This is a genomic window from Agromyces chromiiresistens (assembly GCF_029167465.1).
GTDB classification, from domain to species: domain Bacteria; phylum Actinomycetota; class Actinomycetes; order Actinomycetales; family Microbacteriaceae; genus Agromyces; species Agromyces chromiiresistens.
This window is the reverse complement of the sequence record NZ_JARFNL010000003.1, coordinates 111802-168765: the sequence shown is the minus strand read 5'-3', so window position 1 is coordinate 168765 and position 56964 is coordinate 111802. Positions and strand designations below refer to the sequence as shown.

Genomic DNA, 56964 nt, shown 5'->3' with positions numbered 1-56964 from the left:
GCGACCTGGGCGTACGTGCGCACGTACTCGATCTCGGGCATCGCCGCCTGCGGCGAGGGCGCCGGCGCCGGCCCGGTGGCTCCGGCGGCCGCATGGGCGTCCTCCGCACGTGCGGCACGCTCCAGCACGTCGCGGTACTCCTCGCGGGCCGCGAGCACGAGTTCGCGCGCGTACTGCTCGGCATCGGCAACGGCCCGGTCGGCGATCGTCTGCGCCTGCGAGAGCAGGTCGACGGCCCCGAGGGTGACTTCTTCGTCGAGCTTCGCCTCAGCCGTAGCGCTGAGTCTCGCGTTCTCTGCGCGAAGTTCCTCGAGTTCTCGGCGATCCCGTTCCGCCGCCTCTCGGACGACGTCGATCGCCTCGTTCAGTTCGACGAGGAACGCGTCGATCTCGGCGCGATCGTAACCGGCGCCGATGTGCCGGACCGCGAATCTGGCAGAGTCCGTCTTGGGCAGGCGGGCGACGGCGCGCGCGAGATCGATCTCCTGCGCAGGACTCGACTCAGGTGCTGCCGGCGTCGACGGGATCGCCGTCGGCATCGGTACGAAATCGGATTGCGGCTCATTTTCAAGATCGGGAGTCATCGGGCACTTCCCATTCGTTCGGCGGGCAACCCGGACGGCTGCCCATCTCGGATGTCGTGACGTTCTTCCGGGCGCTCCTCCTCGAGCGTCGCGAACTGCTCGAACCGGAGATCGCCCGACGCGACGCCGGCGCCGCGGAGCCGTGCGAGCGTGTGCTTGACCATGGCGGGGGAGCCGCAGACCATCGCGAGGGCATCGGGGCGGACGCCCTCTGCGACCGCGGCATCGCCGACCAGCCCCTTCTGCCCGGGGTAGCTCGGATCATCGGAGACGACGGGCGTGTAGGTGAACCACGGGCGTCCGGCGAGGCTCTGCAGCAGACGGTGCTCGTACAGGTTCCACGGCACGCGTGCTCCGTGGAACAGGTGGACGCGAGGAGCCTGGCCGGTCTTCTGCCAGTTGAGGTCGATGCGCTCGAGGTGCGCGCGGAGCGGCGCGAACCCGGTGCCTCCCGCGACCATCAGCAGTTCACGGTGGTGCTCCTCGGGCTCGAGCGTGAGCTCCCGCCCGACCGGCGCCCCGAGCCGCAGCACGTCGCCGGCCTTGAGCTTGCGAACGATCGCGCTCGAGACCTGGCCACCCGGTACGAGCTGCACGTGGAACTCGAGCGTTCCATCGACCCGCGGCGCGTTCGCGATGCTGAGGTAGCGCCACAGTCGTGGCGCATGCGCCGTTTCGACCGCGACCGACTGCCCGGGTTCGAAGGTCAGCTCGGGTTCGGGGCGCACCTGCACGACCGCGAGCTCCATGCTCTTTCGCTCGACGGCGATGACATGACCCTGCCAGGACGCCGGACTGTCGTGTTCGGAATCCTCGGCCGCCTGCACCATGACGGTGGCGATCAGGCCGTAGGCCGCGGCCCAGTCCGCGGCGAGCTCAGCGGTCCACTGGTCGCCGAGGAAGTGCTTGAGCGTCGTCAGCAGTGAGAGACCGACGGCGTCGTAGTGCTCGGCGATCACCTCGAAGCGTCGATGATCCCGGCCGAGCTGCTGGATGAACGCGGTCACCTCGTCGAGCTGGTCGACGTTCGAGACGATGCGGCCCAGCGCGCCGACGAGTCGGTCGCGCTGGGTCGCCATCGACACCGGGAACATGGCCCGCAGCTCGGGGTGCGTGTAGAACAGGTGCGAGTAGAAGAAGAGCGGCACCTCGTCGCCGAGCGACTCCGCCAGCGACCAGGTGTGCTTCAGAGCGGCGGTGTCCAACGCGTCACTCGTGCGTCGAGGTGACCTCGACGATGTCGGGCTGGGTCGCGGCGACCGCGCTCACCGTGCGATCGATGATCTCCGACGGAACGCCGGCGTCGGTCAAGGCGGTCACCAGGTGACCCGCGACAGCGGCGAAGTCGCCCGCCGAGATGCCCATGTTCGCGTGGGCCTTGCGGAGATCGCGGCCCTCGTAGACGACCGGACCGCCCATGACGGTCGAGACGAGCGCGACCTGGTGCCGCTTGAGGCGGACCATCTCGACGCCGTCGAAGTAGCGCACGAGGTTCTCGTCGCCGAGCACCAGTTCGTAGAAGCGGTCGACGACCGCGCTGATCGCGGGGGCGCCTCCCACCGCTGCGTAGTCGCTCAGGGCTTCGGGCTCGGTCTGGAGGCTGGGGGAACTCATCGTCGGGTCCAATCGTCGGCCGGTAGGGGGGCGCTCCATTCCTAGCAGACGGAGTCAGGCCGAATCAAAGCCCGAGCGCTGAACGCCGACCAGGATCGCGTCGACGGCGGCGTCGCCGCGGATGCGTCGCATCATCGCGACCACGTCGTCGGCGACCTCGGCCGTGAGGCGTGCACAGACGATGCTCGTGGGCCCGAGCGGGCCGAGCCCGCCGCCGCGAACTCGGATGACCCGCCAGCCGACCTCGCCCAGCGCTTCGTCCTTCTCGAGGTCGGAGGCCTCCTTCAGCCCGAGGTGCGCTCGGCGCGAGCGGCCCGGGTCGTCGTACTCGACCGCGATGCGCAGTTGCGGCACGATGATGTCGGGCCAGACCTCGGTGCGGCCGAAGAACGTGCGGGCGACCCGCACGGCGTTGACCCGGTGATGCAGCCTGATGCGTTCGCCGAGGAGCGCTCGCAGCCGCTGCTCGGTCATCGACGTGCGAGTGCGGAGCCCCGGGTTCATGAACGCCACACCCGCCTCCCGGAGGGCTGCCGGTGCGTGCGCGTTCGTTCGGCACTTGGTGCAGCCGGTGCCCGTGAGCTGGTCGGCGACCGAGGCCCGATAGCGATCGTGACCCCGATCGCAGCGCCACTCGTACTCGGCGCCGAGACGCGTCTCGGTGGCGAGGCGGGCTCGTTGCGCCGGCGACACGCGCCTGAGGAGTTCGGCACGCGAGCGCTGGGTCTCGGCGATGAGCATGCACAGCGGGCAGGGACGGCCGATGACGTGCGCATCGTCGGCCGGTGCACCGTGCCCGCAGCGGAACCTCACTGCGACCACGGAGACCGCTCCTCGTTCGTCATGACCATGAGTCTCGTTTGCGCCGCCGACATCCGATGTCGGCGGCGGCCACGAGAATGGATACGTGCGGATCGCGGCCGGGGCCGACGGGCGCGACCGGGTCGCCCTCGTCGATCTCGACGACCCCGCGGCGAGCGCCGAAGTGATCGAGGTCGCCGACCTGCCGGCACGGGCGGCCGCGCTCGAGCAGCACGGGCCGAGGTGGGTGTGGAGCGACACTCGGCACTGGTATCCGATGCTGCTCGACGCCGGTGTCCGCATCGAGCGGTGCCACGACCTCCTGCTCTGCGGTGCGATCCTCGAGGGGTCGACCGATGCGCGTGCCGCTCGCGAAGCCGAGACGGGCAGGCCGCGATGGCTCGACGCCGCACCGAACCTCTCGGGTGGTGGGGTCGGCGCGGTCGCGCCCTCCTCGCACTCGGGCGCGGGAGCGACCGCCCTGTTCGAACTGGGGGAAGCGCTCGACGACGGTGCATCCCCGAACACGAATCCGGCGACCGTCGTCCTCGACGCGGTCGTCGCGGAGTTCCGGCGGCAGGAGCGGCTGACGCGCGCGAGTGCACGTCCCGGAGCGATGCGGCTGCTCCTCGCGGCCGAGTCGGCCGGTGCCCTGATCGGCGCTGAGCTGCATGCCGCCGGTCTTCCGTGGCGGAGGGAGGTCCACGAGGCGATTCTCGAGGCCGAGCTCGGCCCGCGTCCGAAACCCGGCTGGAAGCCCGAGCGCATGGCGATCCTGGCGGCCGAGGTCCGCGCCGCGCTCGAACAGCCCTCGGCCAACCTCGATTCGCAGGTCGAGCTGTTGCGTGCGCTGCGGAACGCGGGCATCCAGGTCGACTCCACGGCCAAATGGGAGCTTCGCGACCACGACCACCCGGCGATCGCCCCGTTGCTCGCGTACAAGCGATCGGCGAGGCTCCTGAGCGCGAACGGCTGGGCGTGGCTCGACGAATGGATCGCCGACGGGCGATTCCGCCCCGACTACGTACCGGGCGGCACGGCGACGGGACGTTGGGCGACCTCAGGGGGTGGAGCGCTGCAACTGCCGAAGAACATTCGCGGCGCCGTGGTCGCCGACCCGGGCTGGTCGCTCGTCGTCGCCGACGCGGCCCAGCTCGAGCCCCGGGTGCTCGCGGGCCTGGCCCACGACGATTCGATGGCCGCGGCCGCGCGAGGGCGCGACATCTATCAGGGCATCGTCGACGACGGCGTCGTCGAGACGCGCGACCAGGCGAAGGTCGCGATCCTCGGGGCGATGTACGGAGCGACGACGGGCGACAGCGGACGGCTCGTGCCCCGCCTGGCGCGTGCCTACCCGCGAGCGATGGCGCTCGTCGACCGGGCGGCGGCGACGGGTGAACGCGGCGGACAGGTCACCACGAACCTCGGGCGGTCGTCGCCCGCCCCGGCGTCGTCCTGGCATGCCGTCCAGGCCAGGGCGAGTGAGCCCGACGCGACTCCGGCCGACGAGCGCCGCGCGCGCAGCGTCGCGCGCGACTGGGGCCGGTTCACCCGCAACTTCGTGGTGCAGGGGAGTGCCGCAGAGTGGGCGCTCTGCTGGATGGCGGCGCTTCGCACCCGCCTCGCCGCCCTCCCGCCCTCGATCAAGCGCGCCGAGCGGTCGGGGCCGGTGTTCGGCGCGGTGCCCCACCTCGTCTACTACCTGCACGACGAGATCATCGTGCATACGCCGAGCGAGCATGCCGAAGCGGTCGCGACCGCGGTCCGGGCGTGCGCCGTCGACGCGGGCCGACTGCTCTTCGGCGACTTCCCGGTCGACTTTCCGCTCGACCTCGCGATCGTCGACAGCTACGCGATGGCCGACGGTTGAGCCTCCCCGGCGGCGTCCGAGGTCACCGCAGGGCGACGGCCGCGCCGCGGGCGCTCGGCCGTCGGCGCGAACGCGAGCGTCCGGCCGGATGCCGATACGCGTGCCGTCGTATCGAGCCAGTCGATCGCCGCGCGTGCTCGGGCGGCATCCGCGGCCCCGGCCAGGCGCACCAGTTCGGTGGCCGCCGCCGTCGTGCCGGTGGCCTCGTCGACGTCACCGTCGGCTTCGGCCGATGCGAGTCGGTCGGCCCATCGCGCGCGCTCGTTCGTGATGATCGCGCGATCATCGACGTCAGGCAGTGACGCGCCGATCAGCACGCGATCGATCGTCTCGTCCCACGGGTCGGCGCCCGAGGCATCCGTGCCCTCGAGCCAGCCGCGCGCGACCGCGGTTCCTGCCGCGGTGAGCCGGTGCAGCGGGAGTCCGTCCGCCGTCGTCCCGGCCGATTCGGTCAGGCCGGCCTTCGAGGCCCGCTCGAGCGTCGCGTAGCTCTGCCCGACGTTGACGCGTCGGCGTCCGCCGGTTCGCGTCGCGAGCGCCGAATGCAGCTGGAAGCCGTAGGCGGGTCCGGTGAGCAGCAGTGCGAGGAGCGCTTCTCTGACGGCCATCGGCGGCTTCCCTTCCACGCGAGCGAATACCTCACCGAGCATAGTGTTGTCGACGGGGCATGATGCCGAGGCACGGCGAACCGAGGGGAACCCTTGTCAACCCGCCTGATCCGGGGCATAATCGGCGGTGCGGCCGATGCCGCCCACAATCGAACACCGGCCACCCGCCGTTCCGAGGTCGTAGGGGAAGACGCACCTCACGAGAACGGAGATGGAGATGGCAGAGACGGTCGCGCGGACCGCACGCGCCGCGCGGGGTGTGCTGTTCGTGCATTCCTCGCCGCGGGCGCTCTGTCCGCACGTCGAGTGGGCAGCAGGGCGCGCCCTCGGAGTCCCCGTGAACTTCGACTGGCAGGAGCAGCCCGTGCTTCGCGGTGCGCTGCGCGCAGAGTTCTACTGGGAGGGTGACGCCGGATCGGGCGCTCGCATGGCCTCGGCGCTGCGCGGCTGGGAGCAGCTGCGGTTCGAGGTGAGCGAGGACGCGACGCCCGGCAGCGACGGTGCTCGTTGGATGCACACACCAGAGCTCGGCGTCTTCTTCGCGCAGACCGACTCGGCCGGCAACACCGTCGTGCCCGAGGACCGCATCCGCTACGCCATGGAGATGGGCGGGCACGACGCACGGGAACTCCATCGCGAGCTCAGGCTCGCGCTCGGGCAGGCCTGGGACGACGAGCTCGAGCCCTTCCGCCACGCGAGCGACTTCGCCCCCGTCGTGTGGCTGCACCAGGTGGGGTGATACGACCGAGGGCCGGCTGCGGCGCGACGCGGAGGTCGGACGGGGAACCCCGGCAGACGTACGAGCGAAGCAGACGGCCCCATGACGAGAAGGACCCCGGCGCGTCAGCGCCGGGGTCCTTCGATGTCTGGATGTCGCGGACGAGAAGGACCCCGGCGCGTCAGCGCCGGGGTCCTTCGATGCGAGTCGCCGATCAGGCCGAGCGGAACGCGACGACGGCGTTGTGCCCGCCGAACCCGAACGAGTTCGAGATCGCGAGCTGGTCGCCGCTGCCGAGCTCCTGCGTCGCGCCCGAGACGCGGAACGGGACCTCCGGGTCCTGTTCGGTGATGTTGATCGTCGGCGGGGCCACGCGGTCGCGCAGTGCGAGCACGGTGAAGATCGCCTCGAGCGCTCCGGTGCCGCCGAGCAGGTGCCCGGTCGAGGCCTTCGTCGCCGACACGGGGATGTCGTCGACCCGGGCGCCGAACACGGCCTTGAGCGCCTGGTACTCGTTCGGGTCGCCGACGGGCGTCGACGTCGCGTGGGCGTTGATGTGGGTCACCTCGTCGGGCGATGCGCCCGCCTGCTCGAGTGCGAGCCTCACCGCGCGGGCGGCACCGCGGCCCTCGGGGTCGTTCGCCGTGATGTGGTACGAGTCGGCCGTGACGCCGCCGCCGGCGACGTACGCGTAGATCTTCGCGCCGCGCGCCTTGGCGTGCTCCTCGGTCTCGAGGATGAGGACGCCGGCGCCCTCGCCCATGACGAAGCCGTCGCGGTCGATGCTCGTCGGGCGCGATGCCGTCGCCGGGTCGTCGTTGCGCTTCGACAGCGCCTGCATCGAGGCGAACGAGGCGATGGTGATCGGGTGGATCGCCGATTCGGTGCCACCGGCGATGACGACGTCGGCGAGGCCGTCCTGGAGGTGCTCGATGGCGTTGAAGATCGACTCGGTGCTCGATGCGCAGGCGCTCGCGACCGTGGTCGCGAAGGCGCGGGCGCCGAAGTGCAGCGAGAGGTTGCCGGAGGCCGAGTTCGGCATGAGCATGGGCACCGTCATCGGGAGGACCCGTCGCGGGCCCTTCTCGCGCAGCGTGTCCCACGCGTCGAGCAGCGTCCAGACGCCGCCGATGCCGGTGGCGAAGTCGACGCCGAGACGCTCGGGGTCGACCTCGGGGCTGCCTGCGTCGGCCCACGCTTCGAGCGCGGCGACGAGTGCGAGCTGCGACGACGGGTCGAGTCGCTTCGCGACCGGGCGCTCGAGCACGGTGTCGGGCCGCACGAGGGCTTCGGCGGCGAAGGTGACGGGCAGCGAGTACTCGGCCACCCAGTCGTGTTCGAGGGTGCGTGCGCCCGATGCGCCGGCGAGCAGCGCGGCCCAGCTGTCGGGGGCGGTGCCGCCGATCGGCGACGACGCACCGATGCCGGTGACGACGATGTTCTTGGTCATGACGAAAACACTCCGGGGAGGAAGACGAAGGGGACGGATCGAGCGGGCCGGGACGTTGCCGCGGCCCGCTCGTCGCAGCGACTAGGCCTGGGCCTTGACGATGAAGTCGACGGCGTCGCCGACGGTCTTGAGGTTCTTGACCTCCTCGTCGGGGATCTTCACGTCGAACTTCTCCTCGGCGTTGACGACGATCGTCATCATCGAGATCGAGTCGATGTCGAGGTCGTCGGTGAACGACTTGTCCAGCTCAACCGTGTCGGTCGCGATGCCGGTCTCGTCGTTGATGAGCTCGGCCAGGCCGGCAAGCACTTCTTCGGTGGACAATGCCATGGTTCTTCTCCTTGAGGGGTGTCTCGTTTGACCGAGTGACAGTCTAGATGGACAGGGGTCGGCGGTTCAGGGGAGAACCACCACTTGGGCGCCGAACACGAGTCCGGCGCCGAAGCCGATCTGGAGGGCGAGGCCTCCGGAAAGCTCGGGGTGCTCTTCGAGCAGGCGGTGCGTCGCGAGCGGGATCGAAGCGGCCGAGGTGTTGCCGGTCGTCGCGATGTCGCGGGCGATCACCACGGACTCGGGCAGCTTGAGCTGCTTCGCGAACTCGTCGATGATGCGCATGTTCGCCTGGTGCGGGATGAAGGCGGCGAGGTCGGCGCTCGTGACGCCGGCGGCGTCGAGGGCCTGCTTCGCGACCTTCGCCATGTCCCACACCGCCCAGCGGAAGACCGTCTGGCCCTCCTGACGGAGCGTCGGCCACTCGGCCGCGCCGTCACGGAACTCGATGAGGGTGCTGTTCATGCCGACCGCGCCCGCCTTCGAGCCGTCCGAACCCCAGATGGTGCGTGCGATGCCGGGCGTGTCGCTCGGGCCGATGACGGCGGCGCCGGCGCCGTCGCCGAGGAGGAACGAGATGGAGCGGTCGGTCGGGTCGACGACGTCGGAGAGCTTCTCTGCGCCGATCACGAGCGCGTAGTGCGCCGCGCCGGCGCGGATGAGGGCGTCGGCCTGGGCCACCGCGTAGGCGTAGCCGGCGCATGCGGCGTTCGTGTCGTAGGCGGCGGCGGGGTTCGCCCCGACCCGATCGGCGACGACCGCAGCCATCGACGGGGTCTGCTGCACGTTCGAGATCGTCGCGATGATGACGAGGTCGACGAGCTCGGGGGCGACGCCCGAGCGTTCGATGGCCTCGGTCGCCGCGGCCGTCGCGAGGTCGAGCGCCGACACGTCGGCGTCGGCGCGGGTGCGGGTCACGATGCCGGTGCGCTGCTGGATCCACTCGTCGGACGAGTCGATCGGGCCGACGAGGTCGTCGTTCGGCACCGCGTTCGCGCCGCGCGCAGCACCGAGTGCGTAGATGCGCGTGTAGGCGGGTCCGTGCGACTGCTGGAGGGTTGGTCTCGTCATGCTCGGCTTTCTCCGTTCGCGGGGGCGGCGGCTCAGGCGGCCTGGTCGATGAGCTCGATGGCGGCGGCGAGGTCGTCGGGAGTATTCACGGCGACCGTCGGCACGCCCTTGAGGCCGCGCTTGGCGAGACCGACGAGCGCGCCGGCGGGTGCGAGCTCGATGATGCCGGAGACGCCCGCTTCGGCGAACGACTCCATGCAGCGGTCCCAGCGCACGGGCGACGAGACCTGCCCGACGAGGAGTTCGAGGAACTCGGTGCCGGAGGCGACCGTGCTGCCGTCGCGGTTCGTCCAGATCGGCAGGGCGGGGTCGGCGGGGGAGAGCCGCTCGGCGACCTCGGCGAGGCGCTCGACGGCGGGTCGCATGTACCGGGTGTGGAACGCGCCGGCGACCTGCAGCGGAATGACCCGTGCGCCGGCCGGCGGCTCGGCCTTCAGCTGCTCGAGGGCGTCGACCGCGCCGGCGACGACGATCTGCCCGCCGCCGTTGAAGTTCGCCGGTTCGAGGCCGAGCTCGGCGAGGCGCGCGAGCAGATCGGCCTCGTCGCCGCCGAGCACGGCGCTCATCCCGGTCGGCTCGAGCGCAGCGGCCTCGGCCATCGCGCGGCCGCGCTCGGCGACGAAGCCGATCGCCTCGGTGCCGGTCAGCACGCCGGCCCCGGCGGCCGCCGTGATCTCGCCGACCGAGTGTCCGGCGATCCCGCCGATTCGCTCTGCACGCCCGTCGTCGAGCAACGCGTCGAGCGTGAGCAGGCCGGCCGCAACGATGAGCGGCTGCGCGACCGCGGTGTCGCGGATGGTGTCGGCGTCGCTCACCGTGCCGTGCGCGGCCAGGTCGATGCCCGCGGCGGCCGAGAGCGCGTCGAGGCGCTCGGCGAAGCCGGGTTCTGCAAGCCAGGGGGTGAGGAATCCGGGGGTCTGAGAGCCCTGTCCAGGGCAGACGACGACGATCACCACCCCAGTCTGCCAATCACAGGACGAACTGTGGTGTGCACACGCCACAAGCTCTTCGCACAACCGTTGTATCGACTGCACAGCGTCGCGATGCCACGGCCATGCTTGGGCCGGTTCAGGATGGTCGTCGCGGGGCGTGCTCGTGGTCGCTCATCGATCCGATGATGAGCGCCGACTGGAGGATGAGCGCCTCGCGTGCGCCCGTGGCATCCCAGCCGATGACGTCGGAGACGCGCTTCAGCCGGTACCTCACCGTGTTGGGGTGCACGAAGAGCTCCCGGGCGGTCGCCTCGAGCGACCGGCCGTTGTCGAGGTAGCTCCAGAGCGTCGTCAGCAGCTCGGTCGAGTGCGCCTGCAGGGGGCGGTAGATGCGGTGGACGAGCGTCGCACGCGCGAGCGGGTCGCCCGCGAGCGCGCGCTCGGGCAGCAGGTCGTCGGCGTGCACGGGTCGCGGCGCGTGCCGCCACGACCGGGCCACCGCGAACCCGGCGAGCGCCGCCTTCGCGCTCTTCGACGCGTCGACGAGGTTCGGCACGGCGTGCCCGAGCACGAGATGGCCGGGACCGAAGTGCGGCTCGAGCTGCGCCGCGATCTCCATGAACGTGAGGGCGGGCGAGGTGCCGATCGACTCCTCGCCGTCGGGGGAGAGGGGGTCGGCCCGGCCGATCACGAGTACGAGGCGATTGCCCTGCACGCCGATGAGCACGTCGGCGTGCATGTGCCGGGCGGCGCGGCGCACGTGGTCGACGTCGAGCTGCTTCGGCGCCGTGCCGACGAGCACGGCCACCTCGCCGTGACCGTGCCAGCCGAGGGCGGCGATGCGGCTCGGGAGCTCGTCGTCGGACTCGCCGGAGAGGATGGAGTCGACGACGAGGGCCTCGAGCCGGGCGTCCCACAGGCCGCGCGCCTCGGCGGCGCGGGCGTAGACGTCGGCTGCCGCGAACGCGATCTCACGCGAGTACAGCAGGATCGCCTCGCGGAGCGGCTCGCCGCCGTCCTTCACCCGTTCCTCGACGACCTCGACCGTCACCCGGATGAGTTGCAGCGTCTGCTGCAGGCTCACCGACCGCAGGAGCTCCCGCGGCGCGGCGCCGAACACGTCGGCGGCGATCCAGGGCGTCGACCGGGGGTCGTCGAACCACGCGATGAACGACGAGATGCCGGCTTGGGCGACGAGGCCGACAGCGGAACGGCGGCTCGGGGGCATGTCGCCGTACCACGGCAACGTGTCCTCGAGTCGCTTGAGCGTCGCAGTCGCGAGCTCACCCGCGATGGTGCGCAACCATGCGAGCGTCTCCGCCTTCGTCTTCGGCCTCGTCGCCACCTCGCGCCCGCTAGCTCTCGCCGCCGGCCGATCCGGTCGTACCGGCGTTCACGTCGTGCAACCGGTACTTCTCGATCGCCTGGGCCGGCAACGAGCGGTCGACCTCGCCTCGGTCGGCGAGCAGCTCGAGTGTGCGCACGACGACCGACGGGCCGTCGATCTTGAAGAAGCGACGGGCCGCCGCGCGCGTGTCGGAGAAGCCGAAGTCGTCTGCGCCGAGCGTCGCGTACTGACCGGGCACGTAGGCGCGGATCTGGTCGGGCACCGCGTGGGCGTAGTCGGAGACGGCCACGAACGGACCCTGCGCCCCGCCGAGCTTCTGCGTCAGGTACGGGACCTGCCGCTCGGCGTCGGGGTTGAGGAAGTTGTGCTCGTCGGCGGCGACGCCGTCACGGCGGAGCTCGGACCAGCTGGTCACGCTCCAGATGTCCGCCGACACGCCCCAGTCGTCCGCGAGGAGCTGCTGCGCCTCGAGGATCCACGGCACGGCGACACCCGAGGCGAGCAGCTGGGCCTTCGGGCCGGCGGCACCGGACTCCGAGAGGCGGTGGATGCCGCGGACGATGCCGTCGACGTCGACGCCCTCGGGCTCGGCCGGCTGCACGATCGGCTCGTTGTACACCGTGAGGTAGTACATGACGTTCGGGTCGGCGTGCTGGCCGCCGTACATGCGCTCGAGGCCCGAACGCATGATGTGCCCGATCTCGTAGCCGTACGCGGGGTCGTACGAGACGACCGCGGGGTTCGTCGCTGCGAGGAGCGGCGAGTGACCGTCGGCGTGCTGGAGGCCTTCACCCGTGAGCGTCGTGCGACCGGCGGTCGCGCCGATGATGAAGCCGCGCGCCATCTGGTCGCCGGCGGCCCACATCGCGTCGCCCGTGCGCTGGAACCCGAACATCGAGTAGAACACGTAGATCGGGATCAGCGGCTCGCCCTGCGTCGAGTACGACGTGCCCACGTTGGTGAACGCGGCGAGTGCGCCGGCCTCGTTGATGCCGACGTGCACGATCTGCCCCTGCGGGCTCTCCTTGTACGCCAGCAGCAGCTCGCGGTCGACCGACGTGTAGTGCTGGCCGTTCGGGTTGTAGATCTTCGCGGTCGGGAAGAACGCGTCGATGCCGAAGGTGCGCGCCTCGTCGGGGATGATCGGCACGATGCGGTGGCCGAAGTCCTTCGAGCGGATCAGGTCCTTCAGGAGTCGCACGAACGCCATGGTCGTCGCGATCTCCTGCGTGCCCGAGCCCTTCTTCGCGATCGCGTAGGCCGACTCGTCGGGCAACGCGATCTGCGTGTACTTCGCGCGGCGCTCGGGCGTGTAGCCGCCGAGTGCGCGACGCCGCTCGTGCAGGTACTGGATCGCCGGGTCGGTCTCACCCGGGTTGTAGTACGGCGGCAGGTAGGGGTTCTCCTCGAGCTGCGCGTCCGTGATCGGGATGCGCATCGAGTCGCGGAACGTCTTCAGGTTGTCCAGCGTCATCTTCTTCATCTGGTGGGTCGCGTTGCGACCCTCGAAGGCGGGACCGAGTCCGTAGCCCTTGATGGTCTTCGCGAGGATGACGGTGGGCTGGCCCTTGTGCTCGACCGCGGCCTTGAACGCCGCGTACACCTTGCGGTAGTCGTGGCCGCCGCGCTTGAGGCCCCAGATCTCGTCGTCGCTCAGGTCTTTCACGAGCTCGAGGGCGCGGGGGTCGCGGCCGAAGAAGTTCTCCCGCACGTAGGCGCCCGACTCGGCCTTGTACGTCTGGTAGTCGCCGTCGGGGGTGACGTTCATGAGGTTGCGGAGCGCGCCCTCGTGGTCGTTCGCGAGCAGCGAGTCCCACTCGCGACCCCAGATGACCTTGATCACGTTCCAGCCCGCACCGCGGAAGAAGCTCTCGAGCTCCTGGATGATCTTGCCGTTGCCGCGCACCGGGCCGTCGAGCCGCTGGAGGTTGCAGTTGATGACGAACGTGAGGTTGTCGAGGCCCTCGTTCGCGGCGACCTGGAGCTGGCCGCGGCTCTCGACCTCGTCCATCTCGCCGTCGCCCAGGAACGCCCAGACGTGCTGGTCGGAGGCGTCCTTGATGCCGCGGTTGGTGAGGTACTTGTTGAGCTGCGCCTGGTAGATCGCGTTGATCGGGCCGAGACCCATCGACACGGTCGGGAACTGCCAGAACTCGGGCATGAGCCGCGGGTGCGGGTAGCTCGAGAGGCCGTTCGGGGCGTGCGACTTCTCCTGGCGGAAGCCGTCGAGCTGGTCGCTCGAGAGACGGCCCTCGAGGAACGCGCGTGCGTACATGCCGGGGGAGGCGTGACCCTGGTAGAAGACCTGGTCGCCGCCGCCGGGGTGGTCCTGCCCGCGGAAGAAGTGGTTGAAGCCGACCTCGTACAGGGCGGCGCTCGACGCGTAGGTCGAGATGTGCCCGCCGACGCCGATGCCGGGACGCTGCGCGCGGTGCACGAGCATGGCGGCGTTCCAGCGGATCCACGCGCGATAGCGGCGCTCGGTCTCCTCGTCGCCCGGGAACTCCGGCTCGTTCTCGGGCGCGATCGTGTTCAGGTAGTCGGTGGTGGGCACCATCGGCACGCCGAGGTGCAGCTCCTTCGAGCGCTTCAGCAGGCTGAGCATGATCTCACGCGCCCGCTGGTGGCCCTTCTCGGCGACGAGCGAGTCGAGCGACTCCGCCCATTCGTTCGTCTCCTCGGGATCCGAGTCCATCGCCTCGACCGAGTAAGGATCCTGGTCGTTGACAGTCACACTCGACCTCTCTTCTCTGCAGGGATCACCTGCGTGGTGTGGACGTGCGCACGCCGAGGCTGACCGCCTCGCGGTCGCATGGCACCCCGCCATCCTAATGAGTCTCGTCGGGAATCGGGGGCGGTACGATGATGGGCCGTTCCGATCGGAGGTCCCCGTCCATGATCCTCGCCCCTGGTGCCGTCGCGCCCGACTTCGACCTCGTCGACCAGCACGGGCAGACCGTGCGGCTCGCCGACTTCCGCGGCCGGCGACCGGTCGTGCTCGTGTTCTTCCCTCTGGCCTTCTCGGGCATCTGCCAGGGCGAGCTGTGCGAGCTGCGCGACAACTTCGCGATGTTCGCCGACGAGTCGGTCGAGCTCATCGGCGTGTCGGTCGACTCCAAGCACACGCTCCGGGCGTGGAGCGAGGCGCAGGGCTACGGGTTCCGCCTGCTCGCCGACTTCTGGCCGCACGGCGAGGTCGCCGCGGCGTACGGCGCGTTCGACGCCGAGCACGGCGTCGCGGCACGCGCGACCTTCCTCATCGACGACGACGGCGTGGTGGTCGACAGTTTCGCCACGCCGAAGGGCGAGGCGCGTCCGCTCGAGCGGTACCGCGAGGCGCTCGCTTCGCTGCGAAGGGCCGCCTGACCCGGCGGGATGCCGCGCCGCCCGGCCGCTCGGATACGATGAGCCTGCGCCGCGTGCGGCGCGAGGGCCTTTAGCTCAGTTGGTAGAGCGCCACGTTTACACCGTGGATGTCGTCGGTTCGAGCCCGGCAGGGCCCACATGTCGCTGGTCCTCGCCGATGTGCTCGCCGTCACCGAACGCCTCTGGCCCGCGGCCGGCACCGAGGCGTGGGATGCCTCGGGGCTCGTCTCCGGCGCTCTCGACGCGCCCGTGCGGCGGGTGCTGCTGGCCGTCGACGCGGTCGCCGCGACGGTCGACGAAGCCGTGGCCTCCGGCGCCGACCTGCTGATCGCGCACCATCCGCTGCTGCTGCGGGGCGTCACGACGGTCGCAGAGGACCGCTACAAGGGCGCGCTGCTCGCCCGGCTCATCCGCGCCGACTGCGCCCTGCTCGCGGCGCACACGAACGCGGACGTCGTCGCGACCGGCACGAGCGCAGTGCTTGCCGATCGGCTCGGCCTCGCCGAGCAGCGCCCGATCGAGGCATCCGACGACGGTGACACGGGGCTCGGCCGGGTCGGTCGCCTGACCGAGCCGACCACGCTCGGCCGTCTCGCGCGACGCATCGCCGAGCTCCTCCCGGCGACCGCGACCGGCGTGCGTGCTGCCGGCGGATTCGACGACCCGGTCGAGACGGTCGCGGTCTGCGGCGGGGCCGGCGATTCGCTGCTCGGGCACCCTGCGGTACGTGCGGCCGACGTCTACGTCACCGCCGACCTGCGCCACCATCCCGCCTCCGAGGCGCGCGAGCAGGCCGCGCTCGGCGGCGGACCCGCGCTCGTCGACGTCTCGCACTGGGCGAGCGAGTGGCTCTGGCTGGACGTCGCCGCCGCCGAGCTGCGCGCGGCCCTGCCGGGGCTCGAGATCGTCGTGAGCGAGCTGCGCACCGACCCATGGGACTTCCAGGTCGTGCAATGATGACGAGTCCAGCCCAGACCCCCGCGAGGAGCACCACGTGAAGGCCACGCCCGCCGACCAGCAGGAACTGCTGCGGCTCCAGTCGATCGACACCCGCATCCAGCAGCTCGCGCACCGGCTCGGCGTCCTGCCGCAGACCGCGCAGCTCGCCGAGCTCGCCAAGCGCGAGACGGCGGTGCGCGGCACCCGTGCTGAGGCGATCGGCACGCTCGAGGACGCGAAGACGGAGCTCGCCCGGCTCGAGTCCGATGTCGCCGTCGTCGAGGCCCGTATCGCCCGCGACTCGGACCGGCTGCAGCACACCTCGTCGGTGAAGGACGTGCAGGCGCTCGAGGCGGAGCTCGCCTCCCTCGCCAAGCGGCGCGGCGACCTCGAAGACCAGGAGCTCGTCGTGATGGAGCGGGTCGAGGAGGCCGAGGTCGTAGTCTCGAGCATCGACCTGCAGCGCGCCGCCATCGAATCCGAGGTCGCCGAGCTCGAGGCCGAGCGCGATGCCGCAGCGGGCGGCATCACCGTCGAGCGCGAGCAGGCCGAGCGCGATCGGGAGGTCGTCGCGTCGGGCGTCCCCGCCGAACTCCTCGCCTTCTACGAGCAGCGTCGCACGCGCGGCGCCGGCGTCGGCGCGGCCCTCCTGCGCCAGCGCACCTGCGGCGGGTGCACGATGACGCTCACGGGCTCCGACCTCGAGTCGGTGCGTCGGTCCGCGCCCGACGACGTCGTGCAGTGCCCCGAGTGCGACCGCATCCTCGTGCGCACCGACGAGTCGGGGCTCTGACGGTAGACTTCAGGGGCGAGTGGGTCGGCAAGACGGTCGCGTCGCACGGTTCACCCCGTGCGCCGAGGAACGTCCGGGCTCCACAGGGCAGGACGGTGGGTAACACCCACCCGGGGCGACCCGCGAGACAGTGCCACAGAAAGCAGACCGCCTCCCGCGCGAGCGGGCGGTAAGGGTGAAACGGTGGGGTAAGAGCCCACCAGCGGCCGGGGTGACCCGGCCGGCTCGGTAAACCTCGTCCGGAGCAAGGTCAGACAGGGAACCATGGGGCTGCCCGTCCCGTTCCCGGGTAGACCGCTGGAGGGTCACGGCGACGTGGCCCCGAGAGAGATGGCCGTCCAGCCGCGAGACGCAAGGCTCGCGGTGAACAGAACCCGGCGTATCAGCCGGCCCGCTCGCACCACGAGGCGTGGCGCCGACTCCGGTGATCGCGCCGGCGATCGCGGGCGGCGTTGCACCACACGGTCATTTCGCCGCGAGCGACGCGGCCCCGATGATGCCGGCGTTGTTGCGGTGGCGGGCGGGTACGATCGGCGTCTTCAGGTCGAGCAGCGGCAGGAACTGCTCGTGGTGCTTCGACACGCCGCCGCCGACGACGAACAGGTCGGGCGAGAAGATGAACTCGATGTGCGCGTAGAACCGCTGCAGGCGGGCGGCCCACGACGCCCAGTCGAGCGACTCGCGCTCCATCGCGGAGTACGCCGCGCGCTTCTCGGCCTCGGTGCCGTCGAGCTCGATGTGCCCGAGTTCGGTGTTCGGAACCAGCACGCCGTCGTAGAGGAACGCGGACCCGATGCCCGTTCCGAGCGTCGTGAGGATGACGAGCCCATCGGCGTCGACCGCCGCACCGTAGCGCGACTCGGCGTAGCCGGCGGCATCCGCGTCGTTGATGAAGTGGATCTCGCGGCCGAAGGTCTCCTCGAAGAGCTCCTCGGCAGGCAGTCCGATCCACTCGCGCGAGATGTTCGCAGCCGACAGGGTGCGACCGCGCTTGACGATCGCCGGGAAGCAGACGCCGAGCGGCAGCGACTCGTCGAAGTCGGCCGAGAGCCGGTCGAGCAGCTCGGTGGTCGCGGTCAGGATGTCGGCGGGACGGCCGCCCTCGGGCGTCTTGACCTTGATGCGGTCGGAGACGAGGGTGCCCTCGCCGAGGTCGACGACTGCTCCCTTGATCCCCGTGCCGCCGATGTCGATGCCGATCGCGAGTTCCGTGGCCATGCGCTCACACTATCGCGGTGCCGTGCGGCGAACGCTCAGGCCGGATGCGTCACGGGAGGGTGAGGATCTCGGCGCCGCGGTCGGTGACGACGAGCGTGTGCTCGAACTGGGCGGTGAGGGAACGGTCGCGGGTGACGACCGTCCAATCGTCGGCCCAGACGTCCCATTCGACGGTGCCGAGCGTGAGCATCGGCTCGATGGTGAACACCATGCCCTCCTCGATGACCGTCGTCGCGCTCGGGTCGTCGAAGTGGGGGATCACGAGCCCGGTATGGAACGCCCGGCCCACCCCGTGCCCCGTGTAGTCGCGCACGACGCCGTAGCCGAAACGCCTGGCGTACGCCTCGATCGCGCGCCCGATCACGTTCACCTGACGGCCGGGCGCGACGGCGCGGATGCCTCGTGCGAGTGCCTCGCGCGTGCGATCGACGAGCAGCGCGGCCTCCTCGCCGGCGTCGCCGACGAGGAACGTGTGGTTGAGGTCGCCGTGCATGCCGTCGAGGAAGGCGGTGACGTCGAGGTTCACGAGATCGCCGTCGACGAGCACGGTGTCGTCGGGGATGCCGTGGCAGATGACCTCGTTGACCGAGGTGCAGCTCGACTTCGGATAGCCGCGGTAGCCGAGGGTCGACGGGTACGCCCCGTGGCCTGTGACGTACTCGTGCACGATGCGGTCGAGCTCGTCGGTCGTGACGCCCGGGCGGATGGCCGCCGCGGCCTCCTCGATCGCGCCGGCCGCGATGCGGCCGGCGGCCCGGATGCGCTCGACTTCGTCGGGTGCGTACCGGTCGCCGCCCGGGTTCGGGGCGGGTGCACGACGGCCCACGTACTCGGGCCGGGCGATGCCGGCGGGCACGGCGCGCGCCGGTGAGAGTCGTCCGGGGATCAGGTGGCCGGCGGCGTCTTTGGGCATAGGATCAGCCTATGACCGAGGACGTCGAGCACATGTTCTGGTACAACCTCAAGACCGGTGCGGTCGAACAGGGGTTCGTCTCGCAGTCGGTCGACCGGGTCGGCCCCTTCGAGACGCGGGAAGAGGCCGAGCGGGCGCTCGAGATCCTTCGCGCGAACAGTGCGAAGTGGGCCGAGGAGGACGCGGCCGACGACTGATCAGCGGGTCACTCGAACGAGTGCTCCGCGGTCGGATACGCCCCCGACTCGACGTCGGCGCGCCACTCGTTGGCCGCCGCACTGAGCACGCCGGCGAGATCCGCATACTTCTTGACGAACCGCGGCACCCGGCCGGTGGTGAGGCCGGCCCAGTCGGTCCAGACGAGCAGCTGGCCGTCGGTGTGCGGACCGGCGCCGACGCTGATGGTCGGGATGTCGAGGAGCTCGGTGACCTGGCGGGCCGCTTCGGCCGGCACCATCTCGAGCACGACGGCGAACGCGCCGGCATCCTGCACGGCCCGGGCATCTGCGAGCAGCTGGTCGAGGCCCTCGCCGCGTCCCTGGATGACGTGGCCGCCGAGCCCGTGCTCGCTCTGCGGGGTGTAGCCGATGTGCGCCATCACCGGGATGCCGGCGTTCACGATGCGCCGGATCTGCTTGGCGCTGCGCTCCCCGCCCTCGAGCTTGACGGCGTGCGCCCCGGTCTCCTTCATGAATCGCACGGCGGTGTGCAGTGCGTCCTCGGGGCCGTTCTCGTACGAGCCGAACGGCATGTCGGCGATCACGAAGGCCCGCTTGACCGCCCCGGCGACGGCTCGCGTCAGCGGGATGAGGTCGTCGACCTTGACCGGAAGCGTCGTCTCGTAGCCGAGCACGTTGTTGCCGGCCGAGTCGCCGACGAGCAGGAAGTCGATGCCCGCCTCGTCGAAGATGTGCGCCGTGAGCTGGTCGTAGCTCGTGAGCCCGGTGATCTTGATGCCGTTGCGCTTCGCGTTCTGGAAGTGGCGGGTGCGCACCCGCTTCGGACCGCCGGTCGCGGAGGCGCCGCCGTAGGGGTTCAGCTCCGCCGTGGCGTCGGAGGCCGCGCCGGTCGGGGCGGAGGTGTCGGATGCTGAGGTCTGGGGCTCGCCTGACATGCCGCAATCCTCGCACATCGGCCGAGCCCGATCGGCTGCCGCGAGGCCGCCCTGCGGCGGCCGGTGCCGGTACGCTGGGATCTGCGAGAGAGGGTGTGGATGGATAAGCAGCGCGACTTCGTTCTTCGCACGATCGAGGAGCGGGGGGTCAAGTTCGTCAGGCTCTGGTTCACCGACGTCGTCGGCACCCTGAAGTCGGTCGCGATCGCACCGGCCGAGGTCGAGGGCGCGTTCACCGAGGGCATCGGGTTCGACGGCTCGGCGATCGAGGGCCTGAGCCGCACGTACGAGTCCGACCTGCTGGCCTACCCCGACCCGTCGACGTTCCAGACGCTGCCCTGGCGGGGCGATGTGGACCCGACCGGTCGCATGTTCTGCGACATCACCACGCCCGACGGCGAGCCGGCGGTCGCCGACCCGCGGAACGTGCTGAAGCGCACCCTCGAGCGCGCCGCCGATCGAGGGTTCACCTTCTACACGCATCCCGAGATCGAGTTCTACCTGCTGCGCTCGTCGAAGTTCGGCGACGAGGGGCCGATCCCCGTCGACTCGGCCGGGTACTTCGACAACGTCCCCGGCGGCACGGCGCACGACTTCCGCCGCCGCTCGGTGCGCATGCTCGAAGACCTCGGCATCTCGGTCGAGTTCAGCCACCACGAGGCGGGCCCCGGCCAGAACGAGATCGACCTCCGCTATGCCGACGCCCTCACGACGGCCGACAACATCATGACGTTCCGCACCGTCGTCAAGGAGGTCGCGATCGAGCAGGGCGTCTACGCGACGTTCATGCCGAAGCCCTTCTCGCAGTACCCCGGATCGGGCATGCACACGCACCTGTCGCTCTTCGAGGGCGACACGAACGCGTTCTACGAGCCCGGCGCGCAGTACCAGCTGTCGAAGATCGGTCGTCAGTTCATCGCCGGCCTGCTGCGCCACGCGAACGAGATCTCGGCCGTGACGAACCAGTTCGTGAACTCCTACAAGCGGCTGTGGGGCGGCGACGAGGCACCGAGCTTCATCTGCTGGGGCCACAACAACCGCTCGGCGCTCGTGCGCGTTCCGCTCTACAAGCCGAACAAGGGTCAGAGCGCGCGAGTCGAGTATCGCGCGATCGACTCGGCGGCGAACCCGTACCTCGCCTTCTCCCTGCTGCTCGCAGCCGGCATGAAGGGCATCGAGGAGGGCTACGAGCTGCCGTCCGAGGCGGAGGACGACGTGTGGGCGCTCACCGACAGCGAGCGCCGCGCGCTCGGCTACCATCCGCTGCCGGCGAGCCTCGATCACGCGATCGAGTACATGGAGGGTTCCGAACTCGTCGCCGAGACGCTCGGCGAGCAGGTCTACAACTACGTGCTCGCGAACAAGCGGGCCGAGTGGCGCGACTACCGCTCGCAGGTCACGCCCTTCGAGCTGCACCGCAATCTCGAGATCCTCTGACCGCCGGATGTCTCGACAGGCGCCGACGCTCGGCCGACTCGCACGTGCCGGCTTCGACGACCTCGACCGGGCGTCGACGCGCCTCGGGGAGCTCGCGGCGGCGACCGGGGTCGATGGCGAGGCGCTCCTCGCGGCGCTGGGCGCAGCGGCCGACCCCGACTCGGCGCTGATCGAGTTCCGCCGCCTGCACGACCGGGCGCCTGCGGAGGTCGCCGCGGTGCTCGACGAACCCGCGGCGGCCGAGCGACTCGCCCGACTGGTGGGCGCATCGCGGGGTCTCGCCGACTTCCTGAACCGCCATCCCGCCGAGATCGCGCTGCTGCAGGCGGTGCCGGCGCCGCCACCCACGAGCACCGAGGCGCGATCCTCGCTGCTCGCAGCGGTCGACGGACTCGCGCCCGAGCGCGTCGACGATCCCGACGCGCTGGCTGCGGCGATCCGCGTGCGATATCGCCGGCTGCTCGCCGGCGTGGCCGTCTACGACCTCACCCGGCACGACGCGGTCGACGTCGTCGAGTCCGTCTCGGCGGGGCTCGCCGACCTCGCCGGCGCCGCCCTGGACGCCGCCCTCGCCGGTGCACGCCGGATCGTCGCGCGCGACGAGGGCGCCCCCGCCGCGCCCGGCCGGTATCCCGCGGCGGAGGTCGCGGCGACGCGGCTCGCCGTCATCGGCATGGGCAAGGCCGGCGCCCGCGAGCTGAACTACGTGAGCGATGTCGATGTCATCTTCGTCGCCGAATCCGCTGACGAGCAGGCGGTGTCGACCCCGCGCGCCGTCGAGATCGCGACGCGTCTCGCGATGGTGACCATGCGATTGATCGGCGAGCCCGGCATCGAGCCGCCGCTGTGGGAGGTCGATCCGAACCTGCGCCCGGAGGGCAAGGACGGGGCGCTCGTACGCACGCTCGACTCGCACCTCCAGTACTACGAGCGCTGGGCGAAGAGCTGGGAGTTCCAGGCGTTGCTGAAGGCGCGCCCGCTCGCGGGGGACCTCGAGCTCGGCGGCCGATACACGGCCGGCGTCGAGCCGATGGTGTGGTCGAGCTCGAGCCGGGAGGGCTTCGTCGAGTCGGTGCAGCGCATGCGCGAGCGGGTCACCGAGCACATCCCGGCCGACGAGGTGGATGTCCAGTTGAAGCTCGGTCCAGGTGGCCTGCGCGACATCGAGTTCACCGTGCAGCTGCTGCAGCTCGTGCACGGCGCGACCGATGATTCGATCCGGCAGGGCGGCACCCTGCTCGCCCTCACGGCCCTCGCCGAGGCGGGATACGTCGGTCGCGAGGAGGCGGGGGAGTTCTCCCGCGACTACCGGGTGCTCCGCGTGCTCGAGCATCGGCTGCAGCTCGAACGCCTTCGACGAACGCACCTGATGCCGCGAGACGCCGACAGCCTGCGCATCCTCGCTCGGGCGTCTGGGCTCGGACGCGACGCCGCCGAGCTGACCCGCGTCTGGCAGTCGACGCGGCAGCGGGTGCGCGGTCTCCACCAGCGCCTCTTCTACCGGCCGCTGCTGTCGGCGGTGGCCGCGCTGCCCGCGTCGGGCCTCGAGCTCACCAGTGCGCAGGCGGAGGCGAGGCTCGCCGCCATCGGGTTCCGCGATCCTCGCGGTGCGCTGGCGCACATCGCCGCGCTGACGTCGGGCCTCTCGCGGCGGGCGACGATCCAGCGACACCTGATGCCCGTGCTCATCTCGTGGTTCGCTGAGGGGACCGATCCCGATTTCGGGCTCCTCTCCTTCCGCCGCCTGAGCGACACGCTCGGGACGACGCACTGGTACCTTCGGCTGCTGCGCGACTCGTCCGACGCGGCGCTTCGGCTCACCCGCGTCCTGTCGGGGTCGCGCTATGCCGCCGAACTCCTCGAGCGCACACCCGAGGCGGTCGCCTGGCTCGAGGACCTCGAGGAGCTTCGACCCCGCTCGCTCGCCGCACTCCAGGACGAGACGCGCGCCGTGCTCCGACGTCACGGCGAGTCCGACGACGCGGCGAAGATCTTCCGCGCCATCCGGCGCCGCGAGATGCTGCGCCTCGCGTTGGCCGGCATCCTCGACGTCACGACCGTCGAAGAGCTCGGGCACGGGCTCACCGATCTCACCGAGAACCACATCGCCGCGCTTGTCGCGGCGATACGGGGCGGCGAGTCCGACGGCATCGAGTTCGCGGTGATCGGCATGGGCCGCTTCGGCGGCCGGGAGCTCGGCATCGGCTCCGATGCCGACATCATCTACGTGTATCGCGCTCAGGGCGCAGAGCCCGATGCAGCGCATTCCCGCGCGCTGCGCATCGTGAGCGAGCTCGTGCGACTCTCAGAGGATGCGCGGCTGCCGTTCGAGCTCGACGCCGACCTCCGGCCCGAGGGGCGCAACGGCGTCGTCGCCCGATCGCTCGACGCCTACCGCGCGTACTACTCGCGCTGGTCGCTCACGTGGGAGGCGCAGGCGCTCCTGCGGGCGCGTGGCGTCGCCGGCGACCGCGCACTGATCGACGACTTCACCGAGCTCGCCGACACCGTCCGCTATCCGAGCGAGATCGGTGAGCAGGAGGTCCGCGAGGTCAAGCGCATCAAGGCGCGCGTCGAGAACGAACGGCTTCCGCAGGGAGCCGACCCGACCCGCCACCTGAAGCTCGGCCGCGGCTCGATCTCCGACGTCGAGTGGTTCGTGCAGCTCGTGCAGCTGCAGCACGGCGCAGAGATCGCGTCGTTGCGCACGACGTCGACGCTCCGCGCGCTCGACGCCTCGACCGAGGCGGGACTCATCGATCGTGCCGATGCCGAGACGCTCCGGGCGGCGTGGGTGTTCGCCTCGCGGGCCCGCTCGGCGCTCACCCTCTGGCTCGACAAGACGACCGACGTGCTGCCCGTCGAACGTTCGCAGCTCGAGGGCGTCGCCCGCATCATGGGCTACCCGGCGGGCTCGGCGACGCAACTCGAGCACGACTACCTGCAGCTCACCCGGCGGTCTCGTGCGGTGTTCGAACGGGGCTTCTACGGCCTCGAGCCGAAGCGCGAACCGACCGTCTGACGACGCGAGCAGCGCCGTGCGATCGCACGCCCGCCACGTGGAATCCGAACGGTTTCCTCGGGGTCGGAATGCACGAGAAGGGCCGCCCCGCTTGCGCGGGACGGCCCTTCGTTGGCAGCAGGGGGCTGCGGGTGATCAGACGCCGTAGTAGAGCTCGAACTCGAACGGGTGCGGCCGCTGCGCGAGGGGCTTGAGCTCCTTCTCGCGCTTGTAGTCGATCCAGGTCTCGATGAGCTCCTTCGTGAACACGCCGCCCTCGAGGAGGAAGTCGTGGTCGGCCTCGAGCGCGGCCAGCGCCTCGCCGAGCGATCCCGGCACCTGGGGAATGGCCTTGGCCTCCTCGGGCGGGAGCTCGTAGAGGTCCTTGTCGACCGGCTCGTGCGGCTCGATGCGGTTCTTGATGCCGTCGAGGCCGGCCATGAGCTGCGCGGCGAACGCGAGGTACGGGTTGCCCGAGGCATCCGGCGCGCGGAACTCGATGCGCTTCGCCTTGGGGTTGGTGCCCGTGATCGGGATGCGGATCGACGCCGAGCGGTTGCCCGCCGAGTAGACGAGGTTGACCGGGGCCTCGAAGCCCGGGACGAGGCGGTGGTACGAGTTCACCGTCGGGTTCGTGAAGGCGAGCACAGCGGGGGCGTGCTTGAGGAGGCCACCGATGTACCAGCGCGCGATGTCGCTGAGGCCGCCGTAGCCGGCCTCGTCGTAGAAGAGCGGCTTGCCGTCGTTCCAGAGCGACTGGTGGGTGTGCATGCCCGAGCCGTTGTCGCCGAAGAGGGGCTTCGGCATGAACGTCGCCGTCTTGCCCCACTGCTCGGCGGTGTTCTTGACGATGTACTTGAACTTCAGGATGTCGTCGGCCGCGTGCACCATCGTGTCGAAGCGGTAGTTGATCTCGGCCTGGCCGCCCGTGCCGACCTCGTGGTGCGAACGCTCGAGAATCAGCCCGGCGTCGATGAGCTTCAGGCAGATGTCGTCGCGCAGGTCGGCCTGCTTGTCGACGGGGGAGACCGGGAAGTAGCCGCCCTTGTAGGGGGTCTTGTTGCCGAGGTTGCCGCCCTCTTCGGCACGGCCCGAGTTCCAGGCGCCCTCCTCGGAGTCGACCGAGTAGAAGCTCGAGTGCTGGTTCACCTCGTAGCGCACGTCGTCGAAGATGTAGAACTCCGCCTCGGGGGCGAAGAAGGCCGTGTCGGCGATGCCGGTCGAGGCGAGGTACTTCTCGGCCTTCTTCGCGACCTGGCGCGGGTCCTTCGCGTAGATCTCACCGTTGCGGGGGTTGTAGATGTCGAAAACCATGACCAGCGTGCGCTCGGCGCGGAACGCGTCGATGTACGCGGTCGACACGTCGGGGATGAGCTGCATGTCGGACTCGTGGATGTTCGCGAACCCGCGGATCGAGGAGCCGTCGAACAGCTGCCCGACGGTGAAGAACTCCTCGTCGACCGTGGAGGCCGGGATGTTGAAGTGCTGCTGCACGCCGGGCAGGTCGGTGAACCGGATGTCGAGGAACTTGACATCGGTCTCTTTGATGAACTTGAGCACTTCGGACGAATCACTGAACATGTGATGATCTCCAGGGGGCGGGTGGAACGGATGGACTTGCACAGCCAACGGCGACGGTATCCGCACGCCGTTTCCCGACCGTGACCGGAATGTTTCGGCCATGTTACGCCCATGCCCGATCGGTAGACTCGTGGGGTGCCCGACGCGAAACCCCAGACCTTCGGAGATCTCGAACCCAGCCGCTGGCCCGGCGAACGACTCGGGCTCCCCGCAGAGGGGAGGGGGTCGGTCGGCCGGGCGGGCCGTCGGATCGCGGCGATCTTCATCGACTGGGGCAGCGCGATGCTCATCTCGCTGCTCTTCACGCCGTACGAATCCGTTGCGTACACGTGGGTGACGCCGCTCGTCTTCGCCGTCCTGCAGATCGTGTTCATCCCGACGATCGGCGGGAGCATCGGGCACCGGCTCCTCGGCATGCACGTCGTCCCGCTCGAGGGCGGCTGGATCGGCCTCTGGCGGCCCGTCGTCCGCACGGCCCTGCTCCTCATCGTCGTGCCGGCGCTCGTGTGGGACTCCGACCAGCGAGGCTTCCACGACAAGGTCGCGGGAACGGTGCTCATCCGGGCGTGACCGGTTCCGAGCCATCCGGCCCGTGAACGACGGAGCGGCACCCGCTTCGTGAAGCGGATGCCGCGTGGTCGGCGTGTGCGCTCAGCGCATCTTGCCGCGCTGGGGCCGAACCTTCATCGGGTCGATGCCCTTGGGAATCGGCAGCGACGTCTGCAGCGAGTTCAGGCGGTTCGTGACGGCGAGCACCTCGGGCTTCGTGAGCGCCTTCTTGGTCTTGCGCAACGTCGACGGAAGCTTGTAGAGCTCGATCGATCCCTCGTCATGGCCGACGGAGATGAGCGTGATCGGCACGTTCGGCAGCACGCGGGCGACCTTGCGCTGCTCGTCGTCGAGCATGCGCTTCGTGCGCGTGGCCGGCCCTTCGCTGATGAGCGCGACCCCGCCGCGGCCGACCGCGCGGTACACCGCGTCCTGCGTCTTGCCGTTGACGGCGACCGGCATCTCGTTGCCGACCCATGCACCGCGCAGGCCGCTGCGCAGCACGGCGCCGACGGCACCCGGCTGCCCGTCGATCTGGGCATAGGCGGCACGCTCGGCACGCCGGCCGAGGACGACGAGTGCGAGCAGAAGGCCGGCGAGCACTCCGGCGACGATCCAGAGGGCGATCGTGAAGCCGTTGCCCTCGCTCAGCCAGAGGGCGAGCGCGAGGCCCGCGAGCACCGGCACGAGGAACGCGAGGAGCATCAGCCACTGCGCGGTCGGGTCGTAGCGGCGGGTCATCTGGAAGACCTGCCACATCTGCTTGAGCCGGCCCGGCTCCTTCTGAGCCTTCGATGCGTCCTTCGTGCGTGCCATGGTGTCTAGGATACCGGCGGCCGGAGGCCGCTCGGACCGCGATGGGCGCGGAGCGAGCGGCCCCAGACGAAGACGAGGTCGTCGGGCCGACCGGTCGATCAGCCGACGGCCTGGGCGAAGCCGAGCGACGTGTCGGCGAGGTGGGCGAGGCCGGGCGGGAGTGCTCGGCCCTTCGCGTGCATCGACTGCGCCCACAGCCGTCCGGCGCGGTACGACGAGCGCACGAGCGGACCCGAGAGCACGCCGAGGAAGCCGATCTCCTCCGCCTCCGCCTTGATCTCGAGGAACTCCTCCGGACGCACCCAGCGTGCGACCGGCAGATGGCGCGGGCTCGGCCGCAGATACTGCGTGACCGTGATGATGTCGGTGCCGGCGTCGTGGAGGTCGTGCAGCGCCTGCGTGATCTCTGACCGCTCCTCGCCCATGCCGAGGATGAGGTTGGACTTCGTGATGAGCCCTGCGTCGCGTCCCTGCGTGATCACGTCGAGCGAGCGCTCGTAGCGGAACGCCGGGCGGATGCGCTTGAAGATGCGCGGCACCGTCTCGACGTTGTGCGCGAACACCTCGGGCTCTGCGTCGAAGACCTGCTGCAGCAGCTCGGGCTCGCCGTTGAAATCGGGCACGAGGATCTCGACACCGGTGCCGGGGGACTGCCGGTGGATCTCGCGGATCGTCTCGGCGTAGAGCCAGGCTCCGCCGTCGGGCAGGTCGTCGCGGGCGACGCCCGTGACGGTCGAGTAGCGCAGCTGCATTCGCACGACCGACTCTCCGACGCGCCGCGGCTCGTCGGAGTCGAAGTCGGCCGGCTTGCCGGTGTCGATCTGGCAGAAGTCGCAGCGCCGCGTGCATTGCGAGCCGCCGATGAGGAAGGTGGCCTCGCGGTCCTCCCAGCACTCGTAGATGTTGGGGCAGCCGGCCTCCTGGCAGACCGTGTGCAGTTCCTCGCTCTTCACGAGCGACTGCAGCGCGCGGTATTCGGGACCCATCTTCGCCCGGGTCTTGATCCACTCGGGCTTGCGTTCGATCGGCGTCTGGGCGTTGCGGACTTCGAGGCGCAGCATCCTGCGCCCCTCGGGTGCGGTGGTCATGCGGCCAGCGCCTCCTCGAACTCGTCGCGCAGACGTGCGCCCACGGCGTCGACCAGGTCGGCGGGCGTCACCGTGCGGCCGAGCTCGCGACTGATCGTGGTCACGCCGGCGTCGCGGATTCCGCAGGCGACGATCCGCTCGTACGGCTCGAGCGAGTTCGAGCAGTTGAGGGCGAAGCCGTGCATCGTGACGCCTTCGGCGACACGGATGCCGATCGCGGCGATCTTGTTCTCGAGCCCGGGCGACCCGACCCAGACGCCGGAGCGTCCGTCGACTCGGCGTCCGTCGACGCCGAGCTCCTGGAGGACGTCGATGAGGACGCCCTCGAGTCGGCGCACGTAGCCGACGACGTCGACCGGCTCGGCGAGGTGGATGATCGGATACCCCACGAGCTGGCCGGGACCGTGCCAGGTGATCTTGCCGCCGCGGTCGACGTCGATGACGGGTGTCCCGTCGGTCGGCCGTTCGTCGGGAGCGGTTCGCTTCCCGGCAGTGTAGACGGAGGGGTGCTCCAGGAGGAGGACGGTGTCGGGGCGTTCGCCCGCGACGACCGCGCGATGGACGGCGCGCTGAAGGTCGAGACCCTCGATGTACGGCACGGAGTTGGCGCTTAGCCCCGTGACGACGATGTCGAGCATTCGGCCAGTCTAGGCGACTCGTCCTCCCCAACCGTGGCGGTGCCGCATCGGGGCATCCGATCCGTCGGCTCGATCGCGTGCGCCACGAGCTCCGTGGAGACTGCCGGGATGAGACGTGAACCGAGAAGCGCGGCCGTGACGGCGGCCACCAGGGCGCAGGGCGCGCCCGTGCCGAGCGACGGCGCCGCGGCAGGTGACGGTCGGGTCGCCGGCTACCGGCTGCTTCGCCGCGTCGCGACCGGGGATCGATCCGAGGTGCACCTCGCGGTCGACGCCGTCGACGGTGCAGGGTCGCCGGCAGGTGCCGACGGTGCGACGGCTCGCAGGCCGGTCGCCGTGAAGGTGTACCGCGATGGGGTCGACGACGATCAGATCGGCACCGAGATCGCGGTGATGGGGGCGGATGCCTCGGGCACGCTGCCGACGCTCGTCGACGTCGCAGTGCTCGATGATCGCCGGCGCGTCCTCGTGCTCGACCGCATCGCCGGGCCGACGCTCGCGCATCTCCTCGGCGAACGGCTGCTCGATCCGGGGGAGGCGACCACGATCCTCGCTCCGCTCGTCGCGGCTGCGGCGGGTCTCGCCGACGCGGGATTCGTGCACACGCGGATGGCGACGAGCGACGTCATGATCGACGAGACCGGGAGGCCGCGTCTCGTCGGCCTCGGGGCCGTGCGTTCGCTCGACGCCGCCGTCGCCGCCGTCGCCCGCACGGAGCTGTTGCGCGAGAGCCACCGGCGACTGGCCGCGCTGATCGAGGAGGTGGCGCGATCGACGCGACAACCGGCAGTGTTCGAGCGCGCGGCTGCGATCGCACGGTCCGGGGCGGAGTCCCGGCCGTTCGCCCGCACCGAAGGCGAGATCGAGCGTGCGCTGTTCGCCGCGGCCACTGCCGCACCCGTGCGAACGAACGTCGGCGCGGCGGCTCGAGGGTCGTTGCCGACGCGGATCGCTCCGTCGACGTCTGAACCGATGATGTCGACGGCGGGCCCGGTCACGTCGCAGGCGACGCGCGAACGGCAACGCCCCGCTGGAAGCCGGGCGCGTGGATGGCGTGCCACGCTCGGCGAGCTCGCGCAGCTGCCGATACCGGCGGTGGAGCCGGTGGCGCGCTCGGCCGACGCCGACCGTGCCGGTGCCGCCCGACGGAGATGGCGGGAACTCATCGCGGGCCGGCGGCGCCCACTGGTGGTCGGTGCCGCCGCCGGCGGAGCGGCGCTCGTGCTGCTGCTCACCCTCGTGCCGCCGTCGGCGGAGGCCGGCGGCGTGGATCGCGAGACGGTCACCGCGACCGACAGTGCGTCGTCCGGCCGAACCGAAGCGCGCCGGGCCGCAGTGCCGACGGGCGGGACCGGCGGCGCTGACGAGGCGCACGGCACCGAGCGGGACTCCGACGGACCGGCCGCCGAGGAGGGAGCCGCCCTCGTCGATCCGGTGGCGGCGGCGGTGGCGCTGATGACGCTCCGGCAGGAGTGCCTGGCCGCGATCGACGCGGGCTGCCTCGACCAGGTCGACCAGCCGGGCTCGGCGCTCGATCGCTCCGACCGGGAGGCACTCGCCCGGGCACGCGAGGGCGAGGTGCCGGAGGTTCCCGGCTTCGCGCTCGACCAACTCTCCGTGAGCGCCGAAATGGGCGACGCCGCGCTGCTCGAGCTCCCGTACGCCGACCCGCAACGCGAACCGGCCTCGCTCCTCGTGATGAGGGGCGAGGCCGGTTGGCGACTGCGGGAACTGTTCGACTAGATGCCGAGGTCGGCCTCGAACGCACCCTCCTCGAGACGGTCCTTGACCGCCGTCAGGAAGCGGGCGGCGTCGGCGCCGTCGATGATGCGGTGGTCGTACGACAGCGCGAGGTACACCATCGAACGCACGGCGATCGCGTCCGCGCCGTCCTGGCTGACCACGACGGGGCGCTTGACGACGACACCCGTGCCGAGGATGGCCGACTGCGGGAGGAAGACGACCGGCGTGTCGAACAGCGCACCACGCGAACCGGTGTTCGTGAGCGTGAACGTGCCGCCGGCGAGCTCGTCGGGCTTCAGCTGGTTGTTGCGGGTCCGCTCGGCGAGATCGGCGATCTGGGCGGCGAGACCTGCGATGTCGAGCTCACCCGCGTTGCGGATGACCGGGGTGAGCAGGCCGCGCTCCGTGTCGACCGCGATGCTCATGTTCTCCTGGGCCGGGTAGACGATGCTGTCGCCGTCGACCGTGGAGTTGATGATCGGGTACGCCTTGAGCGCCTCCGCCGCGGCGAGGCCGAAGAAGGGCAGGAACGACAGCTTGTTGCCGGTCTTCGCGAGGAACTCGCCCTTGACGCGATCACGCAGGCGCGCGATGCGGGTCACGTCCACTTCGACGACGGTGGTGAGCTGCGCGGTCGAGGTCATCGAGACGACGGCGCGCTCGGCGACGACCTTGCGCAGGCGCGTCATCGGAACGGTCGTGCCGCGGAGCGGTGAGGTCTCGAGCGGCTGACGTGCCGGCGCGGCGGCCGCCGCGGCCGGAGCCGTCTGCGCCGAGATGACGTCCTGCTTGCGGATGCGACCGCCGACGCCCGTGCCGGTGACGTTCGCGAGGTCGACGCCCTGCTCGTTCGCGAGCTTGCGGACGATCGGCGTGACGTAGCCCGACGGACCCGCGTGCGCACCGGAGGCGGGAGCAGTGGCCGGTGCAGCGGGTGCAGCCGGCGCGGCAGCGGGAGCAGCAGCCGGCGCGGCAGGTGCGGCAGCGGGAGCAGCGGCCGGTGCGGCCGGAGCCGCAGCCGGAGCAGCAGGCGCCGCAGCGGCAGGCGCCGCTGCCGGGGCGGCCGGCGGAGCCGCCGGAGCAGCGGGCGCTGCCGGAGCGGCGGGCGCCGCAGCCGGCACCTCGGCGGGTGCCGCAGGAGCGGCGGGTGCCGCAGGAGCGGCGGGTGCCGCAGGAGCGGCGGGCTCGGCGACCGGCGGTGCGGGGACCGGCTCGGGTGCGGCGGCGGGAGCCTCGGGCGCGGCGGGAGCCTCGGCCGGCGCGGGAGCGGCCTCGGGCGCCGCAGCGCCCGAACCGTCACCGATCGTGACGAGCGCGGTGCCGACCTCGACGGTCTCGTCCTCTTGGACGAGGATCGCCTCGATGACACCCGCCACGGGCGACGGGATCTCGGTGTCGACCTTGTCGGTCGAGACCTCGAGCAGCGGCTCGTCGACCTCGACACGGTCGCCGACATTCTTCAGCCAGCGGGTGACCGTGCCCTCAGTGACACTCTCGCCGAGTGCCGGGAGGCTGACGGATTCGCTCATGCGCTTGTCTCCTTCACAGCGTGGGAACGCGTTCTAGCTTATTGCAGTCGTGGGGGCGGGCAGCGGACTCAGATGGCGTGCAGCGGCTTGCCGGCGAGCTTGAGCACAGCCTCGCCGAACGCCTCGCCCTGGGTCGGGTGCGCGTGGATGAAGGGGGCGATGTCCTCGGGGTACGCCTCCCAGTTCACGGCGAGCTGCGCCTCGGCGATGAGTTCGCCGACGCGGCCGCCGATCATGTGGACGCCGACGATGGGGCCGTCGTTCACGCGGACGACCTTGATCGATCCGCCGGTGCCGAGGATGCTCGACTTGCCGTTGCCGGCGAGGTTGTAGTCGAACGAGCTGACCTGGTCGGCGCCGAACTTCTCCGCGGCCTTCGCCTCCGTGTAGCCGATCGAGGCGACCTCGGGCTCGCAGTAGGTGATCTTCGGGATGTTGACGTCCTCGACGATGATCGGGCTGAGGCCCGCGATCTCCTCCGCGACGAAGATGCCCTGCTGGTAGCTGCGGTGCGCGAGCTGCAGGCCGGGCACGATGTCGCCCGCGGCGTACACGCCGGGAACGCTCGTCTGGAGGCGCTCGTCGGTGATGACGAAGCCGCGGTCGATCGTGATGCCGGCCTCTTCGTAGCCGAGGTTCTGCGTCACGGGGCCGCGTCCGACGGCGACGAGCAGCAGGTCGGCCTCGTAGGTCGTGCCGTTCTCGAGCGTGACGACGACGCCCTGGTCGTTCTGCGTGACGCTCTGGAATCGGATGCCGAGCGAGAAGTCGATGCCGCGCTTGCGGAACGCGCGCTCGAGCTGCTTCGAGACCGACTCCTCTTCATTCGGGACGAGGTGGGGGAGCGCCTCGATGATGGTCACCTCGGCGCCGAACGAGCGCCAGACGCTCGCGAACTCGACGCCGATGACGCCGCCGCCGAGCACGGCGACCTTGTTCGGCACGAAGTCGAGCTCGAGCGCCTGCTCGCTCGTGATGACGCGGCCGCCGATCTCGAGACCGGGCAGCGAGCGCGAGTACGAGCCGGTTGCGAGCAGCACGTTCTTGCCGACGTAGCGGTCGTCGCCGACCTGGACGGTGTTCGCGGAGACGAGGCGGCCCTCACCCTCGACGACGAGGATGCCGCGCGCCTTGAGGAGACCCTGGAGGCCCTTCCACTTGCTCGAGACGATGCCCTCGCGGTAGGCGGTGACGCCGCCCATGTCGATGCCCTCGAACGCGGCCTTCACGCCGTACTTCGCGGACTCCTTCGAGACCTCGGCGACCTCGGCCGCGTGCAGGAGCGCCTTCGTGGGGATGCATCCGCGGTGCAGACACGTGCCGCCGAGCTTGTCTTTCTCGATCACCACGGCGGTGAGGCCGAGTTCGACGGCGCGGATCGCTGCGGCATAGCCCGCGCTGCCCCCGCCGAGGACGACAATGTCAAAGTTCTGCTCGGACAACCGCAATCTCCCTTGCGCACCTGATCTGCGACACGGACTGCCACGGGCGTGTCGCCCAGGCAGGCGTTCGGGCGACGTTCTCGCCCTGAACGACCTTACTACTTGGCGGAGAGCTCCTCGCCCAGACGGACGAGGGTGCGCACGGCCGCCCCGGTCGCTCCCGTCCCGGTGAAGCCCCAGCCCGCGCCGGAGTTGTGCGAAGGGCCGGCGATGTCGAGGTGCGCCCAGGGAATCCGCTCCTCGGTGCCCTCGCGCGTGCCGACGAACTCCTGCAGGAAGACGCCGGCGAGCAGCATGCCGGGCACGGTCTGGCCGAGCTTCGTGTTGGTGAGGTCGGCGACGTCGGACTTCAGCATCGGCATGAGGTCCTTGGGCAGCGGCATCGGCCAGACGGCCTCGTCGACGTGGTCCGCCGCGGACCGGACGCGTGCCACGAGCTCGTCCTCGCCGAGCAGGCCGGAGATGCGCCCGCCGAGCGCGACCATCTGCGCACCGGTGAGGGTCGCGACGTCGACGATCGCGTCGGGCTGCTCCTCGCTCGCGGCCACGAGGCCGTCGGCGAGCACGAGCCGCCCCTCGGCGTCGGTGTTGAGCACCTCGACGGTCTTGCCGCCGCGGATGCGGAGCACGTCGTTGGGCCGGGTCGCGGTACCCGAGGGCAGGTTCTCGGCGAGGCACAGCCAGCCGGTCACGCGGATGGGCAGTCCGAGCTCGGCGAACGCGATCATCGCGGAGAGCACGGCGGCGGCGCCGGCCATGTCGGTCTTCATGCCCACCATGGAGAGCATCGGCTTCAGCGAGAGGCCGCCCGAATCGAACGTGATGCCCTTGCCCACGAGCGCGAGGTGGGCGGATGCCTCGGCCGGAGCCCATTCGAGGCGCACGAGGCGCGGCCCGCGGCTGGAGCCCTGGCCGACGCCGAGGATCCCGCCGAAGCCGTCGGCGGCGAGCGCCCGCTCGTCCCAGACCGTCGCCGTCACGCCGACCTCGGCGGCCGCGGCGACGGCGAGCTCGGCGAAGCTCGCCGGGAAGAGCTCCGAGGGCGACGTGTTCACAAGGTCCTTCGTGCGTGCCACGGCGGCGACGACGGAGCGGAGCCGGTCGAGTCCCACCGCCTCGGCGCCGAGTTCGGAGTGCAGGTCGATGCGCGTGACCCGCGGCTTCGCCTCGCTGCGGTACTCGTCGAAGGCGTAGGCGCCGAGCGCGGCGCCCTCGAGCAGTGCGGCGACGGCGTCGGCGTCGCCAAGCGCGACTGCGACGGCCACCGATTCGGCCTTGCCGAGGCGACGCACGGCGGCACCCGCGGCGAGGCGCAGGCTCGAGGCATCCGCTCGGTCGCCCACCCCGGCCACCGCGACGACGCGCGGCCCGCCGTCGGCGCCCGGGAGCCGGGTCAGCTCCTCCGCCGCGCCGGTCGCGCCGAGCGCGACGATCTGCGGGCGCACCCAGTCGAAGCCCTCGGGCGCGAGGAGCTCGACGCCGTCGGCCCCCTGCCTGGCGACGAGGAGCACGACGTCGGCGTCGGCGGAGGCGGCGGGGGAGTCGATCACGGAGAGCGCGGGAACGGTCATGGCTCCAGATGTTACGTGTTCGCTCTGGGCATGCACGGCGCGGCTCCGTCGGCGGCGGGTCGCCGGCACCGCGTCAGTAGGCTGGAAACATGCGCGATCCACGTTCCCTGTACGAGCTGAACGTCGACGTGTCGGTGCCGCCGGGGCTCCCGCTCGTCGCCGGGCTCACCGGCTTCGCCGACGCCGGCGGGGCGGTCGCGCAGACGACCGAGTACCTGCGCGAGACGCTCGAGACGACATCGATCGCGACCTTCGACGTCGACGAGCTCCTCGACTACCGTGCTCGGCGACCGATCATGCTCTTCGAGGGCGACCACTTCACCGAGTACACGCCTCCGCGGCTCGAGCTCGAGCTCGCGCGCGACGAGCTCGGCCGGCCCTTCCTGCTGCTCACCGGCTTCGAACCCGATTTCAAGTGGGAGTGGTTCACGGCGGCCGTGCTGCAGCTCATCGACGAACTGCAGGTGGCGTCGACGACCTGGGTGAACTCGATTCCGATGCCGGTGCCGCACACGCGCCCGATCCGCGTGACCGTGAGCGGCAACCGGGACGAGCTCATCGACACGATGTCCGTCTGGCGTCCGACGACCCAGGTGCCGGGCAACGCGCTGCACCTCGTCGAGTACCGGCTCGTCGAGCTCGGGCATCCGACGACGGGCTTCGTGCTGCTCATCCCGCACTACCTCGCGGACACCGAGTATCCGTCGGCCGCGATCGCCGCCCTCGAGGCGATCAGTGCCGCGACGGGTCGCATCTTCCCGACCGACGCGCTCCGCGAGCAGGGGCGCGACTTCATCGCACGAATCGACGAGCAGGTCGCCGAGAACGGCGAGCTCGCGAAGCTCGTGGGCACCCTCGAGGGGCGGCATGACGCCTACATGGAGGGCACGACCCTGCGATCCCCGCTCACCGACGAGGACGGCGAACTGCCGAGCGCCGACGAGATCGCGGCAGAGCTCGAGAAGTTCCTGGCCTTCCGTCGGTCGCGCGACGACGAACCCCCGCGAGGCGCCTGAACGCGAGGACCGTCCGATCCGGGGAATGGCGGGTGGCCCGCCGACGTTGTCTGTGGATGTGCGGCGGGGCGTCGGGCGTGCGCGTCGATCGTTCAGGACCTGTATAATTAAGGCAGGACCCGTTCGGGTTCGCGGGCACGATCGAGACCGTGCCATCCACGCGGACTTGACATGGGTCCTCATAGTGTCCGAAAACGACCGGACCGAATGCACGAGCCGCGCCTTCCGAGAGGGCACACGCCGCGCGACGGTAGGAGAGGTTCAAACGTATGGCAACGACGAAGGCGAAGGCCGAGGCCGAGGCTGAGAAGCCGGCCGCGAAGCGCCAGACCGCCGCGAAGTCGACTGCGAGCAAGGCGCCTGCGAAGGCGCCCGCCGCGAAGGCGGCTGCGAAGACCACGACGGCGTCGAAGACGCCTCGCACGAGCACGGCCAAGAGCGCCGCGAAGCCCCGCACCAAGGCGAAGGGCAAGGCCGCCGACGACGAAGAGGACGACGAGGTCGACCCCGCCGACCTCGAGGTGGTCGAGACCGACGCCGCCGAGGGGGCCCACGACGAGGCGACCGACGAGGACGACGACGCGAAGCCCGTCGCCATCGAACCGCACCCGACGGGTGCGCTCGTGCTGCGCGCCTCCGACGACGAAGACGAGGTGCCGGTCTACTCGTCCACCATCACGGGCGCGACGGCCGACCCGGTCAAGGACTACCTCAAGCAGATCGGCAAGGTCGCGCTCCTGAACGCGGCCGAAGAGGTCGAGCTCGCGATGCGCATCGAGGCGGGACTCTTCGCCGAGGAGAAGCTGTCGCAGATGAGCGACACCGAGAAGCGGTCGCAGCTCGGTCGCGAGCTGCAGTGGGTCGCGAAGGACGGCCAGCGCGCCAAGAGCCACCTGCTCGGCGCCAACCTGCGTCTGGTCGTCTCGCTCGCGAAGCGCTACACGGGTCGAGGCATGCAGTTCCTCGACCTCATCCAGGAGGGCAATCTCGGTCTCATCCGCGCGGTCGAGAAGTTCGACTACACCAAGGGCTTCAAGTTCTCGACCTACGCCACGTGGTGGATCCGCCAGGCGATCACGCGCGCGATGGCCGACCAGGCCCGCACCATCCGCATTCCCGTGCACATGGTCGAGGTCATCAACAAGCTCGCCCGCGTGCAGCGCCAGATGCTGCAGGACCTCGGGCGCGAGCCCACGCCCGAAGAGCTGAGCCGCGAACTCGACATGACCCCCGAGAAGGTCATCGAGGTGCAGAAGTACGGCCGCGAGCCGATCTCGCTGCACACGCCGCTCGGTGAGGACGGCGACAGCGAGTTCGGCGACCTGATCGAGGACACCGAGGCGGTCGTGCCGGCCGACGCCGTGGGCTTCACGATGCTGCAGAAGCAGCTCGAGTCGCTCCTCGACTCCCTGAGCGAGCGCGAGGCGGGCGTCATCCGGATGCGCTTCGGCCTCGGCGACGGCATGCCGAAGACCCTCGACCAGATCGGCGACACGTTCGGCGTGACCCGCGAGCGCATCCGCCAGATCGAGTCGAAGACGATGGCGAAGCTCCGCCACCCCTCGCGGTCGCAGTCGCTGCGCGACTACCTCGAGTAGGCCGCCGGTGCGCGCTGGATCCCTGCGTTATGGGCCGGCGATCCTCGTCGGCAGACTCACCAGATTCGCCGCCCGGCTGCGCAAGCCGGGCGGCGGCTCTGCCGTTCCCGGTCTGGTCGTGAACCGGATCGCGCCGAACTACTTGAAGCGCACCCTGTCGGGTTTCCCGCAGGGGCTCGTCGTGGTCTCCGGATCGGCGGGCAAGTCGACGACGACGAAGATGCTCGTCGCGATCCTCCGCGAGCACGGCGTCGACGTGTTCACCAACCCGTCGACCGCGAACATCAGCCAGGGGCTGACCTCGGCGCTGCTCGAGCAGGCCGACTGGCGGGGCCGGGTGCCGGGCGAGGTCGCCGTCCTCGAGATGGACGAGGGCCACGGCGCGCTCGTCATGCAGGGCGTCGATGCGCGCGTCGTCTGCCTGACGAACGTGATGGTCGACCAGATCGACCGGTTCCACGACTCCGAGATGGTCGCGGGCATGCTCGGCCGGATCGCCGCCCGGGCGGGGGAGTCGGTCGTCGTGAACGCCGACGACGCCTACCTCGAGCGGCTCGCCGAGAAGGTCGGGCCGGATGTCTCGGTGCGACGCTTCGGCGTCTCGCAATCGGTCCTCGACGCGGCGCCGCGGGGGCTCGGCTACACCGAGACGTCGACGACGCGTCTCGACCCCGCCGCAGGAGTCGTGATCGACTCGGTCGAGGGTCGCACGACCACGCTCCTCGACGAAGGTCGTCGGGTCGTCGCCGGGCTGCCGGCACGCGGAACGCATTACGCGGTCGACGCCGCGGCAGCGTACTCGACGGCGAAGGCCGTTCTCGGCGAACGCTTCTCGGGCGAGACCGCGGCGCGAGCGCTCGACGCGATCCCCGCCGTGTTCGGCCGGGGCGAGCGAGTGACCGTGCGAGGACAGGAGGTCGAGTTCGTGCTCGTGCAGAACCCTGCGAGCTACCAGCTCAACGTGGACAGCATCGAACCCGGCACGAGCGACATCCTCTTCGCGATCGGGTCCGACGTCCGTGATCCGTCGTACTTCTGGCCGGCGGACGCGTCGTCGCTCCGACGGGTTGCGATCGTCAGCGGATCGAAGGCGGCAGAGGCCGCGCTCATGCTCGCCTACGACGGCGTCGGCATCGATCGCATCGAGCCCGACCTGGCGCGCGCGCTCGACGACTTCCTCGCTGCACCCGCGCCGACCGCCGGCGTGAAGACGATCGTCTTCTCGGCCGACTCGATGCGCCGCACGAGGGCGCACCTCGGATTGACGGGTACCGAATGAGCTTCACGATCGTCTCGCTGCTGCCGACGCTGCAGAACACCAACGGGGACGCGCAGAACGCGCAGGTGCTCGCGATGCGCGCGCGGTGGGCGGGCCTGGAGGCCGACGTCCGTGCCGTCGACGACGCCGCCGTGCTGCCCGACCGCGTCGACGCGGTCGTGCTCGGCTCCGGCAGCGACGCCTCGCTCGAGGCGAGCCGCGAACGGCTCCTCGGACTCCACGACGAACTCCGGCGGTGGGGCACCGAGGGCGTACCGATCCTCGGCGTCGGCACCGGCTGGGAGTTGCTCAGCTGGGGGATCGAGACCGGGGACGGTCGCAGCATCGAGGGACTCGGCATCCTCCCGGGGCGGGCCGTGCCGCGTGCCGAGCGCGTCACGGGCGACCTCGTCGTGCGCTCACCCGCGTTCGGCATGCTCGTCGGCTTCGAGAACCATGCGCGCGACTACATCGGGGCCGAGGGCTCGCCCCTCGGCCGCGTGCTCGCGGGTGGCGGCAACGGCCGCGACTCCGGACAGGAGGGCGTGGTCATGGGCTCGGTGTTCGGCACCCACCTGCACGGCCCCGTGCTCGCGAAGAACCCGGCCTTCGCCGATCGCCTGCTGACGATCATGGCCGAGCGCGCGGGGGTCGACTACACGCCCGGGGGGCGCTCCGAGGAGGTCGACGGCTACGCGGCCGCGGCACGCTCGGTGCAAGCACGCGCCGCCGGCGTCGAGGCGCCCGACGCTTGAGCGTTCGGCGGCCGCCACCGCCCCGCAACGAAGCAACGCCCCGGTCCTGCCGGGGCGTTGCTCGTGTCGTGCGTCAGGTCGTCAGTTGCGGTCGTCGGCGAGGAGGCGATCGCTCTCGTCGTGCCAGCTCTGTGCGATCTGCGAGAGCTTCTCCTGGTGCTTGCGGCCGTGGTGGGCGCAGAACAGCAGTTCGCCGCTCGCAACGACGACGCGGATGTAGGCCTGGGCGCCGCAGGCGTCGCAGCGGTCGAGCGCCGTGAGCTCGTAGGGGGTCTCGACTTCGACCGCACCGGTGGTTTCGGTGTACTGGGTCATGGCTCCTCCTCCGTCGCTCATGCTCGATCTTCCGTTCATCAATGAAAACACGCGGAGCAGCGGGGGACTTCCGTTCCGCCGGGCATTTCGCTCAGCGCGTAGCGCCTGCACTCCGGTGTCGGCCGCGCTCACTAGGCTTGTTCGACGTGAGCTCCGACTATTCCGCCCGCCATCTCTCCGTCCTCGAGGGGCTCGAGGCGGTGCGCAAGCGCCCCGGCATGTACATCGGCTCGACCGACTCGCGCGGGCTCATGCACTGCCTCTGGGAGATCATCGACAACTCGGTCGATGAGGCGCTCGCCGGTCACGGCACCGAGATCGGCGTCCTGCTCCACCCCGACGGCAGCGTGGAGGTGCGCGACCGGGCACGAGGCATCCCCGTCGACGTCGAACCCAAGACGGGGCTCACCGGCGTCGAGGTCGTCTTCACCAAGCTGCACGCCGGCGGCAAGTTCGGGTCGGGGTCGTACGCGGCCTCGGGCGGCCTGCACGGCGTCGGCGCTTCGGTCGTGAACGCCCTGAGCGAGCGACTCGATGTCGAGGTCGACCGCGACGGCAAGACGTACGCGATGTCCTTCCACCGCGGTGAGCCGGGCGTCTTCGCCGATTCGGGTTCGCCCTCGCCCGAAGCGCCGTTCACCCCCTTCGAGAAGCAGAGCGAGCTGCGCGTGGTGGGCAAGGTCGCCAAGGGCGTGACCGGCACGCGCATCCGGTACTGGGCCGACCGCCAGATCTTCACGAAGGGCGCCGAGTTCCAGACCGACGAGCTGCTCGGCCGGGCACGGCAGACGGCGTTCCTCGTGCCGGGACTCGCGATCGACGTCACCGACGAGCGCGGCGAGACGCCGCACACCACGTCCTTCCAGTTCGAGGGCGGCATCTCAGAGTTCGTCGAGCACCTCTCGCCCGACTCGCCCATCACCGACATCTGGCGCCTGACCGGCTCCGGTCACTTCACCGAGACCGTGCCCGTCCTGAGCGAGACGGGGGCGATGGTGCCGACCGAGCTCTCCCGCGAGTGCGAGGTCGACATCGCACTGCGCTGGGGCACGGGCTACGAGACCGTCATGCGTTCGTTCGTGAACATCATCGCCACGCCGAAGGGCGGCACGCACCAGGCCGGATTCGATCAGGGCCTGCTGAAGTTCCTGCGGCAGCAGGTCGAGCAGAACGCACGCCGGCTCAAGGCGGGCAACGACAAGCTCGAGAAGGACGACGTGCTCGCCGGTCTCACCGCCGTGATCACGGTGCGCCTTCCCGAGCCGCAGTTCGAGGGCCAGACGAAAGAGGTGCTCGGCACGCCCGCCGTGCGCAGCATCGTCTCGAACGTGCTCACGAAGGAGCTGAAGGAGCGCTTCGCGTCGACGAAGCGCGACGACAAGACGCAGTCGGCGCTGCTGCTCGACAAGGTCGTCGCCGAGATGAAGTCGCGCATCTCCGCACGCGCCCACAAGGAGACGCAGCGGCGCAAGAACGCGCTCGAGAGCTCGTCGCTGCCGGCCAAGCTCGTCGACTGCCGCTCCAACGACGTCGCCCACTCGGAGCTCTTCATCGTCGAGGGCGACTCGGCGCTCGGCACCGCGAAGCTCGCGCGCGACAGCGAGCACCAGGCGCTGTTGCCCATCCGAGGCAAGATCCTGAACGTGCAGAAGGCGAGCGTGGCCGACATGCTCGGCAACGCCGAGTGCGCGTCGATCATCCAGGTGATCGGCGCCGGCTCGGGACGCAGCTTCGATCTCTCGCAGGCCCGCTACGGCAAGGTCATCCTGATGGCCGACGCCGACGTCGACGGCGCGCACATCCGCACGCTGCTGCTCACGCTCTTCTTCCGCTACATGCGCCCGATGATCGAAGAGGGTCGTGTGTTCGCCGCGGTGCCGCCGCTGCACCGGGTGGTGGTGATGAACCCCGGCTCGAAGCCCAACGAGACGATCTACACGTACTCCGAAGCGGAGCTCGCCGGCGTGCTCGCCGGGCTCGACAAGCAGAAGAAGCGCTACCAGGACCCGATCCAGCGCTACAAGGGACTCGGTGAGATGGACGCTGATCAGCTCGCCACCACGACGATGGACCGTCGGCACCGCACGCTGCGACGGGTGGGCATCGGCGACGCCGAGAACGCGGGTCGTGTGTTCGAGCTCCTCATGGGCAACGACGTCGCGCCGCGCAAGGAATTCATCATCGAGAGCTCCGACGCCCTCGAGCGGGACCGCATCGACGCCTGATCGTCCGTCCCGACCCGCCTCCGGTCAACGCCGGAGGCGGGGTGTCGTGCGATCGCCGGCGCATCGGTGTCGACCAGCGCCGAACACGCCGTGACCGACTCGCCGGGTCACCCCGGCGGCGCGAATCGGATCGGCCGGGACGGCCGACCGCTGACCTCGGCGATCAGCCGATCCGCCGGCCGACCGCGCCGATGACCGCGCCGAGCGCCTGCCCCGAGGCATCCCGTTTCGCACCGGAATCGGGCAGGTCGCGCGACGAGCCGTCCGTGCCGACGGCCAAGGCGGGCGAAACGCCGACCCACGCGAGGTGCAGTGCGTCCTCGCCCTTGAGGAACCGCTGCGCGCGCACACCGCCCGTCGCCCGGCCCTTCGCGGGGAACTCGCCGAAGTCGCTCACCTTCGCGCTGCCGGGGTCGGTGCCGAGCAAGGTGTCGCTCGAAGCGGCGACAGTGACGACGACGGTCGCTTCGGCGGAGACCGCGGGCACGCTCGTGAAGTGGATGACGTGCGCACCACTGCCGAGGTTGATGCCGGCCATGCCGCCGGCAGGGCAGCCCTGCGGGCGCACCGACGCAGCCGGGAACCGCAGCAGTTGCGCATCGGAAGCCACGAACACGAGTTCGTCGGTCTCGTCGCCCTGCACGGCGCCGACGACCTCGTCGCCCGCCTTGAGCCCGATCACCTCGAACTCGGGCTTGCTCGGATAGGCCCCCGTCGCGACGCGCTTGACGACGCCCTGCTTCGTGCCGAGCGCGATCGAGCGGTCGGCGTCGAGCGAGACGATGGCGAGGACGCGCTCGTCGCGGTTCGGCAGGGCGAGGTAGTCGCCGATCTTCACGCCGGCGCCGAGCTGCACCGAGGTCGGCGGCAGCATCGGCAGGTCGACCGGCGTGAACCGGATGAGGCGGCCGAGGCTCGTCACCGCGCCGATCTCGGAACGGCTCGTCGTGTCGAGCGACGAACGGATCGCGTCGTGCTTGCTGCGCCGGGCAGGCGGGGAGATCGACGGGGGGCCGTCGGGACCCTCGGGAAGGTCCACGCGGGCGATGCGCCCCGTCGCCGAGAGGAAGACGCGGCACGGCACGTCGGCCACCTCGAGGACGGCTGCGGCGCGCTTGGCGGCAGCTCCCGCGATCGACGGCCGGGCATCGGTGAGGAGCGTGCGGCGAGGGGTGCCGAACCGCTCGGCGACCTCGGCGAGCTCGTCGGAGACGAGCGCCTCGATGCGGTGGCGGCTCGCGAGCAGCGTCTCGAGCTCCTCGATCTCGGCGCGGAGCCGGTCGCGCTCGGCCTCGAGCTCGATGCGGGAGAACTTCGTGAGCCGGCGCAGCTGCAGCTCGAGGATGTACTCGGCCTGCACCTGGCTGAGGTCGAACACCTCCATCAGGCGGGTGCGAGCAGCCGCGGTGTCGTCGCTCGAGCGGATGACCTGGATGACCTCGTCGATGTCGAGGATCGCGATGAGCAGGCCGTCGACGAGGTGCAGGCGCTCACGGCGACGTGCCAGCCGGTACTCCGACCGCCGGGTGACGACCGCGATGCGGTGGCCGACGTACACCTGCAGGAGTTCGCGGAGGCCGAGCGTCTGGGGCCCGCCGTCGACGAGTGCGACGTTGTTGATGTTGAACGAGTCCTCGAGGGGCGTGAGCCGGTAGAGCTGTTCGAGCACCGCATCGGGGCTGAAGCCGGTCTTGATGCCGATGACGAGTCGCAGGCCGTTCGCCCGGTCGGTGAGATCGGTGACGTCGGAGATGCCGTTGATCTTCTTGGCGTTCACGCCGTCTTTGATCTTCTCGATGACCTTCTCGGGGCCGACGAGATAGGGGAGCTCGGTGACGACGAGCCCCGTCTTGCGCGCCGTCAGCTGCTCGACCGAGACCTTCGCACGGGTCTTGAAGCTGCCGCGGCCGGTCGCATACGCGTCTTTGATGCCGGAGAGGCCGACGATGGTGCCGCCGGTCGGCAGGTCGGGGCCCGGCACGAACTCCATGAGCTCGTCGAGCGTCGCGTTCGGATGCGCGATGAGATGACGCGCCGCGCCGACGACCTCGATCAGGTTGTGCGGCGCCATGTTCGTCGCCATGCCGACGGCGATGCCGCTGGCGCCGTTCACGAGCAGGTTCGGGTACGCGCTCGGCAGCACCTCGGGCTGCGTGAGCTGGTTGTCGTAGTTCGGCACGAAGTCGACGACGTCCTCGTCGAGTCCCTCGGCCATCGCGAGCGCGGGGGAGGCGAGCCGGGCCTCGGTGTACCGCGGGGCCGCGGGGCCGTCGTCGAGCGAACCGAAGTTGCCGTGGCCGTCGACGAGCGGCACCCGGAGCGTGAACGGCTGCGCCATGCGCACGAGCGCGTCGTAGATCGCCGTATCACCGTGCGGGTGGAGCTTGCCCATCACCTCGCCGACCACTCGGGCCGACTTCACGTGGCCCTTGTCGGGCCGGAGGCCCATCTCGGTCATCTGGTAGATGATGCGACGCTGCACGGGCTTGAGTCCGTCACGGGCGTCGGGAAGCGCGCGCGAGTAGATCACCGAGTAGGCGTACTCGAGGAACGAGCCCTGCATCTCGGTGGCGACGTCGACGTCTTCGATGCGCTCGACGATCGGGTCGTCGGCTGGCTGCGATTTGGCTCGGGTCATCCGTGTTCTCTGTGCCGTGCGTGCCGAGCACGCGGTGGAACGGGGGCGCGCCCTGCCTATGCCAGACTGGGCGCGATGTCTGCCATGCTACCGGTGCCCGCCGACACGCCTCCGCACCTCACCGAGGTGCTCGAGAGTTGCCTCGCGAGCCTCTCGGGCGAGGCGAACCCGCTGGGCTTCCCGGCGTCGCGCAGCGCGGTGGTGCTGCTCGTCGACGGGCTCGGCGCCGCGAACCTCCGGGGCCGCGCCGGTCACGCCCGCTTCCTCGCATCGCGGTTCGGCAAGCGGGATGTCGCGCGCACCGTCTTCCCGTCGACGACGGCGGCGGCGCTCGCGAGCCTCACGACGGCTGCGCGTCCCGGCGAGCACGGCCTCGTCGGCTACCGCACGCTCGACGGGGCGAACGATCGCCTCGTGAACCAGCTGAACGGCTGGGACGACCGGATGCGACCGGAGACCTGGCAACGACGGGGCACGGTCTTCGAGGCGGCAGGGGAGCGAGGGGTCGACGCCGTCGCGATCGGCGCACCCCGGTACGTCGACTCGGGATTCACGCGCGCAGTGCTGCGCGGAGCCCGTTACGTGGCCGGCGCGTCGATCTCCGATCGCTTCTCCGCTGCGCTCGACGTGCTCTCGTCCGGCGAACCGGCGCTCGTCTACCTCTACGTGCCCGAACTCGACCAGGCCGCGCACGCGCACGGCTGGGAGTCCGACCGCTGGCTCGGGCTCCTCGAACAGCTCGACGCCGAGGCGGCGTCGTTCGAGAAGCGGATGCCTCGTGGCACGGGCCTCGTCGTCACGGCGGACCACGGCGTGGTCGACGTTCCCGCGCACCGGCACGTGTTCGTGGACGCCAGGCCGGCGCTCGTCGACGGCGTACGGCACGTCGGCGGCGAGCCGCGCTGCCTGCAGCTCTACTTCGAACCCGGCCTCGACGAACCCGAGCGTGCGTCGGTCGTCGCAGCGTGGCGTGAAGCGGAGTCGCGCCGGGCATGGGTCATGACCCGCGCCGAGGCGATCGGGGCGCGGCTCTTCGGCCACGTCGACCCCGTGGTCGCACCGCGCATCGGCGACCTGCTGGTCGCGGCGCGGGCCGGCATCGCCTACTACGACGCCCGACTCGCCGACCGGCAGGCCGAGAAGATGATCGGGCAGCACGGTTCGCTCACCGACGAGGAGATGCGCGTGCCGTTCATCAGGCTCGGGGCGTTCGCACGGGGGTGAGACGACGACGGCCCGGCACGAGGCATCCCTCGACCGGGCCGTGACGGAGTCGATCGGCGCTGAACCGTGCTCAGGCCGGGTACTGGCGGCGCTTCACCTGAGGCTTCGGAAGACGGAGCGCACGCAGCTGGAGGGCGCGCATCGCCGCGTACCAGCGCACGCGCTCGACCTTTCCCTCGCCGAACTTCGCCGTGAGCTTCCGCTGCAGCGTGAAGCCCAGGATGACGACGTCGACGAGCGCGATCAGGAAGAACGCCCACAGCAGCATGATGCTCGCCGCCTGGATCTCGGCGCTCGGGATGAACGTCAGCACGATCACGGCGAACATGACGGGGATGAGCACCTCGCCGACGCTGAAGCGTGCGTCGACGTAGTCGCGCACGTACTTCTTCTGCGGGCCGCGGTCGCGGGCGGGCAGGTACTTCTCGTCGCCCATCGCCATGCCGACGCGGGCCTTCTCGCGCGCATCGGCCGCCTTCGCGCGGGCCTGCTTCGCCGCCTCCTTGCGGTCGTTCGGAACGAGCGGGCGCTTGTTCGCGGCCTCGCGCTCGGCGCGCGTCGGGGTGGGGGCGCCCTTGCCGCCCTGCTTCAGGCGCGCCTGGGTCTCTTCGAGCGACTCGGCGCTCGGCTGATCGGTGCTGTTGGGGTGCTTTGCCACGGGATCCCTCGAATCGGTTCCCCTTAAGATTACCGGCATGACCGACTCTCTCCTCACCGCTGCGGGATCCGCGGCGACCACCCCGAAGGCCGACGAATTGCGGGCGGCCGTCGAGGCGGGCTTCCCGTCGACGATCGCCGACCTCACCTGTCTCGTGAAGATCCCGTCGGTGTCGTGGCCGGCCTTCGACCCGGCGCACGTGCACGCGAGCGCCGAAGCCGTCGCCGAACTCGTCCGCGGGCTCGGCGTCTTCGACCTCGTGGATGTCCGCCGCGCCCCGGTCGCCGGCGCCGAGGACGATGCCGAGCCGCAGCTCGGCGCGCCCGCCGTGATCGCGCACCGTGCCGCGCGCAACGGCCGCCCGACGGTGCTCCTCTACGCTCACCATGACGTCCAGCCCCCCGGCAAGGACGAGGACTGGGACTCCGCGCCGTTCGAGCCGACCCTCCGCGGCGACCGGCTGTACGGCCGCGGTGCGGCCGACGACAAGGCCGGCATCATGGCGCACGTCGCTTCGATCCGCGCCCTCACCGAGGCGCTCGGCCCCGACCTCGACCTCGGCATCGCCGTCTTCATCGAGGGCGAGGAGGAGTACCTCTCGCAGTCGTTCGGCAACTTCCTGCGCGAACACCGCGAGCTCCTCGCCGCCGATGCGATCATCGTCGCCGACTCCGGCAACTGGGACCTCGAGACGCCCGCGATCACCGTCGCGCTGCGCGGAGCCGTCGCGTTCAACCTGCGCATCGACACGCTGGGCCATGCCTCGCACTCGGGCATGTTCGGCGGGGCGGTGCCCGACGCGATGTTCGCCGCCATCCGGCTGCTCGACACACTGTGGGACGCAGACGGCGCCGTCGCGGTCGAGGGGCTGACGTCGGCCGACTTCGAGACGCCCGAGTACGACGAGGCGCAGCTGCGCGCCGAGACGGGACTGCTCGACGGGGTCGAACCCGTCGGTCGCGACTCGATCCTCTCGCGCATCTGGGCGAAGCCCTCGATCACGATCACCGGCATCGACGCCCCCGACATCGCGAACGCCTCGAACACGCTCGTGCCCGGTGTGAAGGTCCGGGTGAGCGCGCGCGTCGCGCCGGGGCAGGACGCAAGGGAGGCGTACGAGGCCATCCGCACGCACCTCGAGGCGAACGCACCGTTCGGCGCGAGACTCACCTTCGACGACGTCGACACTGGGCAGCCGTTCCTCGTCGACACGACCGGCTGGGCCGTGGCGGAGACTCGCGCCGCGATGGCCGAGGCCTGGGGGCGCGAGCCCGTCGAGATGGGCGTCGGCGGCTCGATCCCGTTCATCGCCGAGCTCGTCGACGAGTTCCCCGCCGCCCAGATCCTCGTCACCGGAGTCGAGGACCCCGACTCGCGCGCGCACAGTCCGAACGAGTCGCTGCACCTCGGCGTCTTCCGGCGCTCGGTGCTGGCCGAGACGCTGTTCCTCGCGCGACTGGACGCCCGCACGACGGAATGATGACGACTCACAGCCGTCGCGGTGCTCACGACGGTTACCATGGAACGAGGATTCCGCGTTCCTGACGCATCGAGGAGAGACATGAGCGACACGATCACCGAGACCACGCACGGCGTGAAGCTGAGCGACCCCGCCGCCGACAAGGTGCGCAGCCTCCTCGAGCAGGAGGGCCGCGACGACCTGCGCCTGCGGGTCGCGGTGCAGCCCGGCGGCTGCTCCGGCCTCATCTACCAGCTCTACTTCGACGAGCGCCTGCTCGACGGCGACGCCGTCGTCGACTTCGACGGCGTCGAGGTCGTGGTCGACAAGATGAGCGTGCCGTACCTCGACGGCGCGGCGATCGACTTCGAGGACACCATCCAGAAGCAGGGGTTCACGATCGACAACCCGAACGCGCAGGGCAGCTGCGCGTGCGGCGACTCGTTCCACTGAGCGCTACCGCATCTTCCTGAGAGGGGGCCGCATCTTGCGGCCCCCTTTCGTGCATTTGGGCCGATCCACCGATGATTCCGCCCCGCGGCGCGCCCGACATCGGCCGTGGATGCACACCTCGGGTGCCGAGTCGGAGTAGGCTAGACATCGATCACCGCGCTTCACTGTGAAGCGCCTTCGAGTCTCCCGAAAGGTCACCGGTGCGCCACAATCGCCGTCTCCGATGGGCTGCTATCCCGATCGCAGCGTCTCTCAGCCTCGTGCTCGCCGGTTGCACGCAGGCGCAGCTCAACGGATTCCTCCCCGGCTTCGTCGAGGGCGAGGCACCGGTCACGAATCACACCGACACCGTTCGCGGCCTCTGGGTCACGTCGTGGGTCGTGCTGCTGATCGTCGGCGTCATCACCTGGGGCCTCACGATCTGGGCGGTCATCGCGTACCGCCGGCGCAAGGGGCAGACGGGTCTGCCCGTCCAGCTGCGCTACAACATGCCGATCGAGGTCTTCTACACGATCGTCCCGCTCATCCTCGTGCTCGGGTTCTTCGCGTTCACCGCGCGCGACCAGGAGCAGATCGAGCAGCGCTTCGCCGCCGACGACGTCGACGTCCAGGTCGAGGTCATCGCGAAGCAGTGGGCGTGGGACTTCAACTACGTGAAGGAAGACGTCTACTCGCCCGGCATCCAGGGACAGCTCGACGAAGAGGGCCCGAAGGGCTCGCTCGTGCAGTCGGAACTGCCGACCCTCTACCTGCCCGTCGGCGCGAACGTCGAGATCGAGCTCGAGTCGCGCGACGTGATCCACTCCTTCTGGGTGGTGGACTTCCTCTACAAGAAGGACATGTACCCGGGTAAGACGAACTACATGTCGTTCGTCCCCGAGCGCGAGGGCACCTACGCCGGCAAGTGCGCCGAGCTGTGCGGCGAGTACCACTCGCTCATGCTCTTCAACGTCAAGGTCGTCTCCCAGGCCGAATACGACGACTACATCCAGTCACTCCGCGACGCGGGCCAGGAGGGCCAGCTGTCGAGCGAGTACGACCGCAACCAGAACCTGCCCGGCGCAGGCGCACCCGAACTGAAGGAAGAGCGAGAAGCCGAATGAGCACCACGACCGCACCGGCTCGGCCGCAGTCGAGCAGCTTGCCGTTCGGCGCCTCCAAGGTCGAACGCAAGGGCAACGTCCTCGTCAAGTGGATCACCTCCACCGACCACAAGGTCATCGGGTACATGTACCTGATCACCTCCTTCATCTACTTCTGCATCGGCGGCGTGATGGCGCTGATCATCCGCGCCCAGCTCTTCGAGCCCGGTCTCGAGCTGCTGCAGACCCGCGAGCAGTACAACCAGCTGTTCACGATGCACGGCACGATCATGCTGCTCATGTTCGCGACGCCGCTGTTCGCCGGGTTCGCCAACGTGCTCATGCCGCTGCAGATCGGTGCTCCCGACGTGGCGTTCCCGCGTCTGAATGCGTTCGCCTACTGGCTGTTCAACTTCGGTTCGCTCATGGCGGTCGCAGGCTTCCTCACGCCGCAGGGCGCCGCATCGTTCGGCTGGTTCGCCTATCAGCCGCTCGCTTCGACGACGTTCTCGCCGGGTGTCGGCGGCAACCTCTGGATGCTGGGCCTCGGCCTCTCGGGCTTCGGCACCATCCTCGGTGCCGTGAACTTCATCACGACGATCATCACGATGCGCGCACCCGGCATGACCATGTTCCGCATGCCGATCTTCACGTGGAACACGCTCGTCACGTCGATCCTCATCCTGATGGCGTTCCCGGTCCTCGCGGCCGCCCTGCTCGCGGCCGGTGCCGACCGCATCTTCGACGCGCACGTCTATGACCCGGCCAACGGCGGCGTCATCCTCTGGCAGCACCTGTTCTGGTTCTTCGGACACCCCGAGGTCTACATCATCGCGCTGCCGTTCTTCGGCATCGTGTCCGAGATCTTCCCGGTGTTCAGCCGCAAGCCGATCTTCGGCTACAAGACCCTCATCTACGCGACGATCGCGATCGCGGCCCTGTCGGTCACGGTATGGGCGCACCACATGTACGTCACCGGCTCCGTGCTGCTGCCGTTCTTCGCCCTCATGACGATGCTGATCGCGGTGCCGACGGGTGTGAAGATCTTCAACTGGATCGGCACGATGTGGCGAGGCTCGATCACGTTCGAGACGCCGCTCATCTGGTCGCTCGGCTTCCTCATCACGTTCGTGTTCGGTGGCCTCACCGGTGTCATCCTGGCGTCGCCGCCGCTCGACTTCCACGTGTCCGACACGTACTTCGTCGTCGCCCACTTCCACTACGTGGTGTTCGGCACGGTCGTGTTCGCGATGTTCGCGGGCTTCTACTTCTGGTGGCCCAAGTGGACCGGCAAGATGCTCAACGAGACGCTGGGCAAGTGGCACTTCTGGCTGCTGTTCATCGGCTTCCACACGACGTTCCTCATCCAGCACTGGATCGGCGTCGTCGGAATGCCCCGCCGGTACTTCTCGTACCTGCCCGAAGACAACGTGACCTGGATGAACCAGCTGTCGACGATCGGCGCCGGCATCCTGGCGATCTCGCTCGTGCCGTTCTTCCTGAACGTGTACATCACGGCCCGTCGGGCGCCGAAGGTCACCGTGAACGACCCGTGGGGGTACGGAGGCTCGCTCGAGTGGGCGACCAGCTGCCCGCCGCCGCGCCACAACTTCACGTCGATCCCGCGCATCCGTTCGGAGCGCCCGGCGTTCGACCTCAACCACCCCGAGGCCGGCATCCCGGTCGGCATCGGACCGGCGAAGGACGCCCCTGAGGCGCCGACGTACGACGCGGCCACGGAGGAGATCAAGTAATGCGCGCCAACGTCATCCTGTTCTGGATCCTCGCGGTCTTCTTCCTGATCATGGCCGGCGTCTACTGGGTGTGGACCACGCTCGAGTACGGCCAGCCCGAATGGGCGGGTTCGATCGCGATCACGCTCAGCGCGATCCTCGCCGCCTTCATCGCGTTCTACCTCGGCCGGGTGCACAGCGCCCAGGGTGCGGAGCTTCCAGAAGACCGTCTCGACGCGAACATCGACGACGGTGACGCCGAGCTGGGCTTCTTCAGCCCGTGGAGCTGGTGGCCGATCATGCTCGCCGGCGCTGCGGCGCTCATGTTCCTCGGCCTCGCCGTTGGCTTCTGGATCTCCTTCATCGCGGTCGGCATCGGCGTGATCAGCCTCGTCGGCTGGGTCTACGAGTACTATCGCGGCAACTTCGCGCGCTGAGCATCGTCTCGACGGCGGAAGCCCCGGACCAATGGTCCGGGGCTTCCGCCGTTCTCGGGGTCAAGCGCGTACTGCCCCGACCACGCGCCACGACCCGGCCCGCTGGCGGTAGCGCGCCTCGAATCCGCGGTGTTCGAGCACGGCGACCATCGCATCGGGCGAGTGCACGTAGCCGCGATAGGTCTTTCGCTGCAGCCGCATGAGCAGATTTCCGGATGCCGCGGCGAGCCTGGTCAGCGGATCGCGAGGCGGGTGGGTGAAGACGACCACTCGGCGTGCTCGTCCTGCGGCAGCCGCGAGCAAGCGGGTCGCGTCGGGATAGCAGCAGACGACCCGATGGAGGATCACCACGTCCGCCACGTCGACGGCCTCCGGATGCAGCGCGAGGTCGACGCCGATGCGCCGAGTCATGGCATGCGCCGTACCGGCCTTCGCGGCGACCCGCCCGGCCACCTCTTCATAGGCGCTCGAGAGCTCGAGGTTCACGGAGGCGGATGCGCCGCGCTTGATCAACTCGATCTGGATCTCGCCGATGCCCCCGCCGATCTCGAGCACGGTGGCGCCCTGCACGCCGACCTCGTCGGCCAGGAACTCGACGATGCGCCGCTCGGGGGGCGTCAGTCCGTCCTTCGCATACCGCCGGGCGATTCGCTCGGCGAAGCGTCCGGTGAACACCGGCTCGTAGCGGTCTGCGCCATCTGCCGCATCGACGCAGCAATCGTCCATGGTGCAAGTATCGACCCAGCGGGAGACGAATGCACCAAGCGCGCGTCAGGCCGCCGACGCCGACCGCTGGAACTCGAGCAGCTCGACGGAGACCGTCACGTTCGCCGGCGCGGCGTCCGGTTCGACCGCGGCCGCAGCCTCTGCACCCGAGTGATGCGCGGCGGGGCCCATTCCCGCGAGCAGTCGTCGACCGGCGGCGTCCACGCCGAGGTCGTACTCGAGCGAATGCACGTCCGAGGCAGTGAAGCCGTCGACCGCGAGCTGCTCCACGAGGCGACCCGACTTGCCGGGAGGAACATCGAGCATGAGCCCGGCCACGCGAAGCTCGCGCAGGTGCCGTTCTGTGGGCACGATCACGAGAAGCCGGCCACCCGGGCGCAGGATCCGCGCGAACTCGGCGCCGTTCCTCGGCGCGAACACGTTGAGCACCAAGTCGGCCGTCGACGAGCGAAGGGGGAGTGGCCGCCAGATGTCGAGCACGACACCCGTCTCACCTGGCAGGGCGCGGAGACTCGCGCGAACGGCATCGGGGGAGCGGTCGGCGAGGAGGAAGCGCGCGTCTGGGATGACCCGGGCCAGCTCGGCCGAGTAGTGACCGGTGCCGCATCCCAGGTCGGCGATGCGCGGGGCGGCATTCGACGAGCCGGCGGAGGCCTGTGCGAGACGTGCGAGCGCGTCGGAGATCGGTTGGTACGCACCCGAGCCGAGCAGCGCGGCGCGTGCGTCGAGCATCGACCGGTCGTCGCCGACCGTGCGTGGCGCCTTCGGTGGCAGGAGCGTGAGGAACCCGTACTTCGACCGGTCGAACCGATGGCCGTTCGTGCAGCCGAACGTGCGGTCACCGACGGGGGCGAGATCGCTGAAACAGTTCGGGCACCGAAGCCAGGTCGAATCGATCGACATGGCCCGGTGCCCGAATCCGTCAGTCAGCGAGTCAGTGGTGGCCGTCGTGGCCGGCCTCGAGCTCGCCCTTGGTGACTGGCGCGATGCGGTCCTCGAAGAACCAGCGCGACAGCGAGGCGCGGAGACGCTGGCCGACGGTGATCTTGCCGCGCGCGTTCGGCCGGATCATGAGCGGCTCGTAGGTCTCGAAGTCCACGAGCTTCCATCGGTCGTACTCGTCGAGCGGCTGGTGCACCTCGATGAACTCGCCGCCGGGCAGCTTCACGATGCGGCCCGACTCGTAGCCGTGCAGCACGATCTCGCGATCCTTCTTCTGCAGGGCGATGCACACGCGCTTCGTGATGAAGTACGCGATGAACGGTCCGATGATGACGACGGCCTGAAGCGCGTGGATCACGCCCTCCATCGTGAGCGAGAAGTGGGTCGCCAGGATGTCGGAGCTCGCCGCGGCCCAGAGGCCCGCGTAGAACGTGACACCGGCTGCGCCGATCGCGGTGCGGGTCGGCGCGTTCCGCGGGCGGTCGGCGATGTGGTGCTCGCGCTTGTCGCCCTTCACCCAGGCCTCGATGAACGGGTAGATCAGCACCGCCATGATGAAGCCGCCGAGCACGAGGATCGGCACGATGATGTTGAACGACCACGTGCGGTCGAGCCAGACGAACTCCCAGCCGGGCGGCACGAGACGGAGGGCGCCGTCGGCGAAGCCGATGTACCAGTCGGGCTGGGTGCCCGCGGAGACGGGGGAGGGGTCGTATGGCCCGTAGTTCCAGATCGGGTTGATCGTGAACATCGAGGCGATGAGCGCCAGCACGCCGAAGATGATGAAGAAGAAGCCGCCGGCCTTGGCCGCGTAGATCGGCAGGATGGGCGGGCCCACCGCGTTCTGCTGGGTCTTGCCGGGGCCTGCATACTGCGTGTGCTTGTGCACGACGACGAACACGAGGTGGATCGCCACGAGCGCGACGACGAGGGCCGGGAGCAGCAGGATGTGCAGCGTGTAGAGGCGACCGACGATCGCGGTGCCCGGGAACTCTCCGCCGAAGAGGAGGAACGAGGTCCAGGTGCCCACGACGGGGATGCCCTTGATCATGCCGTTGATGATCGCGAGGCCGTTGCCCGAGAGCAGGTCGTCGGGCAACGAGTAACCGGTGAAGCCCTCTGCCATCGCGAGGATGAAGAGCGTGAAGCCGATCACCCAGTTCAGCTCGCGCGGCTTGCGGAACGCACCCGTGAAGAAGATGCGCAGCATGTGCAGGCCGATGGCGGCGACGAAGAGCAGCGCGGCCCAGTGATGCATCTGGCGCACGAAGAGGCCGCCGCGGATGTCGAAGGAGATATCGAGGGTCGACGCCATCGCGACCGACATCTCGACGCCCTTGAGAGGAACGTACGAGCCGTTGTAGTGCACCTCGGCCATCGACGCCTGGAAGAAGAACGTCAGGAAGGTGCCCGAGATCAGCACGACCACGAAGCTGAAGAGCGCGACCTCACCGAGCAGGAACGACCAGTGGTCGGGGAAGGCCTTGCGACCGAGCTCCTTCACGAAGCCCGCGAGGCTCGTGCGCTCGTTGACGTAGACGGAGGCTGCCGCAGTGAACGACCGCTTCTGCGGCGCGGTGGCGGACGGTGCGGTGCTCAATGGCGCTCCCAGAAGCTCGGGCCGACGGGTTCGGTGAAGTCGCTTCGTGCGACGAGGTAGCCCTCGTCGTCGACGGTGATCGGCAGCTGCGGCAGCGGGCGCTTGGCCGGGCCGAAGATGACCTCGCAGTGGTTCGTGACGTCGAACTGCGACTGGTGGCACGGGCACAGCAGGTGGTGCGTGTGCTGCTCGTACAGGGCGACGGGGCAACCGACGTGCGTGCAGATCTTGGAGTACGCGACGATGCCGTCGTACGACCAGTCCTTGCGATCGGGCAGCTCGTTGAGCTCGGCAGGGTCGAGGCGCATGAGCAGGACGGCGGCCTTGGCCTTCGCCTCGAGCTTGCCGTGCTCGAGCTCGGCGAGCCCCTCGGGGATCACGTGGAAGGCGCTGCCGATGGTGACGTCGGCGGCCTTGATCGGCGTCCCCGACGGGTCGAGCGTGAGCCGGCTGCCCTTCTGCCACATCGTGTGGCTGAGCAGCTCGACGGGGTTCTCGTCCTGCGGGGCGAAGCCGCGGAAGAGCACGATCGCGGGGAGGGGGAACACCAGCAGGGCGCCGATGAGGCTGTTGCGGATCGCGGTGCGTCGCGTGAAGCCCGACTCCCGGTCAGCGTCGGCGAACACCTGCGCCGCGGCGGCCTGGGTCTCGGGCGAACCGCCGATGGGGTGCCGCTCGTCGGCGAGCTCCACCTCGGCCATGACCGCCTTGCCCCAGTGCACCACGCCGAAGCCGATGCCGAGCAGGGCGAGCGTCGCACCGAGGCCGAAGAACATGTTGTTCAGGCGGACCATGCCGACGTCGTTGGACTCGATCGGGAAGAGCATGTACGCCGCGATCGCCCAGATGCTGCCGAGGATCGACAGGTAGAAGAGCGTGTAGACGGTGCGCTGGGCGCGCTTGTCGCGCTTCGGGTCCTCATCGGTCACCCGGGGCCGGTGCGGCGGGAATCCGGGATTCTCGAACGCGTCGGCGGCGATCACCGCGGTGCCCGGCGAAACGTTCGAGTCGTGCGCGGCGTGCGACGAGTCTGCAGCGGCGACTTCCGCGCCGCTGTGGTCGTCCTGTGCCATGGTTCTCCTTCTGGGTCTTCTTCGTGCCGGGCTGCCGCTAGTTGGACTTCGCCGTGATCCACACGGTGATCGCGACGATGGTGCCGAGACCGAAGATCCAGATGAACAGGCCCTCCGAGACCGGGCCGAGCGAGCCGAGCTCGAATCCGCCGGGCGAACGGTTGTCCTGGACGTACTTGAGGTACGTGATGATGTCGCGCTTGTCCTCGGGCGAGATGTTGAGGTCGTTGAAGACCGGCATGTTCTGCGGGCCGGTGACCATCGCCTCGTAGATGTGGACGCCCGTGACCTCGGTGAGCGGGGGAGCGAACTTGCCCTCCGTGAGAGCACCGCCGGCGCCGGCCACGTTGTGGCACATCGCGCAGTTGATGCGGAAGAGCTCTGCGCCGTTCGCCGCGTCGCCGCCGCCGTTGACGAGGTGGTCGGCGGGGATCTCGGGGCCGGGGCCGAGCGAGGCGACGTAGTAGGCGAGCTGCTTGACCTGCTCGTCGTTGAACTGCGGGGGCTTCTGCGGCGCCTGCGGTCCCTGCATCTGCATCGGCATGCGGCCGGTGCCCACCTGGAAGTCGACGGCGGCGGCGCCGACGCCGATCAGGCTCGGACCCGTGTCGGTGCCCTGGGCGTCGATGCCGTGACACGTCGCGCAGTTCGCCTGGAAGAGCTTCTCGCCCTCGTCGATCGTCTGCTGCGAGGTCGGGTCGTCCTCTG

At 70.0% G+C, this 56964-nt stretch carries 50 protein-coding genes, 1 tRNA gene and 1 other RNA gene (2 of these 52 cut by a window edge); 23 read left to right on the top strand and 29 right to left on the bottom strand.

The genetic code is table 11. The features are described from left to right. The 4 genes in view from PX701_RS06700 to PX701_RS06685 are tightly spaced (at most 54 nt apart) and all read right to left on the bottom strand, a layout consistent with a single transcriptional unit that may run on beyond the window. Nucleotides 1-539 carry the 5' portion of a hypothetical protein gene (locus PX701_RS06700; RefSeq protein ID WP_275505841.1) on the bottom strand. Its footprint begins 208 nt before the window's first position, so 539 of the gene's 747 nt are visible here — the first part of the coding sequence; the start codon lies at nt 537-539; its stop codon lies beyond the left edge, outside the window. Nucleotides 540-580: 41 nt separating this feature from the next. Then, nucleotides 581-1789, bottom strand: coding sequence for a globin domain-containing protein (locus PX701_RS06695; protein ID WP_275505840.1), 1209 nt, complete (start codon nt 1787-1789; stop codon nt 581-583). A 4-nt stretch (nt 1790-1793) separates the two neighbouring features. Next, nucleotides 1794-2198: a group I truncated hemoglobin gene (locus PX701_RS06690; protein WP_231431108.1), complete on the bottom strand. Its 405-nt coding sequence runs from the start codon at nt 2196-2198 to the stop codon at nt 1794-1796. A 54-nt stretch (nt 2199-2252) separates the two neighbouring features. Further along, nucleotides 2253-3020, bottom strand: a complete 768-nt coding sequence (locus PX701_RS06685; RefSeq protein WP_231431107.1) for a zinc-ribbon domain-containing protein — start codon at nt 3018-3020, stop codon at nt 2253-2255. 85 nt (nt 3021-3105) lie between these two features. Here PX701_RS06685 and PX701_RS06680 point away from each other — a divergent pair, with 85 nt between their 5' ends. Beyond that, a complete protein-coding gene (locus PX701_RS06680; protein WP_275505839.1) occupies nt 3106-4869 on the top strand; it encodes a bifunctional 3'-5' exonuclease/DNA polymerase in 1764 nt (587 codons plus the stop codon). On the opposite strand, the gene PX701_RS06675 is transcribed toward PX701_RS06680, so the two are convergent. Continuing rightward, entirely contained in the window at nt 4848-5477 is a 630-nt protein-coding gene (locus PX701_RS06675; protein ID WP_275505838.1) for a PadR family transcriptional regulator, read from the bottom strand. The two genes, PX701_RS06680 and PX701_RS06675, sit on opposite strands and share 22 nt — an antisense overlap. A 217-nt stretch (nt 5478-5694) precedes the next feature. Between PX701_RS06675 and PX701_RS06670 the strand changes: the two genes are divergently transcribed. Continuing rightward, entirely contained in the window at nt 5695-6216 is a 522-nt protein-coding gene (locus tag PX701_RS06670) for a DUF3145 domain-containing protein (protein ID WP_231431104.1), read from the top strand. Nucleotides 6217-6409: 193 nt separating this feature from the next. On the opposite strand, the gene PX701_RS06665 is transcribed toward PX701_RS06670, so the two are convergent. From PX701_RS06665 to aceE, 6 genes are all read right to left on the bottom strand, one after another. Further along, complete coding sequence (locus tag PX701_RS06665) at nt 6410-7645, bottom strand: beta-ketoacyl-[acyl-carrier-protein] synthase family protein (protein ID WP_275505837.1); 1236 nt, start codon at nt 7643-7645, stop codon at nt 6410-6412. Between the two features lie 81 nt (nt 7646-7726). Further along, nucleotides 7727-7975, bottom strand: coding sequence for an acyl carrier protein (locus tag PX701_RS06660; RefSeq protein WP_056731598.1), 249 nt, complete (start codon nt 7973-7975; stop codon nt 7727-7729). Between the two features lie 66 nt (nt 7976-8041). Next, nucleotides 8042-9046 carry a beta-ketoacyl-ACP synthase III gene (locus PX701_RS06655; protein ID WP_231431102.1) on the bottom strand — a complete coding sequence of 335 codons (1005 nt, stop codon included), beginning with the start codon at nt 9044-9046 and terminating at the stop codon, nt 8042-8044. A gap of 32 nt (nt 9047-9078) precedes the next feature. After that, complete coding sequence (locus tag PX701_RS06650; RefSeq protein ID WP_275505836.1) at nt 9079-9999, bottom strand: ACP S-malonyltransferase; 921 nt, start codon at nt 9997-9999, stop codon at nt 9079-9081. Nucleotides 10000-10114: 115 nt separating this feature from the next. After that, nucleotides 10115-11323, bottom strand: coding sequence for a PucR family transcriptional regulator (locus tag PX701_RS06645; RefSeq protein WP_231431100.1), 1209 nt, complete (start codon nt 11321-11323; stop codon nt 10115-10117). Nucleotides 11324-11333: 10 nt separating this feature from the next. Then, complete coding sequence (aceE, locus tag PX701_RS06640; RefSeq protein WP_275505835.1) at nt 11334-14060, bottom strand: pyruvate dehydrogenase (acetyl-transferring), homodimeric type; 2727 nt, start codon at nt 14058-14060, stop codon at nt 11334-11336. A gap of 161 nt (nt 14061-14221) precedes the next feature. On the opposite strand from aceE, the gene PX701_RS06635 reads away from it, so the two are divergent. From PX701_RS06635 to rnpB, 5 genes are all read left to right on the top strand, one after another. Further along, nucleotides 14222-14692: a peroxiredoxin gene (locus PX701_RS06635; RefSeq protein ID WP_231431098.1), complete on the top strand. Its 471-nt coding sequence runs from the start codon at nt 14222-14224 to the stop codon at nt 14690-14692. Between the two features lie 64 nt (nt 14693-14756). Next, nucleotides 14757-14829: transfer RNA gene (locus PX701_RS06630), tRNA-Val, on the top strand. Nucleotide 14830: 1 nt separating this feature from the next. After that, nucleotides 14831-15649 carry a Nif3-like dinuclear metal center hexameric protein gene (locus PX701_RS06625; protein ID WP_231431097.1) on the top strand — a complete coding sequence of 273 codons (819 nt, stop codon included), beginning with the start codon at nt 14831-14833 and terminating at the stop codon, nt 15647-15649. Nucleotides 15650-15686: 37 nt separating this feature from the next. After that, nucleotides 15687-16424, top strand: coding sequence for a zinc ribbon domain-containing protein (locus tag PX701_RS06620; RefSeq protein ID WP_231431096.1), 738 nt, complete (start codon nt 15687-15689; stop codon nt 16422-16424). 20 nt (nt 16425-16444) lie between these two features. Next, nucleotides 16445-16822, top strand: an RNA gene (rnpB, locus tag PX701_RS06615) — RNase P RNA component class A. 67 nt (nt 16823-16889) lie between these two features. On the opposite strand, the gene ppgK is transcribed toward rnpB, so the two are convergent. Together ppgK and map are read right to left on the bottom strand one after the other, a co-directional pair. After that, nucleotides 16890-17642 carry a polyphosphate--glucose phosphotransferase gene (ppgK, locus tag PX701_RS06610; RefSeq protein ID WP_231431095.1) on the bottom strand — a complete coding sequence of 251 codons (753 nt, stop codon included), beginning with the start codon at nt 17640-17642 and terminating at the stop codon, nt 16890-16892. Nucleotides 17643-17691: 49 nt separating this feature from the next. Next, nucleotides 17692-18555 (bottom strand): type I methionyl aminopeptidase, encoded by an 864-nt coding sequence (gene map / locus PX701_RS06605; RefSeq protein WP_231431094.1) that lies wholly within the window; start codon nt 18553-18555, stop codon nt 17692-17694. A gap of 11 nt (nt 18556-18566) precedes the next feature. Here map and PX701_RS06600 point away from each other — a divergent pair, with 11 nt between their 5' ends. Further along, nucleotides 18567-18752: an SPOR domain-containing protein gene (locus PX701_RS06600; protein WP_231431093.1), complete on the top strand. Its 186-nt coding sequence runs from the start codon at nt 18567-18569 to the stop codon at nt 18750-18752. Nucleotides 18753-18760: 8 nt separating this feature from the next. Here PX701_RS06600 and panB read toward each other — a convergent pair whose 3' ends face one another. Beyond that, a complete protein-coding gene (gene panB, locus PX701_RS06595) occupies nt 18761-19669 on the bottom strand; it encodes a 3-methyl-2-oxobutanoate hydroxymethyltransferase (protein ID WP_231431092.1) in 909 nt (302 codons plus the stop codon). Nucleotides 19670-19768: 99 nt separating this feature from the next. On the opposite strand from panB, the gene glnA (PX701_RS06590) reads away from it, so the two are divergent. Further along, a complete protein-coding gene (gene glnA / locus PX701_RS06590; protein ID WP_231431091.1) occupies nt 19769-21106 on the top strand; it encodes a type I glutamate--ammonia ligase in 1338 nt (445 codons plus the stop codon). A gap of 7 nt (nt 21107-21113) precedes the next feature. Continuing rightward, complete coding sequence (locus PX701_RS06585) at nt 21114-24128, top strand: bifunctional [glutamine synthetase] adenylyltransferase/[glutamine synthetase]-adenylyl-L-tyrosine phosphorylase (RefSeq protein ID WP_275505834.1); 3015 nt, start codon at nt 21114-21116, stop codon at nt 24126-24128. Between the two features lie 135 nt (nt 24129-24263). Here PX701_RS06585 and glnA (PX701_RS06580) read toward each other — a convergent pair whose 3' ends face one another. Then, nucleotides 24264-25688: a type I glutamate--ammonia ligase gene (gene glnA / locus PX701_RS06580; protein ID WP_231431089.1), complete on the bottom strand. Its 1425-nt coding sequence runs from the start codon at nt 25686-25688 to the stop codon at nt 24264-24266. 135 nt (nt 25689-25823) lie between these two features. Here glnA (PX701_RS06580) and PX701_RS06575 point away from each other — a divergent pair, with 135 nt between their 5' ends. Beyond that, nucleotides 25824-26258 carry an RDD family protein gene (locus PX701_RS06575; RefSeq protein ID WP_231431088.1) on the top strand — a complete coding sequence of 145 codons (435 nt, stop codon included), beginning with the start codon at nt 25824-25826 and terminating at the stop codon, nt 26256-26258. A gap of 81 nt (nt 26259-26339) precedes the next feature. Here PX701_RS06575 and PX701_RS06570 read toward each other — a convergent pair whose 3' ends face one another. The 3 genes from PX701_RS06570 to lipB all read right to left on the bottom strand — a co-directional run bounded on the left by PX701_RS06570 (nt 26340) and on the right by lipB (nt 28779). Next, complete coding sequence (locus tag PX701_RS06570; protein ID WP_231431087.1) at nt 26340-27053, bottom strand: DUF4191 domain-containing protein; 714 nt, start codon at nt 27051-27053, stop codon at nt 26340-26342. A 98-nt stretch (nt 27054-27151) separates the two neighbouring features. Further along, nucleotides 27152-28141: a lipoyl synthase gene (gene lipA, locus PX701_RS06565; RefSeq protein WP_231431086.1), complete on the bottom strand. Its 990-nt coding sequence runs from the start codon at nt 28139-28141 to the stop codon at nt 27152-27154. Beyond that, the gene (lipB, locus tag PX701_RS06560; protein WP_231431085.1) at nt 28138-28779 is read right to left on the bottom strand and encodes a lipoyl(octanoyl) transferase LipB; all 642 of its coding nucleotides are present in this window, start codon (nt 28777-28779) and stop codon (nt 28138-28140) included. The genes lipA and lipB overlap by 4 nt, the downstream gene beginning before the upstream one ends. Nucleotides 28780-28887: 108 nt before the next feature. Here lipB and PX701_RS06555 point away from each other — a divergent pair, with 108 nt between their 5' ends. Continuing rightward, complete coding sequence (locus PX701_RS06555; RefSeq protein ID WP_275505833.1) at nt 28888-30522, top strand: protein kinase family protein; 1635 nt, start codon at nt 28888-28890, stop codon at nt 30520-30522. Here the strand turns inward: PX701_RS06555 and PX701_RS06550 are convergent. The 3 genes from PX701_RS06550 to PX701_RS06540 all read right to left on the bottom strand — a co-directional run bounded on the left by PX701_RS06550 (nt 30519) and on the right by PX701_RS06540 (nt 35064). Continuing rightward, nucleotides 30519-32051: a 2-oxo acid dehydrogenase subunit E2 gene (locus PX701_RS06550; protein ID WP_275505832.1), complete on the bottom strand. Its 1533-nt coding sequence runs from the start codon at nt 32049-32051 to the stop codon at nt 30519-30521. The genes PX701_RS06555 and PX701_RS06550 overlap by 4 nt on opposite strands. 68 nt (nt 32052-32119) lie before the next feature. Next, a complete protein-coding gene (lpdA, locus tag PX701_RS06545; RefSeq protein WP_231431082.1) occupies nt 32120-33493 on the bottom strand; it encodes a dihydrolipoyl dehydrogenase in 1374 nt (457 codons plus the stop codon). Between the two features lie 98 nt (nt 33494-33591). Next, nucleotides 33592-35064, bottom strand: coding sequence for a leucyl aminopeptidase (locus PX701_RS06540; protein WP_275505831.1), 1473 nt, complete (start codon nt 35062-35064; stop codon nt 33592-33594). An 89-nt stretch (nt 35065-35153) separates the two neighbouring features. Between PX701_RS06540 and PX701_RS06535 the strand changes: the two genes are divergently transcribed. From PX701_RS06535 to PX701_RS06520, 4 genes are all read left to right on the top strand, one after another. After that, complete coding sequence (locus tag PX701_RS06535) at nt 35154-36080, top strand: proteasome assembly chaperone family protein (protein WP_275505830.1); 927 nt, start codon at nt 35154-35156, stop codon at nt 36078-36080. Nucleotides 36081-36349: 269 nt separating this feature from the next. Continuing rightward, entirely contained in the window at nt 36350-37678 is a 1329-nt protein-coding gene (locus PX701_RS06530; protein ID WP_231431079.1) for an RNA polymerase sigma factor, read from the top strand. A 118-nt stretch (nt 37679-37796) separates the two neighbouring features. Beyond that, a complete protein-coding gene (locus tag PX701_RS06525; RefSeq protein WP_231431078.1) occupies nt 37797-38957 on the top strand; it encodes a Mur ligase family protein in 1161 nt (386 codons plus the stop codon). Further along, nucleotides 38954-39691: a type 1 glutamine amidotransferase gene (locus PX701_RS06520; RefSeq protein WP_231431077.1), complete on the top strand. Its 738-nt coding sequence runs from the start codon at nt 38954-38956 to the stop codon at nt 39689-39691. The genes PX701_RS06525 and PX701_RS06520 overlap by 4 nt, the downstream gene beginning before the upstream one ends. Before the next feature lie 81 nt (nt 39692-39772). On the opposite strand, the gene PX701_RS06515 is transcribed toward PX701_RS06520, so the two are convergent. Further along, the gene (locus PX701_RS06515; protein WP_231431076.1) at nt 39773-40006 is read right to left on the bottom strand and encodes a DUF7455 domain-containing protein; all 234 of its coding nucleotides are present in this window, start codon (nt 40004-40006) and stop codon (nt 39773-39775) included. 146 nt (nt 40007-40152) lie between these two features. On the opposite strand from PX701_RS06515, the gene PX701_RS06510 reads away from it, so the two are divergent. After that, entirely contained in the window at nt 40153-42231 is a 2079-nt protein-coding gene (locus tag PX701_RS06510; RefSeq protein ID WP_231431075.1) for a DNA gyrase/topoisomerase IV subunit B, read from the top strand. 163 nt (nt 42232-42394) lie between these two features. Here PX701_RS06510 and PX701_RS06505 read toward each other — a convergent pair whose 3' ends face one another. After that, a complete protein-coding gene (locus PX701_RS06505; RefSeq protein ID WP_231431074.1) occupies nt 42395-44869 on the bottom strand; it encodes a DNA gyrase/topoisomerase IV subunit A in 2475 nt (824 codons plus the stop codon). Nucleotides 44870-44944: 75 nt separating this feature from the next. Between PX701_RS06505 and PX701_RS06500 the strand changes: the two genes are divergently transcribed. Then, nucleotides 44945-46093, top strand: a complete 1149-nt coding sequence (locus PX701_RS06500) for an alkaline phosphatase family protein (RefSeq protein ID WP_275505829.1) — start codon at nt 44945-44947, stop codon at nt 46091-46093. Nucleotides 46094-46163: 70 nt separating this feature from the next. On the opposite strand, the gene PX701_RS06495 is transcribed toward PX701_RS06500, so the two are convergent. Next, nucleotides 46164-46751, bottom strand: coding sequence for a DUF3043 domain-containing protein (locus PX701_RS06495; RefSeq protein WP_231431072.1), 588 nt, complete (start codon nt 46749-46751; stop codon nt 46164-46166). A gap of 37 nt (nt 46752-46788) precedes the next feature. Between PX701_RS06495 and PX701_RS06490 the strand changes: the two genes are divergently transcribed. The 5 genes from PX701_RS06490 (at nt 46789) to PX701_RS06470 (ending at nt 51915) form a co-directional block, all read left to right on the top strand. Then, nucleotides 46789-48231, top strand: a complete 1443-nt coding sequence (locus PX701_RS06490) for a dipeptidase (RefSeq protein ID WP_275505828.1) — start codon at nt 46789-46791, stop codon at nt 48229-48231. 81 nt (nt 48232-48312) lie between these two features. After that, nucleotides 48313-48663, top strand: coding sequence for an iron-sulfur cluster insertion protein ErpA (erpA, locus tag PX701_RS06485; RefSeq protein ID WP_231431070.1), 351 nt, complete (start codon nt 48313-48315; stop codon nt 48661-48663). 200 nt (nt 48664-48863) lie between these two features. Continuing rightward, entirely contained in the window at nt 48864-49766 is a 903-nt protein-coding gene (gene ctaC, locus PX701_RS06480; protein ID WP_231431069.1) for an aa3-type cytochrome oxidase subunit II, read from the top strand. Continuing rightward, nucleotides 49763-51499 carry an aa3-type cytochrome oxidase subunit I gene (gene ctaD / locus PX701_RS06475; protein ID WP_231431068.1) on the top strand — a complete coding sequence of 579 codons (1737 nt, stop codon included), beginning with the start codon at nt 49763-49765 and terminating at the stop codon, nt 51497-51499. Before ctaC ends, ctaD begins: the two co-directional genes overlap by 4 nt. Further along, on the top strand, nt 51499-51915 hold the full coding sequence (locus tag PX701_RS06470) for a cytochrome c oxidase subunit 4 (RefSeq protein ID WP_231431067.1): 417 nt from the start codon (nt 51499-51501) through the stop codon (nt 51913-51915). Before ctaD ends, PX701_RS06470 begins: the two co-directional genes overlap by 1 nt. 60 nt (nt 51916-51975) lie before the next feature. Here the strand turns inward: PX701_RS06470 and PX701_RS06465 are convergent, their stop codons facing one another. The 5 genes in view from PX701_RS06465 to qcrC are tightly spaced (at most 45 nt apart) and all read right to left on the bottom strand, a layout consistent with a single transcriptional unit that may run on beyond the window. Further along, entirely contained in the window at nt 51976-52641 is a 666-nt protein-coding gene (locus PX701_RS06465) for an SAM-dependent methyltransferase (protein WP_231431066.1), read from the bottom strand. Between the two features lie 45 nt (nt 52642-52686). Further along, nucleotides 52687-53544 (bottom strand): methyltransferase domain-containing protein, encoded by an 858-nt coding sequence (locus tag PX701_RS06460; protein ID WP_275505827.1) that lies wholly within the window; start codon nt 53542-53544, stop codon nt 52687-52689. Between the two features lie 31 nt (nt 53545-53575). Then, nucleotides 53576-55183 carry a cytochrome bc1 complex cytochrome b subunit gene (qcrB, locus tag PX701_RS06455; protein ID WP_275505826.1) on the bottom strand — a complete coding sequence of 536 codons (1608 nt, stop codon included), beginning with the start codon at nt 55181-55183 and terminating at the stop codon, nt 53576-53578. Further along, nucleotides 55180-56256: a cytochrome bc1 complex Rieske iron-sulfur subunit gene (qcrA, locus tag PX701_RS06450; RefSeq protein WP_231431063.1), complete on the bottom strand. Its 1077-nt coding sequence runs from the start codon at nt 56254-56256 to the stop codon at nt 55180-55182. The genes qcrB and qcrA overlap by 4 nt, the downstream gene beginning before the upstream one ends. A 37-nt stretch (nt 56257-56293) precedes the next feature. Next, nucleotides 56294-56964 carry the 3' portion of a cytochrome bc1 complex diheme cytochrome c subunit gene (gene qcrC, locus PX701_RS06445; protein ID WP_231431062.1) on the bottom strand. The gene runs 124 nt beyond the window's last position, so only the last 671 of its 795 coding nucleotides appear in the window; the start codon falls outside the window, past its right edge; its stop codon occupies nt 56294-56296.

Excerpts from the sequence above, each read along its gene's own strand:
- erpA (WP_231431070.1), top strand. The coding sequence starts at position 48,313 with ATGAGCGACACGATCACCGAGACCACGCACGGCGTGAAGCTGAGCGAC.
- PX701_RS06500 (WP_275505829.1), top strand. The coding sequence starts at position 44,945 with ATGTCTGCCATGCTACCGGTGCCCGCCGACACGCCTCCGCACCTCACC.
- PX701_RS06670 (WP_231431104.1), top strand. The coding sequence starts at position 5,695 with ATGGCAGAGACGGTCGCGCGGACCGCACGCGCCGCGCGGGGTGTGCTG.
- PX701_RS06540 (WP_275505831.1), bottom strand. The coding sequence starts at position 35,064 with ATGACCGTTCCCGCGCTCTCCGTGATCGACTCCCCCGCCGCCTCCGCC.
- PX701_RS06655 (WP_231431102.1), bottom strand. The coding sequence starts at position 9,046 with ATGACGAGACCAACCCTCCAGCAGTCGCACGGACCCGCCTACACGCGC.
- PX701_RS06530 (WP_231431079.1), top strand. The coding sequence starts at position 36,350 with ATGGCAACGACGAAGGCGAAGGCCGAGGCCGAGGCTGAGAAGCCGGCC.
- map (WP_231431094.1), bottom strand. The coding sequence starts at position 18,555 with ATGCCCAAAGACGCCGCCGGCCACCTGATCCCCGGACGACTCTCACCG.
- lipA (WP_231431086.1), bottom strand. The coding sequence starts at position 28,141 with ATGACCACCGCACCCGAGGGGCGCAGGATGCTGCGCCTCGAAGTCCGC.
- glnA (WP_231431091.1), top strand. The coding sequence starts at position 19,769 with ATGGATAAGCAGCGCGACTTCGTTCTTCGCACGATCGAGGAGCGGGGG.
- PX701_RS06585 (WP_275505834.1), top strand. The coding sequence starts at position 21,114 with ATGTCTCGACAGGCGCCGACGCTCGGCCGACTCGCACGTGCCGGCTTC.
- PX701_RS06690 (WP_231431108.1), bottom strand. The coding sequence starts at position 2,198 with ATGAGTTCCCCCAGCCTCCAGACCGAGCCCGAAGCCCTGAGCGACTAC.
- PX701_RS06550 (WP_275505832.1), bottom strand. The coding sequence starts at position 32,051 with ATGAGCGAATCCGTCAGCCTCCCGGCACTCGGCGAGAGTGTCACTGAG.
- PX701_RS06465 (WP_231431066.1), bottom strand. The coding sequence starts at position 52,641 with ATGGACGATTGCTGCGTCGATGCGGCAGATGGCGCAGACCGCTACGAG.
- PX701_RS06505 (WP_231431074.1), bottom strand. The coding sequence starts at position 44,869 with ATGACCCGAGCCAAATCGCAGCCAGCCGACGACCCGATCGTCGAGCGC.
- glnA (WP_231431089.1), bottom strand. The coding sequence starts at position 25,688 with ATGTTCAGTGATTCGTCCGAAGTGCTCAAGTTCATCAAAGAGACCGAT.
- PX701_RS06470 (WP_231431067.1), top strand. The coding sequence starts at position 51,499 with ATGCGCGCCAACGTCATCCTGTTCTGGATCCTCGCGGTCTTCTTCCTG.
- ppgK (WP_231431095.1), bottom strand. The coding sequence starts at position 17,642 with ATGGCCACGGAACTCGCGATCGGCATCGACATCGGCGGCACGGGGATC.
- PX701_RS06520 (WP_231431077.1), top strand. The coding sequence starts at position 38,954 with ATGAGCTTCACGATCGTCTCGCTGCTGCCGACGCTGCAGAACACCAAC.
- PX701_RS06635 (WP_231431098.1), top strand. The coding sequence starts at position 14,222 with ATGATCCTCGCCCCTGGTGCCGTCGCGCCCGACTTCGACCTCGTCGAC.
- panB (WP_231431092.1), bottom strand. The coding sequence starts at position 19,669 with ATGTCAGGCGAGCCCCAGACCTCAGCATCCGACACCTCCGCCCCGACC.
- qcrA (WP_231431063.1), bottom strand. The coding sequence starts at position 56,256 with ATGGCACAGGACGACCACAGCGGCGCGGAAGTCGCCGCTGCAGACTCG.
- PX701_RS06535 (WP_275505830.1), top strand. The coding sequence starts at position 35,154 with ATGCGCGATCCACGTTCCCTGTACGAGCTGAACGTCGACGTGTCGGTG.
- PX701_RS06515 (WP_231431076.1), bottom strand. The coding sequence starts at position 40,006 with ATGACCCAGTACACCGAAACCACCGGTGCGGTCGAAGTCGAGACCCCC.
- PX701_RS06570 (WP_231431087.1), bottom strand. The coding sequence starts at position 27,053 with ATGGCACGCACGAAGGACGCATCGAAGGCTCAGAAGGAGCCGGGCCGG.
- PX701_RS06625 (WP_231431097.1), top strand. The coding sequence starts at position 14,831 with ATGTCGCTGGTCCTCGCCGATGTGCTCGCCGTCACCGAACGCCTCTGG.
- PX701_RS06490 (WP_275505828.1), top strand. The coding sequence starts at position 46,789 with ATGACCGACTCTCTCCTCACCGCTGCGGGATCCGCGGCGACCACCCCG.
- PX701_RS06665 (WP_275505837.1), bottom strand. The coding sequence starts at position 7,645 with ATGACCAAGAACATCGTCGTCACCGGCATCGGTGCGTCGTCGCCGATC.
- PX701_RS06675 (WP_275505838.1), bottom strand. The coding sequence starts at position 5,477 with ATGGCCGTCAGAGAAGCGCTCCTCGCACTGCTGCTCACCGGACCCGCC.
- PX701_RS06460 (WP_275505827.1), bottom strand. The coding sequence starts at position 53,544 with ATGTCGATCGATTCGACCTGGCTTCGGTGCCCGAACTGTTTCAGCGAT.
- PX701_RS06660 (WP_056731598.1), bottom strand. The coding sequence starts at position 7,975 with ATGGCATTGTCCACCGAAGAAGTGCTTGCCGGCCTGGCCGAGCTCATC.
- PX701_RS06600 (WP_231431093.1), top strand. The coding sequence starts at position 18,567 with ATGACCGAGGACGTCGAGCACATGTTCTGGTACAACCTCAAGACCGGT.
- ctaD (WP_231431068.1), top strand. The coding sequence starts at position 49,763 with ATGAGCACCACGACCGCACCGGCTCGGCCGCAGTCGAGCAGCTTGCCG.
- lipB (WP_231431085.1), bottom strand. The coding sequence starts at position 28,779 with ATGCTCGACATCGTCGTCACGGGGCTAAGCGCCAACTCCGTGCCGTAC.
- PX701_RS06555 (WP_275505833.1), top strand. The coding sequence starts at position 28,888 with ATGAGACGTGAACCGAGAAGCGCGGCCGTGACGGCGGCCACCAGGGCG.